General features: G+C 55.6%; 55 protein-coding genes, 1 tRNA gene and 3 pseudogenes (1 of these 59 cut by a window edge). 43 read left to right on the forward strand and 16 right to left on the reverse strand.

Annotated elements, in window-relative coordinates:
* Positions 1-423: the 5' end (the start) of a DUF1573 domain-containing protein gene (locus SH410x_RS14965; RefSeq protein WP_473668412.1), read on the reverse strand. 843 nt of this gene lie to the left of the window's left edge; the window shows 423 of its 1,266 coding nt (coding positions 1-423); the start codon lies at positions 421-423; the stop codon falls past the left edge of the window.
* A gap of 256 nt (positions 424-679) precedes the next feature.
* A complete protein-coding gene (locus SH410x_RS14970) occupies positions 680-1,336 on the reverse strand; it encodes a metallophosphoesterase family protein (protein WP_473668415.1) in 657 nt (218 codons plus the stop codon).
* A 157-nt stretch (positions 1,337-1,493) separates the two neighbouring features.
* Between SH410x_RS14970 and SH410x_RS14975 the strand changes: the two genes are divergently transcribed.
* The 3 genes from SH410x_RS14975 (at position 1,494) to SH410x_RS14985 (ending at position 5,596) form a co-directional block, all read left to right on the forward strand.
* Positions 1,494-3,524, forward strand: a complete 2,031-nt coding sequence (locus tag SH410x_RS14975; RefSeq protein WP_473668418.1) for a vWA domain-containing protein — start codon at positions 1,494-1,496, stop codon at positions 3,522-3,524.
* A 205-nt stretch (positions 3,525-3,729) separates the two neighbouring features.
* Complete coding sequence (locus tag SH410x_RS14980) at positions 3,730-5,316, forward strand: PLP-dependent aminotransferase family protein (protein WP_473668420.1); 1,587 nt, start codon at positions 3,730-3,732, stop codon at positions 5,314-5,316.
* 206 nt (positions 5,317-5,522) lie between these two features.
* Positions 5,523-5,596 (forward strand) — tRNA-Pro (locus tag SH410x_RS14985).
* A 279-nt stretch (positions 5,597-5,875) separates the two neighbouring features.
* Here the strand turns inward: SH410x_RS14985 and SH410x_RS14990 are convergent.
* From SH410x_RS14990 to SH410x_RS15000, 3 genes and pseudogenes are all read right to left on the reverse strand, one after another.
* Positions 5,876-7,156: pseudogene (locus SH410x_RS14990) on the reverse strand (tyrosine-type recombinase/integrase); the annotation flags it as partial.
* Positions 7,077-7,247 (reverse strand): hypothetical protein, encoded by a 171-nt coding sequence (locus SH410x_RS14995; protein WP_473668423.1) that lies wholly within the window; start codon positions 7,245-7,247, stop codon positions 7,077-7,079. The gene SH410x_RS14995 and the pseudogene SH410x_RS14990, both read right to left, overlap by 80 nt.
* A gap of 89 nt (positions 7,248-7,336) precedes the next feature.
* Positions 7,337-7,609, reverse strand: a complete 273-nt coding sequence (locus SH410x_RS15000; protein WP_473668425.1) for a helix-turn-helix transcriptional regulator — start codon at positions 7,607-7,609, stop codon at positions 7,337-7,339.
* A 150-nt stretch (positions 7,610-7,759) separates the two neighbouring features.
* Here SH410x_RS15000 and SH410x_RS15005 point away from each other — a divergent pair, with 150 nt between their 5' ends.
* Positions 7,760-7,984: a hypothetical protein gene (locus SH410x_RS15005; RefSeq protein ID WP_473668427.1), complete on the forward strand. Its 225-nt coding sequence runs from the start codon at positions 7,760-7,762 to the stop codon at positions 7,982-7,984.
* A 133-nt stretch (positions 7,985-8,117) separates the two neighbouring features.
* Here SH410x_RS15005 and SH410x_RS15010 read toward each other — a convergent pair whose 3' ends face one another.
* Complete coding sequence (locus SH410x_RS15010; RefSeq protein ID WP_473668429.1) at positions 8,118-9,017, reverse strand: hypothetical protein; 900 nt, start codon at positions 9,015-9,017, stop codon at positions 8,118-8,120.
* Positions 9,018-9,700: 683 nt separating this feature from the next.
* On the opposite strand from SH410x_RS15010, the gene SH410x_RS15015 reads away from it, so the two are divergent.
* From SH410x_RS15015 to SH410x_RS15065, 11 genes are all read left to right on the forward strand, one after another.
* A complete protein-coding gene (locus tag SH410x_RS15015) occupies positions 9,701-10,105 on the forward strand; it encodes a hypothetical protein (protein WP_473668431.1) in 405 nt (134 codons plus the stop codon).
* Positions 10,106-11,154: 1,049 nt separating this feature from the next.
* The gene (locus SH410x_RS15020; RefSeq protein WP_473668433.1) at positions 11,155-11,694 is read left to right on the forward strand and encodes a hypothetical protein; all 540 of its coding nucleotides are present in this window, start codon (positions 11,155-11,157) and stop codon (positions 11,692-11,694) included.
* A gap of 66 nt (positions 11,695-11,760) precedes the next feature.
* Complete coding sequence (locus SH410x_RS15025) at positions 11,761-11,898, forward strand: hypothetical protein (protein ID WP_473668435.1); 138 nt, start codon at positions 11,761-11,763, stop codon at positions 11,896-11,898.
* A 63-nt stretch (positions 11,899-11,961) separates the two neighbouring features.
* Positions 11,962-12,372 (forward strand): hypothetical protein, encoded by a 411-nt coding sequence (locus SH410x_RS15030; RefSeq protein ID WP_473668437.1) that lies wholly within the window; start codon positions 11,962-11,964, stop codon positions 12,370-12,372.
* Between the two features lie 73 nt (positions 12,373-12,445).
* On the forward strand, positions 12,446-12,871 hold the full coding sequence (locus SH410x_RS15035; RefSeq protein WP_473668439.1) for a hypothetical protein: 426 nt from the start codon (positions 12,446-12,448) through the stop codon (positions 12,869-12,871).
* A 7-nt stretch (positions 12,872-12,878) separates the two neighbouring features.
* Positions 12,879-13,013, forward strand: a complete 135-nt coding sequence (locus SH410x_RS15040) for a hypothetical protein (protein WP_473668441.1) — start codon at positions 12,879-12,881, stop codon at positions 13,011-13,013.
* Positions 13,014-13,061: 48 nt separating this feature from the next.
* Positions 13,062-13,520, forward strand: coding sequence for a hypothetical protein (locus tag SH410x_RS15045; protein ID WP_473668443.1), 459 nt, complete (start codon positions 13,062-13,064; stop codon positions 13,518-13,520).
* Positions 13,517-13,960, forward strand: coding sequence for a hypothetical protein (locus tag SH410x_RS15050; protein WP_473668445.1), 444 nt, complete (start codon positions 13,517-13,519; stop codon positions 13,958-13,960). Before SH410x_RS15045 ends, SH410x_RS15050 begins: the two co-directional genes overlap by 4 nt.
* A gap of 25 nt (positions 13,961-13,985) precedes the next feature.
* The gene (locus SH410x_RS15055; RefSeq protein WP_473668447.1) at positions 13,986-14,252 is read left to right on the forward strand and encodes a hypothetical protein; all 267 of its coding nucleotides are present in this window, start codon (positions 13,986-13,988) and stop codon (positions 14,250-14,252) included.
* Between the two features lie 201 nt (positions 14,253-14,453).
* The gene (locus SH410x_RS15060; protein ID WP_473668449.1) at positions 14,454-14,765 is read left to right on the forward strand and encodes a 50S ribosome-binding protein YggL; all 312 of its coding nucleotides are present in this window, start codon (positions 14,454-14,456) and stop codon (positions 14,763-14,765) included.
* Positions 14,766-15,394: 629 nt separating this feature from the next.
* Positions 15,395-15,556, forward strand: coding sequence for a hypothetical protein (locus SH410x_RS15065; protein ID WP_473668452.1), 162 nt, complete (start codon positions 15,395-15,397; stop codon positions 15,554-15,556).
* Here the strand turns inward: SH410x_RS15065 and SH410x_RS15070 are convergent.
* The 3 genes from SH410x_RS15070 to SH410x_RS15080 all read right to left on the reverse strand — a co-directional run bounded on the left by SH410x_RS15070 (position 15,550) and on the right by SH410x_RS15080 (position 19,149).
* Positions 15,550-17,658, reverse strand: a complete 2,109-nt coding sequence (locus SH410x_RS15070) for a G8 domain-containing protein (protein ID WP_473668454.1) — start codon at positions 17,656-17,658, stop codon at positions 15,550-15,552. The genes SH410x_RS15065 and SH410x_RS15070 overlap by 7 nt on opposite strands.
* An 88-nt stretch (positions 17,659-17,746) precedes the next feature.
* Positions 17,747-18,208, reverse strand: a complete 462-nt coding sequence (locus SH410x_RS15075; protein WP_473668456.1) for a hypothetical protein — start codon at positions 18,206-18,208, stop codon at positions 17,747-17,749.
* Positions 18,205-19,149, reverse strand: coding sequence for a DUF1559 family PulG-like putative transporter (locus SH410x_RS15080; RefSeq protein ID WP_473668458.1), 945 nt, complete (start codon positions 19,147-19,149; stop codon positions 18,205-18,207). The genes SH410x_RS15075 and SH410x_RS15080 overlap by 4 nt, the downstream gene beginning before the upstream one ends.
* A 550-nt stretch (positions 19,150-19,699) precedes the next feature.
* On the opposite strand from SH410x_RS15080, the gene SH410x_RS15085 reads away from it, so the two are divergent.
* The 5 genes from SH410x_RS15085 to SH410x_RS15105 all read left to right on the forward strand — a co-directional run bounded on the left by SH410x_RS15085 (position 19,700) and on the right by SH410x_RS15105 (position 24,298).
* On the forward strand, positions 19,700-20,008 hold the full coding sequence (locus SH410x_RS15085) for a hypothetical protein (protein ID WP_473668460.1): 309 nt from the start codon (positions 19,700-19,702) through the stop codon (positions 20,006-20,008).
* A gap of 749 nt (positions 20,009-20,757) precedes the next feature.
* On the forward strand, positions 20,758-20,967 hold the full coding sequence (locus SH410x_RS15090) for a hypothetical protein (RefSeq protein WP_473668462.1): 210 nt from the start codon (positions 20,758-20,760) through the stop codon (positions 20,965-20,967).
* 645 nt (positions 20,968-21,612) lie between these two features.
* Entirely contained in the window at positions 21,613-22,926 is a 1,314-nt protein-coding gene (locus tag SH410x_RS15095) for a reverse transcriptase domain-containing protein (protein ID WP_473668464.1), read from the forward strand.
* 274 nt (positions 22,927-23,200) lie between these two features.
* Positions 23,201-23,434 (forward strand): IS66 family transposase, encoded by a 234-nt coding sequence (locus SH410x_RS15100; RefSeq protein ID WP_473668466.1) that lies wholly within the window; start codon positions 23,201-23,203, stop codon positions 23,432-23,434.
* A 57-nt stretch (positions 23,435-23,491) separates the two neighbouring features.
* The gene (locus SH410x_RS15105) at positions 23,492-24,298 is read left to right on the forward strand and encodes a hypothetical protein (RefSeq protein ID WP_473668468.1); all 807 of its coding nucleotides are present in this window, start codon (positions 23,492-23,494) and stop codon (positions 24,296-24,298) included.
* Between the two features lie 237 nt (positions 24,299-24,535).
* Here the strand turns inward: SH410x_RS15105 and SH410x_RS15110 are convergent, their stop codons facing one another.
* Positions 24,536-25,435 carry a hypothetical protein gene (locus SH410x_RS15110; RefSeq protein ID WP_473668470.1) on the reverse strand — a complete coding sequence of 300 codons (900 nt, stop codon included), beginning with the start codon at positions 25,433-25,435 and terminating at the stop codon, positions 24,536-24,538.
* A gap of 1,158 nt (positions 25,436-26,593) precedes the next feature.
* On the opposite strand from SH410x_RS15110, the gene tnpA reads away from it, so the two are divergent.
* The 8 genes from tnpA (at position 26,594) to SH410x_RS15150 (ending at position 34,028) form a co-directional block, all read left to right on the forward strand.
* Positions 26,594-26,911, forward strand: a complete 318-nt coding sequence (gene tnpA, locus SH410x_RS15115) for an IS66 family insertion sequence element accessory protein TnpA (protein WP_473668472.1) — start codon at positions 26,594-26,596, stop codon at positions 26,909-26,911.
* Positions 26,912-27,012: 101 nt separating this feature from the next.
* Positions 27,013-27,324 carry an IS66 family insertion sequence element accessory protein TnpB gene (tnpB, locus tag SH410x_RS15120; RefSeq protein WP_473677317.1) on the forward strand — a complete coding sequence of 104 codons (312 nt, stop codon included), beginning with the start codon at positions 27,013-27,015 and terminating at the stop codon, positions 27,322-27,324.
* Entirely contained in the window at positions 27,314-27,685 is a 372-nt protein-coding gene (locus SH410x_RS15125) for a hypothetical protein (protein WP_473668474.1), read from the forward strand. The genes tnpB and SH410x_RS15125 overlap by 11 nt, the downstream gene beginning before the upstream one ends.
* A 24-nt stretch (positions 27,686-27,709) precedes the next feature.
* Entirely contained in the window at positions 27,710-28,021 is a 312-nt protein-coding gene (locus tag SH410x_RS15130; protein ID WP_473668476.1) for an IS66 family transposase, read from the forward strand.
* 12 nt (positions 28,022-28,033) lie between these two features.
* Entirely contained in the window at positions 28,034-28,345 is a 312-nt protein-coding gene (locus tag SH410x_RS15135) for a hypothetical protein (RefSeq protein ID WP_473668478.1), read from the forward strand.
* A gap of 2,183 nt (positions 28,346-30,528) precedes the next feature.
* Positions 30,529-30,735, forward strand: a complete 207-nt coding sequence (locus tag SH410x_RS15140) for a MerR family transcriptional regulator (RefSeq protein WP_473668480.1) — start codon at positions 30,529-30,531, stop codon at positions 30,733-30,735.
* Between the two features lie 62 nt (positions 30,736-30,797).
* The gene (locus SH410x_RS15145) at positions 30,798-31,460 is read left to right on the forward strand and encodes a sigma-70 family RNA polymerase sigma factor (protein WP_473668482.1); all 663 of its coding nucleotides are present in this window, start codon (positions 30,798-30,800) and stop codon (positions 31,458-31,460) included.
* Positions 31,461-31,547: 87 nt separating this feature from the next.
* Positions 31,548-34,028 carry an SUMF1/EgtB/PvdO family nonheme iron enzyme gene (locus SH410x_RS15150; protein WP_473668484.1) on the forward strand — a complete coding sequence of 827 codons (2,481 nt, stop codon included), beginning with the start codon at positions 31,548-31,550 and terminating at the stop codon, positions 34,026-34,028.
* Positions 34,029-34,829: 801 nt separating this feature from the next.
* On the opposite strand, the gene SH410x_RS15155 is transcribed toward SH410x_RS15150, so the two are convergent.
* Positions 34,830-36,254: an IS91 family transposase gene (locus tag SH410x_RS15155; RefSeq protein WP_473668486.1), complete on the reverse strand. Its 1,425-nt coding sequence runs from the start codon at positions 36,252-36,254 to the stop codon at positions 34,830-34,832.
* Between the two features lie 1,191 nt (positions 36,255-37,445).
* Here SH410x_RS15155 and SH410x_RS15160 point away from each other — a divergent pair.
* From SH410x_RS15160 to SH410x_RS15170, 3 genes are all read left to right on the forward strand, one after another.
* The gene (locus SH410x_RS15160) at positions 37,446-38,468 is read left to right on the forward strand and encodes a hypothetical protein (protein ID WP_473668488.1); all 1,023 of its coding nucleotides are present in this window, start codon (positions 37,446-37,448) and stop codon (positions 38,466-38,468) included.
* Positions 38,461-38,652: a hypothetical protein gene (locus SH410x_RS15165; RefSeq protein ID WP_473668490.1), complete on the forward strand. Its 192-nt coding sequence runs from the start codon at positions 38,461-38,463 to the stop codon at positions 38,650-38,652. Before SH410x_RS15160 ends, SH410x_RS15165 begins: the two co-directional genes overlap by 8 nt.
* A gap of 1,011 nt (positions 38,653-39,663) precedes the next feature.
* Positions 39,664-40,755: an IS630 family transposase gene (locus SH410x_RS15170; protein WP_473668492.1), complete on the forward strand. Its 1,092-nt coding sequence runs from the start codon at positions 39,664-39,666 to the stop codon at positions 40,753-40,755.
* Positions 40,756-40,770: 15 nt separating this feature from the next.
* Here SH410x_RS15170 and SH410x_RS15175 read toward each other — a convergent pair whose 3' ends face one another.
* The gene (locus SH410x_RS15175) at positions 40,771-41,943 is read right to left on the reverse strand and encodes an ISL3 family transposase (protein WP_473668494.1); all 1,173 of its coding nucleotides are present in this window, start codon (positions 41,941-41,943) and stop codon (positions 40,771-40,773) included.
* 67 nt (positions 41,944-42,010) lie between these two features.
* Between SH410x_RS15175 and SH410x_RS15180 the strand changes: the two are divergent.
* Positions 42,011-42,865 (forward strand): annotated as a pseudogene (locus SH410x_RS15180) (sulfatase-like hydrolase/transferase); the annotation flags it as partial.
* A 60-nt stretch (positions 42,866-42,925) separates the two neighbouring features.
* Here the strand turns inward: SH410x_RS15180 and SH410x_RS15185 are convergent.
* Positions 42,926-43,468, reverse strand: a pseudogene (locus SH410x_RS15185) (group II intron reverse transcriptase/maturase); the annotation flags it as partial.
* Positions 43,469-43,921: 453 nt separating this feature from the next.
* Between SH410x_RS15185 and SH410x_RS15190 the strand changes: the two are divergent.
* Genes SH410x_RS15190 through SH410x_RS15210 form a run of 5 tightly spaced genes read left to right on the forward strand, consistent with a single transcriptional unit; the run spans position 43,922 to position 48,834 of the window.
* A complete protein-coding gene (locus SH410x_RS15190) occupies positions 43,922-44,602 on the forward strand; it encodes a DUF58 domain-containing protein (RefSeq protein WP_473668497.1) in 681 nt (226 codons plus the stop codon).
* Positions 44,599-45,123: a DUF4381 domain-containing protein gene (locus SH410x_RS15195; RefSeq protein ID WP_473668499.1), complete on the forward strand. Its 525-nt coding sequence runs from the start codon at positions 44,599-44,601 to the stop codon at positions 45,121-45,123. Before SH410x_RS15190 ends, SH410x_RS15195 begins: the two co-directional genes overlap by 4 nt.
* Entirely contained in the window at positions 45,117-47,081 is a 1,965-nt protein-coding gene (locus SH410x_RS15200; RefSeq protein ID WP_473668501.1) for a VWA domain-containing protein, read from the forward strand. Before SH410x_RS15195 ends, SH410x_RS15200 begins: the two co-directional genes overlap by 7 nt.
* 2 nt (positions 47,082-47,083) lie before the next feature.
* A complete protein-coding gene (locus SH410x_RS15205; RefSeq protein ID WP_473668503.1) occupies positions 47,084-47,779 on the forward strand; it encodes a tetratricopeptide repeat protein in 696 nt (231 codons plus the stop codon).
* Entirely contained in the window at positions 47,776-48,834 is a 1,059-nt protein-coding gene (locus SH410x_RS15210; protein ID WP_473668505.1) for a hypothetical protein, read from the forward strand. Before SH410x_RS15205 ends, SH410x_RS15210 begins: the two co-directional genes overlap by 4 nt.
* Positions 48,835-49,339: 505 nt before the next feature.
* Here SH410x_RS15210 and SH410x_RS15215 read toward each other — a convergent pair.
* Together SH410x_RS15215 and SH410x_RS15220 are read right to left on the reverse strand one after the other, a co-directional pair.
* The gene (locus SH410x_RS15215) at positions 49,340-50,785 is read right to left on the reverse strand and encodes a TIGR04222 domain-containing membrane protein (protein ID WP_473668507.1); all 1,446 of its coding nucleotides are present in this window, start codon (positions 50,783-50,785) and stop codon (positions 49,340-49,342) included.
* Positions 50,786-51,056: 271 nt separating this feature from the next.
* Entirely contained in the window at positions 51,057-51,197 is a 141-nt protein-coding gene (locus SH410x_RS15220) for a hypothetical protein (RefSeq protein ID WP_473668509.1), read from the reverse strand.
* A gap of 382 nt (positions 51,198-51,579) precedes the next feature.
* Between SH410x_RS15220 and SH410x_RS15225 the strand changes: the two genes are divergently transcribed.
* The 6 genes from SH410x_RS15225 to SH410x_RS15250 all read left to right on the forward strand — a co-directional run bounded on the left by SH410x_RS15225 (position 51,580) and on the right by SH410x_RS15250 (position 56,313).
* Positions 51,580-52,218, forward strand: a complete 639-nt coding sequence (locus SH410x_RS15225; RefSeq protein ID WP_473668511.1) for a hypothetical protein — start codon at positions 51,580-51,582, stop codon at positions 52,216-52,218.
* The gene (locus SH410x_RS15230; protein WP_473668513.1) at positions 52,208-52,633 is read left to right on the forward strand and encodes a winged helix-turn-helix domain-containing protein; all 426 of its coding nucleotides are present in this window, start codon (positions 52,208-52,210) and stop codon (positions 52,631-52,633) included. The genes SH410x_RS15225 and SH410x_RS15230 overlap by 11 nt, the downstream gene beginning before the upstream one ends.
* A gap of 71 nt (positions 52,634-52,704) precedes the next feature.
* Positions 52,705-53,568, forward strand: coding sequence for a 4-hydroxy-3-methylbut-2-enyl diphosphate reductase (ispH, locus tag SH410x_RS15235; protein ID WP_473668515.1), 864 nt, complete (start codon positions 52,705-52,707; stop codon positions 53,566-53,568).
* 80 nt (positions 53,569-53,648) lie between these two features.
* On the forward strand, positions 53,649-55,160 hold the full coding sequence (locus SH410x_RS15240; RefSeq protein WP_473668517.1) for a B12-binding domain-containing radical SAM protein: 1,512 nt from the start codon (positions 53,649-53,651) through the stop codon (positions 55,158-55,160).
* A 54-nt stretch (positions 55,161-55,214) separates the two neighbouring features.
* On the forward strand, positions 55,215-55,877 hold the full coding sequence (locus tag SH410x_RS15245) for a hypothetical protein (RefSeq protein WP_473668519.1): 663 nt from the start codon (positions 55,215-55,217) through the stop codon (positions 55,875-55,877).
* A complete protein-coding gene (locus SH410x_RS15250) occupies positions 55,870-56,313 on the forward strand; it encodes a ribosomal maturation YjgA family protein (protein WP_473668521.1) in 444 nt (147 codons plus the stop codon). The genes SH410x_RS15245 and SH410x_RS15250 overlap by 8 nt, the downstream gene beginning before the upstream one ends.
* A 684-nt stretch (positions 56,314-56,997) precedes the next feature.
* Here SH410x_RS15250 and SH410x_RS15255 read toward each other — a convergent pair.
* A complete protein-coding gene (locus tag SH410x_RS15255; RefSeq protein WP_473668523.1) occupies positions 56,998-57,237 on the reverse strand; it encodes a hypothetical protein in 240 nt (79 codons plus the stop codon).
* Positions 57,238-57,671 lie beyond the last annotated feature (434 nt).

The following is a 57,671-nucleotide window of genomic DNA, read 5'->3' on the forward strand; positions in this document are numbered from 1 at the left end:
AGCGGATTGACCAAAGGTATTTTCGTTGGTCAACACCGTCCAGCTCATCGTCACTTCCGTCTGTTCGCCGGGTTCGAGCAACTCATCCCCCAGTTCGCCCACGGTGCACTTGCACGTCGACGCGCCGACCTTGAGAACCAGGGCTTCCTCGCCGACGTTTTTAACGACGAAGACGTGTTCGCCTTTCTCGTCCGGACGCATCACACCGAAGTCATAGGTGTGTCCGTCAGGCAGTTCCACCTTGGGAAATTTTTCGGACCACTCCTTTTCGAGCGTCGACATCGCGTTGCTGGCATCGATTTCGCCTCGATAGCTGATCGGTCCGAACGCGGGATCGTAGTGTCCATAACGGCGATCATTGATCATGAGTGCCACCGCGACCCCAATCGCGGCGAAGATCAGGCAAGCAACGAGGGTCTTCATGGGCGGAAAAGCCAAGTAACGGGAACAGAACAGAGAAAGAAGGTGCGCCGAACGCTCTACAGCCCGGCAATGGTCGGCCGCAGTGCGTTCGACTCCGTACCTGCTCGCTACGTCATCCCGGGCGGCCTGGTTCGGCGTTTTCTGGGTGGGAAAATCGATTCCGTGAGCAGTGCGCGCGGGCGAGCGTCATGCGAACGCGTGGGGGCGAGACTGAAAGCCGTAACGGCACTCTGGTCACCACTGAGTCGAGCCGAGATTACAGCAACACGCCTTCGGGCGTCGATTGCCAGACACGTTTGGACGGCAATTCCATTGCGGTCAGCAATCCGCCGCCGTAGCACTTGGTGTCCAAGCAGATCAAATGGCCGACATCGACAATTTGTGCGTCCGGATTGGCGGTGTGCCCGACGACGGCCACGTGGCCGCTGACATGACGCTCGGGAATCCCCTCTCGCAGGGAATACCAACGCAGCATCTCGACAGGTTGCTCTTCGAAGGGCAAGCGAGGGTCGTAGGCCGCGTGGGTGAAAAAAAAGTCGTCGTGAACAAAATAGTCGCCCAATGACTCGAAAAACGCGAGATGTTCGGGCGGCAGGAAATCCATGTCGCCATCAAAATCGTAGCTGTCGAGCGTCTCAATCCCACCGAATTTCAACCACGCATGATGCGGTTGGAGCCCCCGCACAACGTCGAGCATCATCTCCTCATGGTTGCCCATCAGTGCGACGAGTTGCGTTTTCTGGCCCCAGTGAATCAGGGTATCGATCACCCCTTTCGAGTCCGGGCCGCGATCGACATAGTCGCCCAGCACGACGATGATATCGTCGGCGGTGGGCTCAATCGCTCGCAGCAGCGTCTGCAGCGGCACGTTGTAGCCGTGAATGTCTCCAATCGCGATCAGTCGTCCGTTCAAATTTTTTCTCCGCGTTTTTACGAGTCACCCAATCGATTCGGATATACTCGGCAAGAGTACAAATCATCGCAGAAAACGTTCCAATGTTAAGCCCACTAGCTTTGAGCACCCGCCGCTTGTCTTCCGTCCCCTCATCCTCACGGCCCCACTCAGCGACATGACTGTACCCTCCGCTGATCCATCGAGCACCCCCGATGTCCCTGGTGACGAACCGGCCCTGTCATCGGACCGCGAGCGATTCTGGGACTCCGACGAAACCGTTGCCATGATTGGCAGCATGCAGGTCCACATCATCATCTTTCTGTCGCTGGCGCTCGTTCAGTTCCACAAGCCCTTCGACGAAAATGCCGTGGTGGTGGTCTCCCCGCCTCCCCAGTACGAGGAGCAGCTAGAGACGATCGATGAAATTGTCGTTAGCGAGACGCCCCAAACCGAGGTCGGCGTGGACGCCATGGCCGAACTCGATCTGGCCATGGCGTCGGCGGACACGTACGCGGAAGCCGCCGATATCCCGAATCCCATCGATCTGCAGCCGACGGATCTGGGGCAGATCATGGTCAACAAGATTTTCAGCCAGCCCGTCGCCCCCCAAAAGCGGCTCGATACCGTCAAAGGGAGCACGGGCGTCGGTGTCGCAGGCGCTCAAGGTGCCGTCGACCAAATCACCGCGGAAATTCTGCTCGCCGCCGAGGAACGACCGACACTCGTCGTCTGGCTATTCGACCAAAGCGGTTCGCTCACGCGGCAACGGGGCGATATTCGAGATCGTTTCGACCGGATCTATGATGAGCTTGGCATTCTGCAAAAATCACCCGAAAACCAGAATCAGAAGCCCGGCGAGGAACGTATCCTCACCTCCATCATCGGCTTCGGTGAAAAAGTCGAACTCTACACCGAGGAACCGATCTCCGACCTTCAGGAAATCAAACAGATTGTCGACAAACTGCCTGTCGACAGCTCCGGCGTCGAACGCGTCTTCACTGCGATCGAATCGGCGGCGAAACAGTACAAGTCCCTGCGCCGTAACGTGGGCCCGCGCGGCCCGAAACGCAACGTTCTCTTCGTCGTGGTTACCGACGAACGCGGTGACGATTACAACCGCCTCGAGACCTCGATCTCGTCCTGCCGCCAACTCGGCGTCCCCGTGTTCGTGATCGGTGTGCCAGCTCCCTTTGGACGCGAACACACACTCGTCAAGTATGTCGATCCGGATCCCAAATACGACCAGTCACCCCAGTGGGCACAGGTCGACCAGGGCCCCGAGACCTTCCTGCCTGAACGCATCCAGTTGAGCTTCAGTGGCAACTTTGAAGACGAACCAATCATTGACAGTGGATTTGGACCCTATGGCCTAACGCGATTGTGCTACGAAACGGGCGGGACCTATTTCACCGTGCACCCCAACCGCAACACCTCCCGTCAAGTTCGCCGCGGTGAAATTGAAGCCTTCACGGCGGACATGCGATACTTCTTCGACCCGTCGGCGATGGCACGGTACAGCCCTGACTATCTGTCGCAATCCGATTACGTCAGTGCCGTCAAACGTAGCCCGCTACGGATGGCACTCGTTCAAGCGGCGACAATCCCGAACGTTACGGGAATCCAGCGCCCGCGATTGCGATTCGTGAAAACCAGCGAAGCTCAATTGGCGGGCGACCTGACCAACGCACAACAGGACGCCGCTCCGCTCGAACCCACCCTCGTGCGGCTCGCTGCGACGCTGGAACCGGGACTCGCCGGACGAGAGAAAGAAACCAGCCCCCGTTGGTTGGCTGGATTTGATCTCGCCTATGGGCGCGTGCTCGCTCAAAAGGTACGAACGGAAACCTACAACGCCGTGCTGGCTCAAGCGAAACAGGGGATGCCGTTCGAAGACGCCAAAAACAATACCTGGATCCTCGAACCCAGCGACAAAATCAGTGTCGGTAGCAAATGGCAACGCGAAGCCGATACCGCCCGTGAATTCCTCTCACGAGTCGTCGAAGACAACCCCGGTACGCCGTGGGCACTCTTGGCAAAACGTGAACTCGACGTCCCAATCGGCTGGCAATGGAAAGAATCCTTCACGGATCTGACGCCGAAAAAGGAAGGCGGCGGTGGCAATAACAACAACAATATCAACGTCCCCAAGGACGACGAACGGCGGATGCTCAATCGAGCCCCGAAACGCCCCGTGCCCAAGTTGTAGACGTGCACTTTTGCAGCCACGCTTGCCAGAGCGAGGATTGGACGTAGGATGGGACCATTGTCCCGTCTGAGGGGACGGCTCGATGACCACGCTCGGTTTCGATGAACCGTCGCCAGTCTGCTTGGCGACCGCGAACGAATAACCCGACTAGCTACGTTCGCCAGAACGTGGATTCCTCTGTCGGGCGACGGTAGATACTTTTGATTTGACGCGTTTTATTGTCTCGCTGTCGCTCGCTAGCACGATTCTCCTGCTCTCTTACCCTGCCACCTCCTCCCTGCACGTTCGTGACCTCATGGCTCTGCCTCCTTGGACCGTTGATCTCCTCCGCCGCGGTGTTGCCGATCTGGCGCGGCAAGTGACCGATCATGACGCCGCCGCTTCTTTTAGAGAGCAAGCCACTAAGCTCGTGGACGAATTGCCCAAAGCGGCGCGAGAGAAAGTCGACGCGCTGTTACGGCATGCCGAAGCAAAGGCGCAGCCGCTTAAAGATGCCTGGCAAAGCAGTGCGTGGTGGGGGGAAGGAGCGATTTCACTGACGCCCACACGAATCATCAACGCTACCGGTTGCCTGCTCGACCAACGCGGCAGTGGTGTTGGATTGCCCACGGCCGCACTCGCCGCGGCAATCCCTCACCTGTCCGGTGACGCCGCCCGTGATCCGGACCTATCCGCCCGGTTGTGTGACGAAATCGCAGCGACCATTGCCCGCCGTCGCGAACAAACGCCCCATCAGCCTGGGCTCAGAGCAATCGTTACCAATTCACTCGACGCCTCGCTCGCACTTGTCGCCACCCTCGGCGGCCGTGGAGGATGCGTGTGGGTGCCGCGTACGTCCGCACAGCCCATACCTGTGGCAGGAGCACCCGCTGCGGGCTGCGAGCTGCTGCTCGTCGATCGACTGCGGCGTTTCTCTCGAGGCACCGTTCGTGAGTTCGGTCATATCGGCGGCGCGGACGACCGACCGAGTGACCAGATTCTACACCGCCGTGACGATCCTCGGCGGGGATCGCCAAATTTCAGCTCCGCACATGATACCGTTCAATACACGAGGGCACAGCAAAATGTGCTCGTTCGACTTGCGCCAGCCGAACCCCGTCAACACAGCGCATCCGAGCCGGGTGAGAACTGGATTGAGATCGTGGTGCTGCCAATGGGCAGCATATTCCCACTGGGAACATCAACCCATGTCGCCAGCGTTACCGAGCAGCTCGCCGGCGGCGCCGATCTCGTTGTCATCGGTGGTGGCGCACTGACCGGGACCCCCGAACTCAGCCTGATCATCGGCGACGAGGAGATCATCCAGCGACTGCGACATTCCCCAACCTTCGACCTTGTCAACGCGCCGACCGCCCTGACTGCCGTGGTCGCCGCGTCCGTTGCCGTCCAAGCCAACGGGCTCGCTCCCGTGGGGCAATTGCTCAGCGTGTCCGAAGAGAACCTCGCCGATCGTGCCCAGCGTCTGGCCACTCAATTAGCCGGTTGCGACTGGGTGACGGCAACCCGGATCACCGCATCACCCGCGACAATTGGACTGCCCCCCAACCTCCAGTCTCCACCCCGCCCGGCCGAGCAGACGGACACCGACGACAAACCCGATTCGATCCCGTCGCGTCAAGTCGTTCTAACGATCGATGCCTCCCGAGATGCCCCAGCGCTCGCCCAACGCTTAGCCGATGCTTCGAGCGGGCTATTGTGCCGTGTCGAGGACCAAGAACTGATCCTGGACCTCCGCTGGATCTCCCCGGAACAGCAAGCCCGGATCAGCGAACTGATGGCTCAGCAGAGCTAACACACCACCACCTGCAGTCCGCTGCGTCAGCACACCGCCGACGAAGAACCTTCCGACCATGAATCACCGAGCCTCCAAAAAACTTGCCTCGTTAAGAAAGTCATTCGGCCGCTCCTCCAGGACACCATGGCAAGCGATTCGACCACAAATCGACCGCCGATCTCTTGACGAAAGAGCAGCCAATTGAGACGATAAGTCTCATTCATCGGGGCGTGGCTCAGCCTGGTAGAGCGCTGCGTTCGGGACGCAGAGGTCGCAAGTTCAAATCTTGTCGCCCCGATTCATCAAAACCCCCTAAATCCTCGTGTTTCAAGGGGTTTTCTCGGTTCTTTTTTGCTGATTGCTCGCCTGCCATTTTGTCAGATTTTGACCCGTTTTGACTCCTTTTGTACGAAGCTGGGGCAACCGCTGGGGCAACGAAACTTTCGGCCTCGGTTCTCTTGGTGCCAATCGGAAGCTCCGGCAGCAACTCGACTGCCGCCGATGTTTGCAGCAACTTTTCGTCGGTGTACGTGTTCATCGTTAACGCGATGTCGCTGTGCCGCATGACAGCCTGGGCGGTGCGAGGCGAGACGCCCGCCGCCGACAGGTGAGTGCCAGTCGAGTGCCGCAGCGCGTGCAGGTGAATCCGGCCTTCGTTCTCGTCCATCTTGTCGATGTCGGCGGCAACCAGGTCTCGGTTGAGTATCCGAAGCAAGCCGGTCGGGACGTTGAAAACGAGCTCGCTCGATGTCTTGCCCTCGCTCCATACTCTCAAGTCGGCGGCAAGGTCGCTCTTAATGGGGACGGTGGATCCTTTGCGGTTCTTCTCATTGCTCGCTCGCAGGACCAGGAACGGAACATCTCCGAAGCTCAGATCGCCAACTCGAAGCGTCCGCAGTTCGTTCGCCCGTAGCCCCGTCAAAATCAGCGTTTTGTAAATCAACGCTCGCTCGGTCCCTAATCGCTCCAGGGCGGCCTGCCGCTCCTTTGTGACGTTGGCACCGAGCTCGCCTTTTCGTGGTCCTGTGCGGATTGTCTGGGCATCCTCCAGCGGACGACGCTGGGCGATGCCGAGCAAGCGTTGCATTTCGTCGAGCGTCATCGCCCGTGCAATCCGCTTGCGGTCGTTCTTCTCGTCGCGTTTACCAAAACCGTCGAACGGATTAGACGCCAAACGACGCTCGCCCGTTTGCGATTGGCGTTTTCCCTCCAACCGTCGACCGGTCAGCCACCAACCGAACGCAACCCACAATGACGAATGCCAGTTGTAGGTCGCGGCCGACATTTCTGAATCTTGACGCAACCACTTTCGCAAAGCTTCCGAATTCAGGTCTCTCAGCCATCGGAACCCGCAGCCTTCGCGAGCGGCTTTCAGACGTGTTTCGCTCGTCTTGATCCGATCGGCGTTGATGCCCCGCGATTTCAGGTCGGTGATGTACTGAGCAACGTGATCGGCAACTGGCGTTCTACTGTGCTCGCCGATTTCCAGGTCACTCGTCGACAGTGATCCGACCCGAATCTTGTCAGCGATCGAGAGCAGCTCATCGAGTTTCTGTTGTGCCGCTTGTTTGTCCCGGCACCCAGTCGCGACTTCCTTGACGATGCCGTCGCCGTCGCGGTATTTGGCGTAGTAGGTCTCCGATTTGGTTCTTACGCGTTGCTTACCCCGCTTGTCGACGACGACCGTTCCTATTCGCTTCTTGCCGTTGCGATCCTTCCAGGTAGCGATTTCTTCGATGATCGTCGTCGTCGATGGATCCTGCTCTAGCTCTTTCTTGTTAGCTGGGCGTTTCTTTGTCGTGATCGTAGCACCGCTGGGCAGCGATCGCGTAACGGTTTTTCGTTTGACGGATGCCATTGGGCATATCCCCTCTTAATTGATCAATTCGTGCGTCTTGCCCTGTGACTGGATTGGCCAGTCGCCCTGAGAGCACCGCTATCGTACGCACGAGTTTTGAATTGGAAAGAAAAGTACCGGGCTGCAGAGCCGTCCCTTGCTCGGCGGCTGCCGGTTTAACTCGAGTCTCTGGAAACGCTTTTACGCTCCTCGTCGCCGAGGGTGCTTCACAGAACGAACGACAGGACAGCCTTCCCTGATCCAGTTTTCGACGACGTCACGATCCCAGCGATTGGAGCCGCCGAGCTTCACCGGTCGCGGCATTCGACCGGAATCGGCGAGTCGGTAAACGTGTCGAGTAGAAATTGCCAGCATGGCGGCCACTGCATCGACTGACATGAGTCGAGCGGCGTCAGTTTGATGACCTGACGTAGGCATGTTGAAAACCCCGGGAAAAGTGGTGAACAACTCCATCCTTGAGCTTGCGATTCGGAACGTGAAATCAACGCTGGCTCAGCATTGACCATCGACAATCCAAAGTATACCGTAGGAATTAATAGTCAAAAGGGTCCTGATGGACCTTTCGGAAAAATTAAATTTGGTATCTAAGAATCGAGGTGCGAGATGCCCCCTAAAAAAGCCGCCAAGAAGACGACGAGCAAAGAGGTAACCCTGAAGGTTCAGTTGGGGCCAGACGAGCACAAGCTCGTAAAAATGGCTGCTGCAGAGCTCGAAATAACGATCGCGGAGTTCTTGCGCAATGCCGCTGTGACATATGCCGACCAAGCGGTGAGATCCTATTACCAACGTGAACTCGCTCGAAAGCCATTCCGACCGACGGAGGAATGATCGAGCAAAGTGAAAAGCCAATGCTCGATTGCCTTCAGACCGGTAACGGTCGTGATTGGCCCGAGGCTTGAACGCTTCGCATCTAGCCAGGCGTGCTCAAAACCAGGTGTCGCAGTGGCTGCCCGCGGCTTGATCAGTTCAATGGAACCGGATGTCGCGTCCTATCGAAAACGGCTGTCATACGGTTGTTCTCAGCATAAGCATGAGATGTGGATTGCTCGCAAGCCGCTTCTTCAGCGGGTTCCTCCCTGACCAGCTCCGCGTGCGACTCCATTCGCGGGGCAAGAGCACGGATCGTGGTCAAAGCCGCGAGAGCCTTCTCATGGCGGCGAGCAGAACGCTGTGACGCTTCAATCTCGAACTTGGGCAACTCAGTGCCTTTACCGACGCACCTCGCCTCTATCAGGCCATGAAAGCCCTGTTCAAGATGCGTGGCAACCACATGGTCGACCATCAGTCGCTCCAGATAGCTGCCGGTGCCTTCTTCGATCAATCCTTGCCGAAGCTCTCGGGTCCTGTTGAACATCACCTCTCGCTCGAACAAATCATGGCCAGACAGGGCGCGAATCCATTCCGTTTGAACCTTTGCTGCGATGTGACCACGTTGGCTGAAAAGATCTGGATGCTCCTGCGTCGCTCGGCGAAGCGTGACTAACGCGTCTTGATCACCGTTACGACACCGGCGGACCACTTCATCCAGAGTGACTTGTTCGGAAACCCATTCACCTGGTTCCAGATCGCTGTCTCCCTGCTCCTGATTCTCGCACTCTGCAGACTTGTTCATCTGAACGCTCCGTCGCTTTCGCCATCCTCGGCTTTTTGGGTTGTGGTATCCGGTCGCATAAAGGTGGGCGTCCAAGAGTAATCGCGTTGAGCTCGCGTAATCCTCTGCCATCGCCTCGAGCTCAACAATTCTCTCTCGAAGCTGCGAGTCAATTTGCTTTTGAAAAGCCTTCGACTCCAAACGCAGCGATTCCATCTCAGCCCGCAGTCCCTTGCCCAAGTACTGTTTATGAACTCGGCCATCCGGCATGCGTCGGCAAAGATAAAAGTACTTCCGACCGCTTTGGCGCTTCTCCCATGCCACGTAGACTACACCCTTTAAAGTTCCCGGTCATACAAAATCTACTCACTTAACATTGTACCGCACGCGCGGTGTTTAGTGAACGCCAATTTAAGTGCTAGAGTCAAGATTCGATAGTTGTCGAAAATTGGTGACTCCGGTCGAGTGCCGGAAATGCCAAGGCTACCCGGCAAGTAGCATTGTTGAGTTAAAGGTCATCGAAAAATCCTCCAGCATCAATCGTATCAACAAAAGGTGCAGTCACTTGACCGTTGGGATGCGAAAGGCATTGATGATCAGCAAGACATGCTGATCGAGTTGGCAGTGGATGTCTGGCATGCACCTTCGCGACCTTTCCTTTGAAGATGCAGAACCAGCCAGCGATCCCATGACCGAACTTACCGACAAGCACGCCCCGAACGCCTGGCAGTCGTGGCGACAATGTTCAGAAAGTGTTTTTACAGTGGCTGCCAAAGACAGTCGCTAAGTCCTAAAAGCGGCCATCGACCCGGTCGAACCTGTCTGGTTTCGGCATCAAAGTGGTTGGCCAGGTTGATTAGCGAGCAGGGTATTGCCAAAATGCGTAAATAAGATCCTCCGGATTTGTATAGTTTCGGCGAGGCGATGTAGGGCAAGTTAAGGATTCTGCTCCGATGATTGCCTACCAACCACCAACTACCGACCTAACGTCCACACAAGAACGTCGTCCCCGCCGTATCCACGATGGGAGAATTGCTGCAGGAATTCTGGTGCTACTGGCCGGTTCAGCGATTGTTTTCGATATCGCGTACCTTTGGTCTGATTGGCTGCAACAACCGGCCACCGACGGCATCGGCTCACTGAATGGCAAACTACTCCTATTCACCGCAGGCCACCTCATCGTTCTGCTCGGATGCGTGGCACACTGCCGTCGTCGGACTGGTGTGTTGCCAATCGCCGCTGCCGTGATCGCAACCATCCCGATCGTCACACCCTGGTTCATTCTCGGCTGTCCGTTTGGACTGCGGATGCTCGTCGCCAAAATTCAACTGCACCATCGATCCGACAAGGTGACGTAGTCACAAACACACGGATCTCCGCAGTTTTGACTTCGCGTCGACGCGATGGTTGAGTCACTCACACCACCTCAGCGATGATGATAGCAAGCGAGTCGATTTCAGTGACTGCATTTTCCTCTCGTGGGAGCGTCGATCCCGCTCAGACCACACGAACTATCTTCGCAGTGACTCTGCCGGCCGTCACGTCCGAATTGGCGAACGTTATCCCACGATCGGTGTTTTAAAATCCGGATTTTGCAGCGTGCTTCCTCCCCGCTAATCATCTTTATGCCCGTCAAAAACCCAAGCGGACGCGGTTTCAGCGTGGTCTTGCTGGATTTCAATGCCAATTTCACTAGTCTCCGTGACACTTTGGACGTCAAAGCGAGTGATTCCTCGCGGCACACGTCTCAGTCGGTGTGCTGGGTTCACGTATAGAGAAAAAATAGTTCGTTCGTCGGTGTCACGACCATGCGGACGTGCGAGCGTGAACGGAAGTAGCCTGTGAAGCTCACCTGAGTCATCCTCCACGCAATTTCCAGCAGTCGCAGCAACATCGTGTGGAGTGATCGCATCTTTCCTCGACAGGCCATTGCATTCAGAGGGATTACTGGGTTCACATTCGCTTGACCGACGATTTGGGATCATCCATACTCGGTGAACGCGTGACCGGTTGTCGGCCCCACCAATCCGGCGATAACACTCGACGAGTCACCATAGGCACCGAAGGTGCAACCGACGATAAGTGCTCGAGCACCGCCTTATCACCAGCCCAACTGGCGTTAGTTGCCTGGTTACCCGACTGAAATCCTTCCGACCGTCCCATGTTGCCAGCCGAATACGAAACGGTCGTTTACTTTCGACGCTTTCCGAACAACGACGACTATCCACAACTGCCCAAATATTTCCCGTGCCGGTGTCGCAGAGCTGCAGATTGCATTGCCGGACTGCGAAATCACATACAATGACGGGTATCAATGAGATCCAACGAAGGACGCGAGTCGAGCGGTTTGGCAATGGTAAGTCTTTCTCGAGTCCTCGGTGACGTCCCACGTTCCCCGACGAAATCAATGATCACACGACGCACACCGACTCAACGATACGCATCCTATGTTATTGCGACTTTGCTGATTGTCGCTGCTCTATTCGGACTGCTTTACAACGCAGGTTCACTCTTTGCGGCATTTCAAGGTGCGTTCGACAAAACGCCGGACATCGCTCAACTGCCACACTTCTTCACCGCGTTTTACGCAATGTCCTTGATATGCATCGTTTGCTACATCTCGATCATCGTCTCTTCTGTTGGGCTCTGTCTTGGTTCCGCGACCTGTGCAAGACTACTTGCGATCTTGCTATTGTTTGAAGTGCTCTACTTTTTCGCAATTGGAGCGATGTGGACGCTACCGAATGCGGGCCGTGGAATTGGAGCCGCAACAGGAATTGCAAACGGCGGACTTATGGCTCAATTCATTCTCCTCATGCCGATCTGGATCCCAATTGCATTTGCTTTTCTCGGGCTCTACCGCCCAAATCCAGTGTTGACTGCTGATGGCACGCCGATACCGCCAGACAGCGGGGAACCAAGCGATGCAAGTGCGGACTGGAAATAGTTTGAAGACGAGCGAGTGAGACTCCCGTCTGGGTAGCATCGTTCGCCGACGTAACTTGAACAACGCGTGTCAATGACACCTGAAGAAGTCGAGGAACGACTGAGCGAACTCGGCTCACCAATTGTCTTCCAAGACTTTGGGAAGGTGGAAGATCTGCATCTCGCTCGTGAGATGGTCCACGTCACCTCCACGTTTTCCGGCTGAAAATCACGAATGGATCGCCTCGTATTCGAACGACCTGTTGACAACCGAAAGTATTGGCTGGCAATGGCTGTCACGATCGTTCTGGCGATTGCTTTTTTGGGGGCTGGATCATCCGGCAACTACTGGATGGCCTATCCTATGGCGGCTTTCCAAATCGTGGGTGCTGTCGCCCTGTTGATCCGCAGACCGAGCTCATTCGTTATTGTCGAGGCGGACACGATATCATGGTGCGAAGCTGGACTGTTCTGGCCATCGTCTAGCGTGGTGTCGTTTTTGGAAATACAGTCCGTCGCGTTAAAGCACCAAGGCGGTCGCCAGACAATTGTCCTCGCCAATCGCTTTTCAAAGCCGTGGGTGATTTCTGACAACTGCTTTTTGGACGGGCACGGCGTTATTGACGCCATTCGCGTGAAACGTCCGGGCCTGACCGTCTTGGCAGATAACTCGGAACGGACAGAAACACCATCGCAATGAAATACGGCAATGGTCTCTCTGTTGCGGCGTCTGATCACCTCTTCGCTATCCAGTCTTATAAGCTGAAATTGGAATGTCCCGAGCACGGAATCTAATCGCGTTCGCTGGCCTGTTGGCTGTGGGGGGCTGCTTCGTCCTGATTTGGAACCGACCCACTCACGGCTACGGCTACGGCTATACCCGCGACGCTTCGCCGGTGTACGGTCTGCCTGAGGACGCTTCCGACATCGACTTTTATGATTACGTCTACATGCCGAACAGAGCCGTCAGCTTTCAAACGACCGAAGCAAACTTCAACACATGGAGCCGGACGTTTGGCGGCATCTCGTTGATTTCAGACCGAAGTGGGAGCATCTTCTATATCGAGCCGACGGGTGAGGGGCACGCTGTCTCGACGGGGGACGGAATCGAGTACGGTTGGACCGAGGAGGACCGCGGTCAGCACACCTTGTACGACAGACTTTCTGGCCGTGCCTACTATTGGGGTCACACGCGGTGAACACGCAATGATCCTGCACGTTGACATGGATGCGTTCTACGCATCCGTCGAAGAACGTGAACAGACTGCGCGTAGCCATGCCGTGCAGCGGATTCGGTATCAGGCGTTTAGAATTGGAAAATTAGCCTGCCGTGCCCGTTAACGACTACCGCTCCCCGAGTGAATCAAGCCGTATCCCGAGACATATGCCATGAACAAATCGGACTGTAAATCGGCGATGATTGGGCCACGACGCTTCCAATGGCAAGTTAGCGGTTGGTTCGGTGGCGTGTTCGGTGGGTCGGCCTGGCTCGTTCCAATTGCCGCAATTCTCGCGTTCAATGGCCAACCGAAACTCGCAATATTGCCTGCCGGGAGCTGCGTGCTGATGAACCTTCTGGGCGGTGTTCTTTGGTATCGACGTGACCGGATTCTCCCGTTCCCCGCACTCGTGGGATTGCTTGCTGCGTTTTCTGTCTCAACGCCACTCGTTTGGTTCGCGACTTCGCTCTACGCGCCCCCTGAGTCGCTTGCCGCGCTCAACTGGCCGCAACATGCCATGCCTGGTGTCTTGGCCGCGTTGATCTGCCCGGTCATCATCGCGTGGTTTTGCATTCTTGAATACTCTCATGCCAATGAACCAGTGGCGCCGCAGCGAGTTCATCGGTGACCCCGAACCTAAACCTGTTCCTGGACGCGTGCATCGACCTTGGGCTCGATCCGTCAGCCTGGATTTACGCTGACGACCGCGGCCATCGTCTTACTGTGCCGGCCGCATCCGGCAAACTCGGCCCGATTGTCGTTCACGAGGACGGCGACGAGTTCATTGTCGATGTTGGCACCATCCACCACAGGCACTTTCGCGGATTTCAATACCCGGACACAACTGACGTTCTCAGAGCAGCAATTGACGCGGCTCGTTTCGTTCTCGCGGTGATGTCTGACGGTGTTTGTGTGACCGTCGACTACCTCGATGGTCGCTGCATTTGCTCCAGTCACTTTTTTCTTGACTCAGAGAATCTAACCCCGGATACTATCGGCAATTCGCGTGCTGGCATCCGGGGTGGCAACATTCACACCGAACGCTTTCTTTGGTCCGGTCCTGTGTAGCGACAACGAGCGGAGAGCGATTGCGATGAACCTTTTTGACATTCCCGTTTGGCTTGGACTCAGAAACGAAGATGCCATTCGAATCGCTCGATTCTCGATCAAGCTGTCGCTGCCAATGTTCATTGGATTTCTAGGCTTCCTCAGCTCCCTCGAGTATGTTCCGGGCCTCGATGGATTCGGCCTGCAGCGGCTGTCGGGCTTTTTCGGTTTCTTTGGTTTTACTGGGTTTCTTGGCCTACTGGGCCATGCATTTGTGGTTGATCGCCGGGCTCAGTCTCGAAATCATGGTTAGCGAAACACGTCGATCTATGCGATGTGTAGCGGTTAATTTTTCGCACGTCTGGTTGGGTGCTCGCGAATTCGCTTCCACGAGTACCGATTGATACGCAGAATCCCAACACGAATCGCCTTGTCGGCAGTCGACTGCCTGAATTGTGCAATCGCGGTCGCGTGAACCGTGACTGTCATCAAACTGAAACCCACAACTGCCCAAATGAACAAGCGAATCCGGAAGAAAAGGCGAACTGGAGAATTCCGTGAGGACTGTTTTGACTTGCATTTCCGCGTCGACGCATCAATCTCCCTTCAGGACGTCGATAAGCTGACCGACAACTTCATCGCGATGATCGAGCAGAGCCAACTGCAATTTGGCGGCGGCGGGCAATACGATTGGTCTGGCGTCGTTCAAGGTCCGTGGCGTGGTAGCGTAACACAGGAAGATCGGGAAACGGTGCTGAACTGGCTGCGGCAATGTGACAAAATAGTCGCATGCTCGTGTGGCCCATTGAAGGATCTCTGGCACTGATAGAATTGAAGCGATGTCAACTCACGCTTCAGACTGCTCAAGAACCACGAAGTGATCCGACTGGCGTAGTTTCCTCTGAGTGAAGCAAGATCCGAGAACGCATTGTAAAATCCGGCTTTTAAACCGATGTTACGAAAGTTTGGCGGCCGTCATCGAGGCGACTCGTCCCGAGCATAGCCTGCCCGGAAAGTTGCATGCCAAACGTTCACGAGCTTCGGAAATGCGTCGAATCAAGCTGCCTCCTCGTCTGAGGGGAGTGCCATCTCACGTCATTGTTGACGGACGGGTGGGCGCCAGTGAGAATAGATGTGATCACTCGCGTCGGTGAGACCAGTCTGTTGGATCGATGAGAATGCGCGTGGGTCACTCACCATCCCAACGTGAGGCTGGCGAGAATGCTGGGCTGCTATGTGCTCGCCGGATTAACGGCTAAAACGCAAGGTATCGGACTGAAATGAACCGATCTCAACACAATGCAGCCACCACTGGCAGCTCCGCATTGCGTACCCGAGCAACCGGCATCACCACCGGCCCGCCGTTATGTTCTGTATTCGGTGAAGCGTGAAAGGTGATTCGCGATGGCGATCGTATTTTAGCGTTGCCGGACGGCTCCTCTGCAGGTCGGAGCGATGATCAGTGAGCACACCCGAGCGGTCCCAAGGTTGCGACATTCGCTGACGGCATCGCGTCGTGGACCGATCAACGCGGAGAACATCCAGTGGTTGATTTACGACTGGCTGGCGAATGGTAACGCGGCGCGACGTGTGGGCGGCGATGTCACGTTTCAATGATGCAGCCGGTGGGCATTGCTTTCAATATTGCCTGCTTCGTCGATCGCGAAAGCATGGAGCTTAGGGTCAGCAGTGGCAGGCAGTTCAACTTCCCATTCGGCGAAATTATCTCGCAATGAACGCGCTGATATTCCAGCGACGTCCACCCGTTCAATCCGTCCATTGTCGACTGATGTACCGCGAACAATTTGTCCGCCGGCGGACATGGGAACACTGCCAGTGACGATGGTGACCGGGGGCGACTTATCCTCCAATCGATAGTTGGGAAAGCTCGCCGTTTTGTCTGTCATTTCGATAGCCGGACCGTATCCCCCCATGGGAAAAAAGATCGTGTGAGAGTGGATCTGGCGAAAGGACAGATCATCATATTGGTGCAGATCCATGATGCTACGCCATATTCCGTAGTTGCAGTCGAATACATCTAGACCAGCGATTTTGACCGCTGGACAGTAAGTATGAAACGCCCAATGCGTATCCCAAACTTTTAGACGTTCGATCACCATTGGTTGGCTTGCGTCCGCGCCGATACCGCCGGTCGTGCCTGCGATCGAATTGGCGAGATCTTCACTTGTGCGTTCGTTGCTGAATTGCTGATAGGTCAAACCTCGGATGCCTCCGAGATTCAATCCAAATCGCCGTTGAGTGTGAACCTCGTTGTCCGCGAATCGAATGAAGGGCAGCGTGCGAATGTCTTGTCGCTGCTTCGTTCCATCACTTTGTAAAATCAAAAGTCGAGGATCAAACGCAGCAGATGCTTCAGCTTCGAAGCGGAAGCCGTGTTGATCGCACTCCGCAGCAACATTACGCGTGAATGCGTTGAGACTATTCGCCCACCAAAATCCGGCCCCATCGTTCTTGTCAAACGGTAGAACCTGGCCTGGGAGTGGCCTGCCAACTATCGCCTGCACCGCGAGATTTCGATCGAGGACGTTGTAGGTTTCCGTGCCGTCTTCCAGAAAATACCCATGGCCCACACTTTGAAAACCCACGCAGTCGCGAACCACAAGATACTGAGTTCCGTGAATCGTTATCCAGCGATTTTTGCTATCCCACACTGACGCACCAACGACGCTGCTGCCACGCATGGAGTCTCCTGCGAGATGGAAGTGGATTGGATATCGACCTAGTAAGCCTTCTTTTCCGAGATGTCGAAATTCAGCATAGCTGATCGATCCCGACGATCCATAATGATACATCGTGTGTCCGCGATGAGACTCCGGATCCGCCGATTCGATCACGACGTTCCGCGACAGGTTTGCCACTTCGGCGCTGTACTCACCACCGCGATGAGTCAGTCGCAACGGTTCGTCAATGGTCAGTCGTTGCTGGGACCCCGCCGCCATCGACATCGACGCCGACGCCTCTGGTTTCGCGGCCAAGAACCGGACTTCTGAGGTTGGTGCATCAGTCACATGCTCGGTTTGCGTTCCCGCAACGGGCTCCTGGCGTGACGTACCCGTGATTACCAGACGATCGCCGGGATTCCAGTTCGATACCGCATCGCTTAGAAACAACCGAGTCGCACCAGCATCTGCGGCGCGTGAAAGTTTCACCCAAGTCCGGTTCATAGGCGCGCCGTGAATCTCCATCCGGCCACTGCAGCACACGATCGCCGGCCACGATTTCTCATCCACGCCGGGAACCATGTGCAGGCGAATCAGGCAGCGATGATGTGCCGCGACGGGTTGCCGCGGAGTTCCAATCAGGAGGGCTGCTGGCGATGCGGAATGACGATGGCGATGTTTGTGAATGTCACAGTTGAATCCTTCCTCGACGACTTGATTACCGCCTTCGATTCTTAGCAGTCCCACGTTGAGCTGGGTATCTGCATCGGTGCGAAAACGCAGTATTCCTGAAACATGCACTGCGCGGATGACGTCGTCTGAGTTACTGTCGTAGATGACCTCATGATCGCTGCGGACCAACACCGTATCGCCCGCGGTGGGGACGTGTCCGCGCTGCCAGGTTTGAGGGTCAGTCCAATTGCCGTTGGCGGTAGATTCAACAATCCTTTTTTCGTCATCGGCACTCAGTGAGTTCAAAGGTGCAATTAAGTAAAGGAACAATAACAAGTGGTAGCGGCGAATCGATGGAAATATCATGAATCAATGAAACAGGAGTAAATCAAGTTGAATAAGGTGAGTCGACGGCGCGACCCGCGGGTTTCTCTGGGGCGGCGGAAGGATGCGTTTACGGAATATTGATCGGTGGTGCTTCGTTGTCTATTGTGGAAACGGAAACTCGCCATTTTGAGCCCGCGGGCTGAGAAAATCGTCCACGATATCGATCCGGCACACTTTCGCCCGAGCTGAGGATCTCGTCCCGGACCGCCGGTATCACTCGATCATTAGGCCACGATAGTGTCACGATCCAGTCGCCAGCAGGTGCCCCATCGTCTTTTTCATAAGTGGTCAATTGGTATTTGCCGAGTTCATCAGTGACGGCGTTGGGAAACAGTTTTCCACAGCCGCGAACCGCATTCGAGCTCCGATGGAGAATGAGGTGAACTCCCGAGGCGGGCTTGCCCTTGCTCGTCACCGTGCCAACGACGGGATACACGGGAATACGGTCCGAGGGAGGTTCGCCGCAACCGGCCAATAACATCATCGACGCGAGGGGCAAGATGGTTCGGCGTGCAAGTGGTATCTTCACGGCATTGCCACGACTTCACCGCCTGCCGGTGATCCCAGAGCGCGGAAGGTGTTGCCGTCCATTGACTCCGTAAGAAACTTGACCGACCCATCAGCAATCCCGAACATGCAGCCACCGATATGGAAGCTGTAGGGTTGGAATTGATTGCTACAGTTCATCATACAGGGGCCGGGTCGCGACAGCCCATCTGCCGAGTATGAATTCAGCGCGATAGCAGTATTCCCCGCCCACGGAGAAAACAATTTCACGCCAGGCGCCGCCGGCATCACCATGCGGCCATTTACGTAATAATCCGGATGCCCGCCCATCTCAACGAACCAAAACGTATTGGACAACCCATCGAGAAAGGACGCAAAATTGTGCGCAAGCAGTCCACCGCCCAGTCCCGTTAGCTCTCCATTGGAGCGGGCGGCAAACGAACCTTCCAGCATTTCGTTGGCTGAGTTGCGGACGTTTCGTACGGGAAGATAGTTCGTAATCGCCGCCGTACCGGACGGGAACTGGGCCGACGAGGAGACTTCCGACAACGTGACGCTCTGCTCATTGCCCGGCGACGACGGACACAGAAAGAACGCAATCCGTGAATTGATTGCTGTCTGGTTACTCTCGTGATCGTAACCGACGTTGTAATCGTATAAGTTCTCGACGCTAGACCCTTCCGCGAACGGCAGCAGCAATGGCAGCAGACCATTGAGCGTGCTTTTTCCTTCGCCGTTGGTGAACGAATTGCGTGAGGGTGGCAATTGCCCGAACGTGTCGTGGTAGTTGTGAATTGCGAGGCCAATTTGCTTGATGTTGTTGCTGCACTGCATCCGCCTGGCCGCTTCCCGAGCGGCCTGAACTGCCGGCAATAGCAATCCCACCAAGACACCAATGATGGCGATCACCACCAGCAGTTCTACTAAGGTAAACGCCGATCTTGCTTCGTTCGCGGGTTTCATTCAATCCTCGTTTTCTTGTGGCGGTCATCTCGCAAACGACAGCCGTGAGGCATCACGTACTGCGAGGAGATAGTATCGGTCGCGTAGCGACATGACGTTGCCAATGACACGAGTTTGCATCTGTCTCGAAGTCTGGCGTGCAGCAACATACACCACTTACACGTGAAGCGAACCGGTTCCGCTGGACCAAAATACCACCGGCGACGACGGAATTTCCATCAATCCTTGTGCGATGAATTCGTGTCGATGTTGCACTCAGTCCGGAATAGCTTGAGCGAGGTAGCACACAAGGATAACGCCGGGGAGGATGCGACGGCGATTAAACGTTGATTCGGAATGAATCGCAGGCAGCATCTGCTTACTTGGAAAGCCTGCCATACACCTGCGTCTTGAGTCAGCGGAGCTAGGTCGGGGGAGTTTTTTGTGGATCTGCAGTCGGGGCTGCTCGTGAGAACGTCTAAACTGCTGTCGCTGTGCCGTCAGACTGTTCTCGTCGCAACGACAACTGGCAGATAAGTTAGTCGCTCCAATCAAGAACCCAGCATCGCACATGCCCGATCCCAAGACGCTGACTGTTGGGGACCGGATTCAGATCCTGCGTGTTCCTGCGAATGACTTGCGACAACGCGAACGTGAACTCGCCGAGAAGACGGACATGGCGGGATGGACGGCTGACAGTATTGAATGCATCATCGAACAATCGCCGGTCGCCAGGGTTTCACGCATCGATGAATACGGATGCGTCTGGTACGACGCGGCAGTAGTTGGCCCCGACGGTGTCGAGGTAGAGCATTCACTGATCGTGTGCGATGACGACACCTGGCTCAACGTTGACGCTGCACCGGGAGCCGGGGTTTAAAATCCGGATTTTAAAGCCGCGTTCTGAAATCCTGGTAGCCATCATCGAGTCCGGTCGTCACGCACTTCGACTGAGCTTCTTGCCTCTCAGGTGAACAGTGTAATGAGTGTCGTGCTCGGCGAAGCGAGATCAGGGTATTTGAGCAGACACGCTGCCAAGGAGGCCCACGATGGACTCTCAGGGCCCTGCTGAGCGGTTCAAGGCCTTCTTTGAGCGATTTGCGATATCGTGCAGCAGCGGCCGTGCGGGAGCGTCAGGACTGGCAGGTTTTTTTTTCGAGCGTGTCACACGAGGGAGTCGTTCAGATTGACGATGCGATCGCTTTCCCTGATCGCGAGAGTGATGCGTGGAGTTTTGGTTGGCTCAGCAAGGACCGATATCCAAAATCTTGCTTGCAGACGTCGATAGAACAGGTGGCTCGGGTAGCCAAAAGTAGATCGTCATCGCACTTTGCAAAGAGCAGTGTGAAGAAGTTACTGTGTCGATTCGGTCCTGACTTGATCCCCTGGTGAGTACTCGTCTTCGTGTCGGGTGCGTGAGGGTCATTGTGGCTCAGAATGCGATCGATCTTCTCAAGCGACGTGGCAGTAGTTCAGTGCCGATGGGACTCACTCGATCGGCTTTCGCTTTGAAAGAGCATTTGCAGTAATCTTGTTGACCACGTAATGCGCCACGGTATATTAAGGACCGGCGTTAAACTGGTGCCATGAAGGCACTGAGGTCACAGAACTAAAACGATAGGCTGAAAGATGAAGACGAACGGAAGCAGCGACGTGAAGAAACCAAACAAGTTGATGAAAGTCTTATTCACACCGGACGAACAGACATTCGTGAAACTCGTGGCTAGCATGAACAGCATGCCGGCAAACCAGTACATGAGATCGATTGTTGTCGCACAGGCCAAGAAAGACATCACGGCGATGAACGACAAAATCAGTCAGTTGGCTGGCTCCATTTAAAATCCGGAATTTAAAAAGCGGGCCATGAAGCCAGTGGCTAACGCTTACTTCCAGTCCCGTGAACCTGAACCAACGAGGCCAATTACTGAAAGCACCTGATTACTGAACAAGACGGCTTTTCTTGATTCACTCCCTTGGACTCACTCATGCTGATCGACTTGACCAGCAGCGGTAACATTCGATTACCGAAGAGTTGATTCCTTGCCGCATCGTTTGAAGCCACTCTCGGAAACCGAGACAACCTTCGAGACTTGCGGTTCCTTGAGGTCTCTGTCTGTTGAACAGGTCTTTTCAAAGAGGGAGGGTGTCGAGAAGAACAACTGTCTGAATTTTTGTTTTCTGGTCCCTTGTCCCTATGTCTCTAATAGAAAGGGAGAACATTTTTTCATTCCTGGATGGAGAGGAATATCACCTTGGTGACTCCATCAGTCCTTGGTCCGCTTTATCTACGCATTGAGCACGTTGAACGTGATTCAATGTGTGGAGCCGGCTAAGGATTAGTTCAGAAATAGTGAGAGGATTTCTTTCTTCTCTATCTCTGGCTCCCGCCAGAACCTCGTTTTTTCACGATAGCCGGGGCTGGGCCGTTTTGCTCGGCCCCGGTTGTTTTTCGACGACCCACTCAGATCACCGCGAATTGAGAATATGACCTACCAATCCCTCTCGCCGCTGTGGCACCGCTATCTGCAGCGCGACTATCTCGGCAACCGCTCAGAGGATGTCGAGCCACTGGTGTCGTACAGGGACGATGTCGAGAACTGGGCTCGCACCTCGGAGAAGAGGACGCACGAGCACTGCCAGTCGCTGCTCCGTACCGTCGCCAACCCTCGCATGCTGAGTATCGCCCTCGACGACATCGGTCGCAGGAAAATCTTGGGCGACGACCCGCGAGTAGCCATTGCCAATTGGTATCCGTGGGAGTGGCTGCGTGACATCGAGAAGCGGATCCTCGACGGCAGCTTTCGACGCGGGAAGTTTACGAAGTACAAGATTCCCAAACCTGGCAAAGCGGGCTTCCGAACGATCGAGGTGCCGATGTCCGAAGCGCGGATCGTTGCACGCAATCTTTCGAACTTGTTGACGCCTCTGCTCGATCCTGATTTCTACGATCTCAGCATTGGGTTCCGGCCCGAGCGGTCGCCCGCACATGGTGTGATGGCTGCCAAGTCGCTGATAAAGAATGGCATGCACCACATGGTCGCGTGTGACATCCGCGATGCCTTCGGCACGGTGCCCAAGAAGCGGTTGCTGCAAATCCTACGATCTCGGCTGCATCAGTCACCGGTGATGGGACTGATCGAAGAGCTGCTTGACCCGAAACGCAAGCTCGGAATTCCGCAGGGGCTTGCCATTTCACCGATCTGCCTGAATGTCTATCTGGATCACTTTCTTGATCACTGGTGGGTCAAGAATTTCCCGGGCACGGTGCTCGTGCGATACGCTGACGATCTCGCGATTTTCTGTGAGACTCACGAGGCAGCGGTCGAATGCTGCGAGGCACTCCGAAAACGCATCGAAGCGATCGGAATGAAGATCAAGGAAAGCCAGGAGGACGCTGTTTACGACCTCGCATCAGGCGACCACGTGGACTGGATTGGTTTCCGCGTGCGGTGGGCCAATGGGAAGACGCGAGTCAGCTTGAGCGAATCGAGCTGGTGCAAACTGGAAGCGAAGTTATCGGAGCAAAAGTGCAAAAGCGACAAAGGTGAGACACTGACGGTCAAAGATGTCGCATCCATCGGATTCCAATGGCTGGCACAGAAGGCCGTGGGCGTCACGGCGGCTCAGGTGCCCGTTGTTGCTGAACAGATTCGCCTGTTGGCCGACCAGTGTGGTTTGGACATGTCGCATTTCACCGACGAGAAGGCTCAACTTGCATGGCAGGCGGGCCAAAAAGTTGCCAAGCGTGCCCAGTGCGAAGTGGCGCAGTGGGCGCCACAACCTGTCGCTGTCGTTTGATTCCGTTCGCGAAAAGGTTAATCCGCCAAGGAACGTACACGACGCGGCGATCGGCGGCGTCGCGATGGAAACCGTGAACGCCTTCTAATTTCACGTTTCCTATAGTAGTGCCCTACACGCCCTGCACGCCCGTCACACGCCCACGCTCTGCCTCAAACCAAAAGCCCGCAAACTGCGAATCACGCAGCCAGCGGGCCGACAGCGTGAACTAGCCCTAATTGGCTACGACGAAGTCGAAACGCTCGAGTTCACTGCGCCGGAGCTGAAAGTCCGCGTGACCAAATACGCCAAAGAAGCCAGTCCAGTCGACAAGAACAAAAGCGTCGTCAGCTCCGAGCGGCCCACTGGGCTGGTCGAAGGGGATCGTTTTGATGTTTCAATCGGTGTCGAAGTCATTGCCTGGAAGTACTTCTATCATCTGCCGTTCTACCGCCAGCAAGACCTGTTCGCCGGCAGCGACTGGACGCCCAGTCGTAGCACGCTGGCGAATATCGAAACCTCTGTCTAGTTCGCGCTACGCCCACTGGCTGAACGCCTGCGGCCGTTTCTCAAGACAAACGCTTGCGTGGGCTATGATGACACAGGCGTGGTGTTGATCACGCCCCAGGCGATTCCCGACTTGTCGAATCATCCACGTGCTGAGCGAATCGGCGAGGTGCTTGAAAAGGCGATCGCCTCTGGCAAGCCAAGCAAGCATGTGGAGTTACTACGCCTCCCGTCTTTCCAGTGGTCGCGTGCGACTTCACGGTCAGTCGTCACCGTGACGGCCCCGATGATGTGCTGGCGGATTGCGAAGGAACGCTGCTCGGCGACTGCTGGTCAGGTTTACAAAAGATCGATGTTCGCAGCGACTCGCGAATCACGTTTGCAGCGTGCTGGGCGCATGACTACCGACAAGACGAAGGCCGACAAGCAGCCGACCGCAAGCGAGTCCGGCGCGCCCGCCGTTGACGCCTCAAGAAATAGCCGTCAACCCACCGGGCCGAATGGTACGGGTGAACGGTTACATAGTAGTGCCCGTCACACGCCCACGCTCTGCCTCAAACCAAAAGCCCGCCAACTGCGAGTGATCGCAGCCAGCGGGCCGACAGATGTGGCCTGGGCCATCATTCAGATGATGGCACCGACACGCTATCCGCTCATGAGAGGCATCACAGCGGTGAATTCAGCGGCAACGACACCAGCCAAGCCCAAAGAGGACATCGAGACGGTGAACTGGTTGATGGACGCCACCGCCGTCGAAGCGGCGATCGCTGATCGCTTTTGCACCCCCAACGACGCTGGCTATCCCTTCAGGCCCCGTCAGGCCGGGCTCCTGGCCGCAGGAAGGCGAACGGCAGCAAAGAGCGACCCGGCCACGAGAAGCCCATAGGGGGCCTCAGGGAGGCGATGACGAGGGGATGGCGATTTCGGCCATCAAAGACGCTCACAGGGGCCTCCAGTGGCTCCTGATGTCGCAGGACTGCCAAGACGCTCGCCGAACCGTCGGCAGATGGCCGTGGAACGACTCGGTGAGTATTTGAGTAGTGAAGCTCGAACAATCCGTCACATCGGCCTTTTCAGGCTTGACGCCTCCATGTTCGCCCAGGCCTCCTGATTCAGTGTCCAATCAAAAAGGGCACTCAGTGTCCAGAACAGTTGTTCCGGGCTTGTCGAGTCCTTTGGAAACGGGGGTGAGTCGATCTCCACTGAGATCTCCTTTTGGTTTGTATCGGCTGATCCGCAGCAGTTGCTTCCGCGGGAACATGCCGAGTAAGTCAATGAAGTGAGGGAAGTTGTCAGGTTCGTACAAGGTCATCCAAGGTATCCTCACGGTGTTTCTGAACACCTTGAAGATATCGTCGTGCGTACACGAGGTCGTTTGGCCGACAGCCAACGGAGGGCCGTCGTTCTTGTGGTTCACCTTATTGACGACATCGGTGGCGGTTTTCGGGACCACCTGAATCCCAACGTGTCGTAAGTAAAACGATTGAGTGTAGGGGTTGAGGATCGGAAGCATCAGCTGAACGGTCGCCAAGGCGTTAAGCCGTTGGTGTGGTCCGCGGGTCGAAGGGAGAAACGGCAACTTGTCGATCGCGTCGAAGTCGCGTTTCCACAACAGAATCTTGCTCTCCTTCCGGATCTTAAGCGGAGGCTCGGTCAGTACTCTGAACACATCGAGCATCCGCCGAGAGAAACACCAAGGACACACCCGGGAGTTCCCGCATAGCTTGGTGTACGGAGTAACGTGGAAACCGCTAGGCGGGCAGTTCAGGTCGTACGTGTACTTCTTCGCCTGCTCCTTATTGAACGTTATGGCTCGGAGGTAGTGACCACGCACCGCGAACTGCAAGTTCTTCGTGGCACCGAAAGTAGTCTTAACCGAGGGTGTCTCAGGATCGTTCACCATTACATCGGTAACGCATACTCGCGTGACCTGGGCGAGCGCTGGAAACTCGGATTTAGCGAACGCGTGCCTAACGACCCCCTTCAAAGGAACGAAGTCGACGGGTTTAGGTGGTTTGGCCATGCGAACCTTCAGGGTCAGAGGAGGAAGTTTAGTAGAATTAGTGTATTCTGTCATTTCTAATGACAGAGTAGGGCTCCTAAAGATGCCCATACGCTCGGGTTGGTATTAATAGAGATAACCCGAGGCAAACAAAGTCGAAAACCAGGCGTCTGAAAAGCCGGATTTTAAACGACCTTCAGAACAACGGCATTGGCACCCTGAAGGTTAGGTAAGACTTCACGCTCCAAAAAAACGTGCCATCTTACCTAACCTTCAGGCAAGATGACGCGGGTTAAAATCCGGATTTGAAAGAGTCGGTCGTTGTCGTCTCTCTATTAATACCAACCTGAGCGTATGGGCATCTTTAGGAGCCCTACTCTGTCATTAGAAATGACAGAATACACCAATTCTACATCGAAACGAGAAGACGGGACCTCATGAAGGTCGGGGTCCTGGCGGTCGGAGAGTAGTCTCGGCGTTTCATGATGATTCGAAACCCGTCTTGATTGCAATCGCCAGGGGATTAATGAGGATACTGAACGCCGTGAGTTGAGTAGTGCTCCCCTGCTTCGACGACCTCGCCGAGCGTGGCGGCCGTGGTCTTTGTGAAGGTAGCCATTTAGCCCACGACGCATTTTCGAGGCAATTGGTACATGTTTGGTTCCTTTGGAGAGCATTTGCAAACTGTTTTCTGAAGCTTTGTATGACCCCCACACACCCGTCTTAGCGACTGACGTCAGCGATGTTCGAGTAGTCATGTTTCACTGCGCCTGGTGGACTGATGATAGGAGGCCGTGGTGAGGTGCTGTGCAGGGTGTGCAGGGATCTCTGTTGAGGAGAAACAGCCCTTGCTGGACTCGCTCAATACCTATCGCAGGGGCGCAACACGAGATCTCAGAATTTCCCCAGGGTGCCGTGCTGGCAGAGCCTGAAAGGCGGTTAATGGCTTCATCTAGCCTATTTCCTTTGATTCTGATCGCGGACTTCGGATTGCCTGATTAGTAGCAGTGCCGAAGCACCTGTGACGCAGTTGAGAGCTTCAGGGCCATGAATTGGCTCCAGTTGGCGGAATCGGCTGCCTTGGGGCAGTCTTAGTACGTAACCGTACACCAGAACCATGGTAGGCGCGGAGTTTAGCTTGGTGGGTTTTGTTTCGTTTCACTTGAGCGGAGAAAACCCATGTCCAAGTCCGAGACCGCCCGACTTTGGGACGAGCGTTTGCAGCGCTTTGATCTGTCTGGCACCACCGTCGCTGCATTCTGTGCCGCCGAGGCCGTTTCCCAGCCATCCTACTATTACTGGCGACGCAGACTGCGGGGGCTGGCCAGTAGAGCCCGATCAAAATCAAAGATTCCGCCCACTGCATTCCTGCCTGTCATGCTCGCTCCCAAAGTAGCCCAGCTCGAACAAGTCACCGAAGCCGAGCAAGCCACCAAGCCTGACGACCCGCCTCGTGTCTGCACTACCATCGAACTGCCCGGTGGGATTCGCATCTGAATCGAAGTGCCGACCGATCCGCAACACGATGCCAATTCAAATTCGGCCGGCGGCACGGAGGACCGGTCGTTATCGAACTGCCTACCGGAACGACAATCTATCTGTGTACCGACCCGGTCGACTTCCGAAAAGGCTTCGACGGGCTGACCGGCATCGTCACTACGTCGCTCGGCAAGAACGTCACCGATGGATCGTTGTTCCTGTTTGTCAACCGAAAGCGGGACGCATCAAGGCCTGTGGTGGGAAACCGGTGGGTTGACGCTTTGGTATCGCAGACTTCAACAGGGAAGGCGAACGGGAGCAAAGAGCGACCCGGCCACGAGAAGCCCACTGGAGGCCTCAGGGAGGCGATTGACGAGGAATGCACTTTCCGCCCCATCAGTACGCTCACAGGGGCCTCCAGTGGCTCCTGATGTCGCAGGACTGCCAAGACGCTCGCCGAACCGTCGGCAGATGGCCGTGCAGCGACGCATCAGCACCGCTGACAAAGTCAAGCTCGCCAAGCGAACGGAGCAGGTCTTCCCCGAGGGTGTGCCCACCGCAGACTGCCGCCTTTCCCACACCCGGGTGATGTGGCGACAGGAGAACGAACGAGCCGTGCTGGTCGCTTACGAGGTCTTCCGGTCGGGCAACCGATTCGGCGAGCCTGCCGGTGCGATCGGTCGTGGTGAATTCGGAATCGAAATCATCGTCGCATTGGCCTATCAAGTATTCTGCCTGGGATTGTCGATCGACAAGGCTTGTGCGGTCTTGTCGTTCTTTCAACAGTTATAGCTTCGTAAGAGCCAAGCGGACGCCTTGCTCAATCAACTCGCTGCCGCGTGGGAAAGCGAGTTCGATCATCTCTGCACGCTGCTGGCCCACAGCGCGGTGGTGCATACCGACGAGACTTCTTGGAGCATCAACAGCGTCTGGGCTTTCCTGAGTGACAAGTTGACCGTGTTGTTTTACGGCGTTCACAAAGACGGCCAGACGCTCGGCAGGATTCTGGACAAGGGGACGTTCGCCGGAGTGTTGATCAGCGACGACGCGGCGGTGTACCAGAACTTTACCAAGTCCCAGACTTGTTGGGCTGACTTGATCCCCAAGGCGATCAAGCTGACGCAGTAAGAACCCGACAACGTGCCGTATCGCCAATTCGCCGATCGTTTGCTGGAAATCTGCAACGCTGCCAAACGCATCAAAGCCGATGGGCGTTTGCTCGACTCGACCCGGGCGGCGCGGGCGGCCGAACTGGATGACGAGTTGCTGGAGTTGTGTGGTTCTCGCTGGTTCGATCAGAGCACCGAGGGCAATGAGGTCGAAAACGATTATCGACGGTTGAACACCTTGAGCATCCGTCGAAAGAAACACCAAGGACACACCCGAGGATTCCCACATAGCTTGGTGTACGGGGTGACGTGGAAACTGCTGGGCGGGCAGTTCAGGGCGTAGGCGTAATCCAACGCCTTCGACGGGTTGAGCGTCGTCGCCTGGAAGTAATGCCCGCGTATCGCGTACTGCAAGGTCAACGTCGCACTGAGAGTACTTTTTATCAAACGTAACTCAGGATTGGCTACTAACGCGTCAGTAACGCACACCCTCGCAACTCTAGCGAGAGCTGGAAACTCAGGTTTAGTGAGCTTGTGCCTGATAGCCCCTTTCATGACAACGGGGGCGGTGAGGTCAAAAGGTTTACGCATAACGACCTTCAGGGTTAGAGGAGTACGGTGTAAAATTATCGTACTCCATATCTTCACAGATATGGTGAGCGGGGCTCGTTAAGATGCCCATGCGTGTTGGTATTAGTATGTAGACGTCGTCAAACAGAGTCTAAGATTGGGCGTTTCAAAAGCCAGAATTTAAACGGCTTTCAGTACGCCAAGTTTGACCGCCTGAAAGTTAGGTTAAATGGCACGCCTCTAAAAAACGTGTCATCTAACCTAACTTTCAGGCCAGATGACACGAGTTAAAAGCCGGAATTGAAAGAGGCAGCTGAAAGCAACTCACTATTAATACCGACACGCATGGGCATCTTAACGAGCCCCGCTCACCATATCTGTAAAGATATGGAGTACGATAATTTCACAACCTGACGGCAGAACCCGTGAAAGCCAGGTCCTGCCGCCCAGTGGTTAGTCTTAGCGTTCCACGATGACGCGAAAGCCGTCCAGGTCGTAGGTGCCTGGGGCGAGATGTGGGTAGGTTGATCCCTTCTCCTCGATCACCAACCAACAGGGCCAGCGATCGCAGTGAGGGTTCCGGTTGAGCTGCGTGGACGCAACCACTCGGGGTGCCCTTCAGCTCAATGCACTTTGTTCCGTCATTGGCCATAACAATATCGTTCACAGTCGCTCCTCCCTTCGTTCGGGTTCTGGAAATCAACAATCAAGTCCCGCCACAACGGCGTGACGGCTGTGCTGGGTGTGAAGGGGTTCCCTAAGCGAAATGAAAACCACGCGGGCTTCGTTCCCCAGGCCCCTCGATTGCACTCGCACTGCCCTTGCTGGACTCGCTCAATACCTATCGCAGGGGCGCAACACGAAGTGCCCGAATTTTCCCAGGGTGCCGTGCTGGCAGAGCCTGAAAGGCAGGTAAAGAGCCGGGGACGGCCTTATTTAGCCCGTTTCCGTCGGCTCTGGTCGCGGGCTCTTGATCGCCAGTTGAGTGGCAGTGCCGAAGCCCCTGTGACGCCGGTGAGAGCTTCAGGGCTATGATTGGCTCCAATTGGCGGAATCGGCTGCTTGGGGCAGTCTCAATGCTCACAGAAGCTACCAGCGGCCTCAGGCGGTATGAGGACACCTTCAGCGATGGGAGCCAACTGAGCTGGCGCCAACTTCGCAATTGATGATGACGAAATGCAAGCTTTAGCCGGATTCGCCGCTGCTGCATTCGCGGTGAACGAGGCAGCAACGCCTACAGCAACTGGAAATCGGAAAGGAAGCCGAGTCGAGCGAACTACATGAGTTGGTCGAGGAGCACGCGGGCGAAGAGGGCTTGATGGCTGAAGTGACGGGCGACAACGGCAAGTTCAGCAAAGGGAACGTCGACAGGCGAGTCAAAGCACTCAACAAGGCGATCCGTGTTGAAGATCTCCGGGATCGGCCGGTGTGTCCGGGCTCCTCAGAGCAAACAAGAAGTCAGGTGTCTCTGCCGCCTGCTTGCCGGGCGGTTTCCCCAATGCACGCCGCGTCGGATTGGGACAAGACTGGTCCCCACGATTGCCTAGGATCCGGGTTTAAAATCCGGATTTTGAAGTGCAGTCTTAGATCAAAATCCGTCGACAGGCAGCCGAGCCGTCAAAGCGTCACTGAGCCCAATCCGGCTGTGTGACTTCGGTGGGGACACGTCGGTGGATGCAATACACGTCACCTCGAAGCACCTTGTTTCCGGACGCGAGGCGTAGTCGAAGTATGGGCCTGGAGATTCGCAGAGGCTCAGGGGCACCGAACTGGCATTTCATGGCCCCGAGGCCCATGTGGTGGCTGACGGGCATACGGCGGCAATTCAAGGGTTCCTTGGGATTGGGGCCTCAGGTGCCGGAGGGCCGGCCCTTCCTTGCTGTATTCCTCCGCAGACTCTGTTACCCTTTGGGGGACAGAAACCACGACGGTCTCACTCCACTGACGGGGGAAGAGATGAGCGAGAAACTGAGCGATTACTTGATGACGGCAGAGGCGGCGGAATTCCTGGGCGTCTCGCAGAATACGCTGCGGGCCTGGGCCAAGCAGGGAAAGATTGCAGTGCAGGTCAATCCGGTTAACAACTACCGGTTGTTTCGTCGGAAGGACTTACAGGCATTTCTCGACTCAGTGGCCAGACCGGTGACGCGGGAACCGAAGTGATGGCAATCAACCGAAACACGGACGCGGGACGCGACTGACTCATGAGCCAACAAAACCTCCCGATGCGACCCGATGAACATTCCACGCCGCCATCGCAGTCTCAATCTCAGTCCAGATTGGCGACCCGATCCAGCATGATCGTTGACTTGAAGGGGCTCTCGCCAGAGCGGTGGAACGAGTTTGTTGCGGTCTACTCGAAATGGCTGAGGTATTACATTCGGCACGAGGGGGTGCCACGCGAGGCAGTCGACGATGTGCTACAGGACGTTTTGAATTCGCTGTACGGGAGTATCGGCAAATTCGAACGAGATCCCAAGCTGGGCAAGTTTCGGGGCTGGATGCGGAACATCATCCGTTGGAAGGCTGCCGATTACCGCCGAAAACGGCCCGAGGGCAAACTCGAGTTTGACCCTGCTTACTTTGACGCGGTGGAAGATCCCTTGGTCGAGTCCATGTTGGACCATTCCGCTGGCGACGATGGACGAACCAACGACGAGGATTTGCGCATACTCAGAGAGGCGGTCAGTGCCGCGATGAACATCGTTCGGAGCAAGGTCAAACCCAAGACGTGGGAGATGTTTGAGCGACGAGAGTTGAATGAAGAGGATCCTGCGGACATTGCATCGGATCTGGGCGTGACGCTGGAAAACATCCGCATGAGCGTGAGTCGAGTCAAAGCGAAACTGCGAGAAATCCTCAGGGACGACTTTGCCCCGAAGTCATAGTTTGCTGCATTTCGTGTTACGGTCACGCGATAGGCATGTGCTAGGGCATTTCCTCGAAGACTGAAAACTCAAACACGTTGTCTGCAAATGATCGCATCACCAACTTGCCCTGAGCGGGAGCACTTGATTCGCCTTAGCAGGGGAGAAATCTACGGCGACGAGATCGATGAATTGTACGATCACCTGGATTCTTGCCCGGAATGCCAGCAGATCTTCTTTGGAATCGAGAAGCCTGACGATAACTTTCGCAACCTGATCGCCGGGATCACCCCGGAAGACCTGAAACAAGCGAAAGTCTTCACTGATAGGGAGTTACTCAACGAAACCGCAGTTTCGGTCGTTGATTTCTTCTCGAACAAGGTCAATGCGTCCCGGCGAGAACCTGTCCTCCAGTTGCCGTGCACGATTCGGCAATACAACGTCACTCGGCTGATTGGCATGGGCGGCATGGGTGAGGTGTACGAGGCACAGCACACGAAGCTGAAACGGCGGGCCGCCGTCAAAGTCATTCGCAGTTTCCGACAGGAAGATCCGGCGGCCTACGACCAGTTCATCAAAGAGATTGAGACCGCTGGCCAATTGGGTCATCCCAACCTGGTGCTGGCCCACGATGCGTGGGAGGACAAAGGGTGTCACTACCTGATCCAGGAATACTTAGAAGGCGAGTCGCTTCACGAGTTAGGGCAGCACCAGAAGATCGGCGCGACTGCCGAGGTCATTGAGATTCTGCTCGGTACTTGCCGGGGTCTGGATCAACTTCACGCACAGGGCTTCGTGCATCGGGACGTCACACCGCGAAATGTCATGCGGCTCCACGACGGCACGATCAAGCTGATTGATTTCGGACTGACTTTGGCGACTGAATCCGGAAAGACGGTCCCGCGATCTCGGGCCGGGACCCCGGGGTACATGTCGCCGGAGCAGACGCTGGGGAATGTTTCGATCGACCACCGGTCAGATATTTACTCAGTGGGCCGCGTGCTGATGTATTTACTCAGCAAGTTGCCTGAAGTTGTCACAGAACCGAAGCGAACCGAGCCCGTCCAGAAGCTCACCGCACTCGCGGAGCGATTGACGCAGCAGAAACCGAAGGATCGCCTTCAGAGCGTCTACGCCGTCATCGTGCTGCTGGAGCAACTCGAGTATCCGGACCTGCCAGCGCACGCGCCGTTGAAATTGGACGCTCCTCCGATCGTTCCGCCACCTCCGCCGGTTTCACGTACTCAAGAGACCGAGCAGGCATTCCCTCGCATACGCACAGCTGTACCGGCAGACGCTGCGAAACCGAAACCGAAGCCAAGACGTCGCGGCATCGGCGGGCTGATTCTGGTCGCGTTGATGCTCGCGGCGGGTGGATTCGCCGCGTTTCAGATCATCTTCAAGACTGACCGCCAAGCCACCGTTTTTGTCGAGAATCACCAACTCGGTGACGTCGTTCGGATCACCAGCGAGGATGGGGAAGTTAGATCGGTTGAACTTGGGGATCAGGCGAAGTTCGTCGTTGATCGGGGTACTTACAAGCTGTCACTCGAGGGCCCCGACAATCGTCGACTCAGCCCCGCCAGCATCACGGTCACAGGCCAAGACCAGCTGACGGTACGAATCGAGGACCGCATTGCCAAAAACAACGATATCAAGCCGACCATTACCGCGCCGATGGTTGCTGAGAACACCGCGCAGACCCCGAATGAGCAGGAGCCGATCAGCCAAGGGCCCAGCGCCGGTTCGGCTCCGTTAACGGCACCTCTCACCGCGACGGACATTCGACCCGTTCGCCAGGCTTGGAGCAACGACCGAAAGCTTCCCGAGATGATCACGGTTGGGATGCCCAACGATCGAGCCTTTCAGCTTGAGTTCGTTCTCATTCCGCCGCGCACTTTTGAAATGGGCATGCCGGCAATGCTGCCGATGATGCCAGGAAACAAGCAGGAATGGGTTGACGCCAGTCGACCGGCTCATCAGGTCACGATCACGCAGCCGTTCTACCTGAGCCCCTACGAGGTGACGCAAAAGCAGTTCCGTGATGTCATGGGAGGCGGATTGACACCCGTCACGGGCGATGGAACCAAATTTCCCGCCACACAGATTCCGTGGGACGCCTGCGTCGACTTTTGCGATCGCTTATCAAACTCCGGAACGAACATCCCGGAGGGCGGTAAAGTCCGTCTGCCCACTGAAGCCGAATGGGAGTATGCCTGCCGAGCCGGCACGACAACCCGATTTTGGAGCGGTGACGAGATCGGGCCGCATCAGGCCAGCCTCAGGATCGACGGTCGCGAGATGCAGTTGGAACCCGTCAATTCATTCCAACCCAATCCGTTCGGCCTCTACCAGGTACACGGGAACGTTGCCGAATGGTGCTCAGACTGGTTTTCCCCGGGTTTCTACGCCTCATCCGGCAAAGCTGACCCCAGAGGCCCCACCGATGGCTCTCGCAAGGTGATCCGCGGCGGCGGCTATTCCAACCCGCCATTCTCTGCGACGTCCTATTGGCGGCAAAGTTCCGAGCCCGGCACTCGGAGCGGCAACATCGGCCTGCGGCCCGTCATTGAGCTGCCTGCCCGGTAATCGTCTGCCCTCGGTGGCACCGGATTTCGCTAGATTTCAGGGCGATTTCCATTTTCTGCAGTCTCCGTGTTACGCGCTTGAGATAGGTAGACACCCTGCCTTCAAACGCGATGCTCGATAGGCAGCACCGCACATCGCCCGGCCCACGCTTGAGGTCGTCAATCAGGGAGCTAGCTTCGCCAAACGATATGTCTCCGAGACGGTCGACGTTCAATCGTTCGCGGACCAGATGTGGGGGATCGACTTTTTACACTCTGGTAATGGCGAAGATACTTGAACTATCAGATGGAATTTTCATTCCCTGGATAGGCGCAACCGCCGGTGCATCTGCGTTCCCAAAGTGGTCGCCAGTTCATGCCGGTACTAGAATCCCGCGGATGCTATGCAATAGAATGATATTCGTTGCCGCTGCTGCATCACTCGTCACACAGCCCAGAGTGTGGGGCGAAAGTTCAACGAATTGCGATCTATCCGCTGGTCAGGCGTTAGAAAAGCCCAACTTTGCGGGTTGAGCTGATCGCCTGACTTGCGGATAGATCGTGCGTTGAACTTTGTCGATCGTGATCGCCACGCTGGCAAAAACGTATGCGGAATCAATCAATTGGACTGACCCGGCGACTCCTTGATTCTACTCCACTGGCCACGCCGACCGCAACTTGTCGCGGCAGATGCTCGCCGCCGACTACCCCACAATCCCCATTTTTAACCTGATTTCTCACTTCGGCGCAGCACTCAACCAACAGCATCTCTAACGAGATACGGTATGACAACGATTTGGGAAATGTCAAACGTGTCGCCGGTCTAGGCATCTTCATACCACCTTGGCCGATACCGACTCGACATCACCTCAGTCCATGAGGGTTTGAGCGACGAAGAGATCAACTCCATTGTTTCACCACAATGCCGACACTTCGGTACCGACTCGTCAGGTTCTTCCTCCGGTTTTTCCTCGGCGACGGTCGGCGGTGTCGATTCCTCGACCGCGCTGAGCCACTCGGCACATTCTTTCATGTAGCGATCGCGATGGTGGTTACTGTAACCGCCATAGCGGCGAGATTTTGTAAAACCCTTGGGCAGAATGTGCATCGACCAGCGGCGGACGAACTCCACGCCGCTGAGGGCGTACGGTGCGCTGGCACCATCGCCACCGCCAGTCTGATTGCCAACCCGGGCCCAAAACTCGACTTTGCCGTCGGCGTGCGAAATTAAGCGACGATCGCTGATCGGGCCGCCAGTCATGTAACGTGCCAAGTATTTCGCAACATGTTCGGGCCGGCAATGCTCGTTCGGCGGGGCTTGGATGAATGACACCCATGTCTTGTTCTCGAATCGACTCAGCCACTCGTCCCAGTTCGCCTGATCCTGCAATGGGCTCCAATCGCCTTCCAGCTTCAGCTTGCCCTTACTCCGCAATCGACGCAGTCCTTTCAAGACAAGTTCGCGGTACAACCTGCGGAGTTCTTTCGCGTCCACCAAATAGGGAGCCGATGAAGGCTTGCCCTTCCGCTTGCGACTATTGATCCAGCCCGGTGCCGAGGGGGCGAGCGACGGTCCGCCACCAGGGACCAACGCGTGTACATGAGCGTGTGCGTCAAGCTTCTGATTCCAAGTATGCAGCACCATCGCAGCCGCCGCTTCAAAACCTTGTTCCTTAGCGATTAGAACGCGCAGGGCTTCCCAAGCGCAGTGGAACAGCAGGTTGTAGATTTCCCGGCGGTTTCCCAATGCCAATCCCGACAATTCCTCGGGCAGCGTGAAGACGACCTGAAAGTACGTCACACCGGGAAGCAGCAACTCGCAAGTCGACTCCAGCCAGTCGGCACGCCGAGCACCGCGACACTGGGGGCAGTGACGATCACCGCAGGAATTGTAAACCGGCGTTTCTGATTGACATCCGTCACAGCGATAGACGTGTCCACCCAGGGCCCGCGTCCGGCACAGCGCCGTCTTGGCAAGCGTGCTCTGCACTTGCGGGACTGCCTGGCCGGAGTGCTTCTTCACGTACTGCGAAGCATACTGCTTGAGCAGTCCAGTAACGGTCAAGCCTGACGGTTGCGATGCCGCCTTGCCGAGTTCTCCGTCTTTGCCACCGGCTTCGCTCTTGGCGTCGGGAACCACAACGCTGGTCGGGCCGGGTTGAGCTGGTGCCAGCTGGCGAAGCTTCCTCAGCCCGGCGGCGATGGGGTTGGCAATCGCCGCGACCAGCGGACTTGCGAGGACACTCATTAGGACTCATCTCATGAACAGACGCGGTCACCCCGCGTCGTCATGTTCAGCACTCAGCGGGCGAAAACCCCAACGCTATTTGCGTGCATGAAAGAATCCAGCCACTCGCTTTCGTTATCCGGGCACCAATTTGGTTATCCAACCCCCCGCAGCAAGAACAATCGCACCGAGGGAACCCACCGAATCGCGTTCGCGGAAAAAGAAGTGCCAGCGCCGATGCAGAACGAGCGGTCTATCGACGGCAGTCCAAGGGCGTGAAGTATCAACCGAGTGACGCATCCAACTCAGGGTGGGGACGTTGCTGAAGCGAGAGACCAGCCTTGCCGTCTCGCCATGGCTCGCCGACTACTGAGTCACCTCCGCACAAATCGAAGCGACCGATCACGATCGATTAAGTTCAACGCTCGATCTATCCGCAAGTCAGGCGGCCAGTCCAACCATCAAGTTGGCTTTTTTATCACGTGACCAGCGGATAGATCGCAATTCGTCACGCATGGTAATCCGCTACGCATGACGGGATCCAGGACTCGATCAGTCAATGTTCCGCCGTCTAGGCCACGTCCGTCTCGGCAGACGGTCGCCTGCAATCGATATTTTAAAATCCGGATTTTAAACCGCTCTTCGATCTGCCGGGCAGCGGAGAGGGGAGCCACACCTCTTACTTGGACTTTGGCTTGCTTGCCCCGATGTCGGGTCCAACCTGGAGACCTGCGGCACCCTCTTTGACCAGCAGTAAGTCTTGCTGCTTGATCTTCGAGAGGCGGAAGTAGGGCATGTCCACTGACGCCAAGTCGATGGGTTCATCACTGGCGGCATCCTCGCGAAGCAGTGGTGCGAGGTGTCGTGCGCACAGATTCAGTTACTCGAGGTTGGTACTGTCGTAATCGACGATTTGAGACAGGAATTCGTAGTAGCGAGTGAACGAGATGAGATCGGCACGAAAGATCACCTTGGCAGCCAAAAACCGTGCGAGACACTTCGGTGTCGGCCACCGGAGTATGCAATTAGCATTCGTGAATGAGGAAACCACCCTGGCTTTTGGGAGACGCACGCCAACTTCCTCCCCAAACGACGCCGAGTGTATTTGCCAGCACTTGATTTAGCTGAATTGTTGTCGCTGCCCCCCATTGGCTTCGGCTGCCGTGGCGAATAAGCTAGATTCATTCAGGGTGGCATCATGGAGGTACGGGTTTGGAAGAACAATTCGAGGCAGGCGGCACTTCGCTGGTGACCTGGGGAGGCGGCGTAATCGCGGCCGTGACGACTAGCTGGCAGGCGTGGAAGCATCACAAACGTTTCCTTCGGTTTGCCCGTCAGTTCTCGTGGGGCCGCGAAAAGCTTCGCCAACTGCGTGCTCGTGCGATTGGTGGTCCAATCACGCACCTGCACCAATTGACCCACCTATCGCGACGGATGTCGGCGATATCCATTCAGGGTGCGCACGGAAACCTGACAGGCGTTGAGCACTTGCGAGCGATTGCTCAACAGTACTGCGATGAAACCCGTCAGATGGTCGCATCAATTTTGGAAGACGACGCGAAAGATATTCACGTCTGCATCAAGATGATTTACCCCGCACCGGCGGAAGAAGACGGCCGCAGCGGTGATGTGATTGCAACGTATTCCCGAAGTTCCAATGCAGGGGCGCGAGGCTCAATTGACAGCGACGCCGAAGTCGATCAGCACAGAGCCGGAGCCTGCTCGACGTGGGCTAGCATCTACGGAATCAGCGATGGCAAAACGAAATGGCAGCCATTGCGATGCTTTTGCTGCCCAGATCTTGCTGCCGCCAAGAATCAATACCAATGCACCCGCGAAGATTGGCAGGACCGTTATGCATCCGCGTTGGTTGTTCCCATTCGGTACGCTTCAGACGGTAACGCGGACCACATGGAAACGATTGGTTTCCTGGCGATTGACAGCTCTTCGTCCGAGGGGATGAAGAAGCTGCCCAATGCGTTTGCATACTCACAGAACCCCGCCGCGTTTGAAAATCAGCTGAAGATGCACCCCGTTTTTGACGCTGCGGCGATAGCCGCCGACATGCTAGGTTCCGCGTTCTCGTACACGTTCGAGACGTTGCGACAGACCGAATCTTCAACCGTTACGATGTCGCGTGCGAAAAAACCTTCAGTACGACGTTTGCCGGTTTGTCACGAGACAGAAACCACAGCGAAAAACGAAGTACCTATCACGGAAAGCACAAATGATTGAACAAATGCTAGCGTCTGGTGGAATAACCGTCGGCGAGTCGTACGAAGTGCAGGAGAATGGGAAAACCATTACGGTTCGCTCGATCGGCCCATTTCGTGAACAGTCCGAACCGATTCGGGAAGCCGTTGCCAAACGTCAGCTTCACGAAGTCGGTGGAACTTTACGCGTGCCGAATGAACGCTGAACCTGAACGAAATGCAATCCGCTAAAAGCGATGGTCCGATTCAAGCGGCCTGTTTGTAAGTCAGCGGAAGGCCATCAGGTTGGGATCTATTACTACCCGTCACGGACAGGATTTGACCGAAGCTTCACGCCTGTTCGGTATGCACAGATTGGCGGCAAATAGTCCCGTGATTTATGCCTGCCTACGACACTTGGGCAGATAAGTCGGACGGAATGTCGACGAAAACGAAGGAGGCTTCCGCATTCGCGGATGCCGATTGCATACTTTGGCGATGCCGAATCCCTACGCCGGTCGATGAAACCGGAGCGTCGAATCGCTTTAAAGAGCCCGCCCTGCGTCGGTCGCCGGAGCACAGTCAAGGTAAGTGAATTTGTCAATCAGGCGACCGTCTGATTCGCAAATCGAACCCGTCTCACTTTTCGTCATCCATAAACAAAGCAGGTGCACTCGTCATTCTCCTTGGAAGCCACCAGCCCAACGATGTCCCCAGCCAACCATGGCGAAAGCCATCGTATCAACGCGAAGACGTCAAATAATACCGAGAGATCTGAACAAATGAATCCATCATTGTTGCGGCAGAAATTGGGCGGAAATTAGTTCTCAGAGATGCAGACGTCGCGTAGCCTTTACGTTTCCGCTATACTCAAAAACAGCTTACTCTTTCTTCCTCGTCCAATCCGCGCGGATTGATTGAGTGCGGAACATTAAGAAGGCAAGTTACTCATGAGGACCACATCGATGCGAATTACCTTTTGGAAATGTCTTGCGGTCGCCGCATTTGCAACAACGTTCATCGTCCTTTCAGCCACGAATACCTACGCGCAAACAAAGAAGCCCAACGTTTTGGTTCTTCTCGGATTTTAGTGGCACGCGATTTCCGGCATCAGATCGAGTTTGCCACAGTAAAATAGAATCCTGAGTCGATAAGCACATCTGGGTAAGTATTTCGGTATAACTGGCAAGCTTTTTGCACCCATGTTGAGTTGGGAATCCTTTCTGATTTGCTAGCAAATGCTCGATGGTCGAGATTATGCGAAGCATCATGTTTCTCCCTGTTTCACGAACCGGGAGATTCAAATGGCACGCCCCTCTACAAAATTCGCACAAATTGGCTCAGTCGAGCAAAAACAGCAACTGACGGAAATGTGGAAAAGTCATCATTGCCACTATACGCGAGTTCGTGCGCACGCAATCTTACTCAGCGACCAACAGTACGAAATAAGTTCCCTTGTCGATATCTTTGGCGTGGATCGAGATTCGGTATCCAGTTGGATTGACAGATTTTCAGAAGGCGGCCCCGACGCACTTGAAGACTCCGAGCATCCCGGTGCGCCGCCGATACTCAACGCCTCAGAGCAGCAAACTCTCCGGCGACTACTTCGAAAATACCCGAATCGACCAGCCAAGGTGCTGAAAGAGCTGAAAGAAAAAACCGGCAAGGAAATCAAGCGACCCACTCTGCGAGAATACGCGAGGCGGTTTCGGCTGAGTTGGAAACGTTATCGTCGAAGTTTGCGGCAAAAACGGGATGAAAAGAAATTTCAATTGGCCAAGGAAGAGCTAGCCGAGTTTCTCGAAGAACCGGATTTGAACGTTGTTTACTTTGACGAGGCGGGTTTCTCGCTCAAAGGAGTTGTTCCCTACGGATGGCAACCGATCGGTCGACGCTACGAAATACCCGTAACCGGGGCACACGGCAGCAACGTTCAAGCGATTGGGTTTCAGGGTCAAGACGGTGAAACCCACACCTATCTCCACAAAGGCTACGTGAACAGCGAAATGGTGATTGCAATTTTCGATGATTATTGCCAAACAATCGACGGTCCAACTGTTGTGGTCCTTGACAATGCCTCAGTCCACACGAGCGGAGCATTTCAAACTCGCATGGAAGACTGGGCAGAGAAAGGACTCTACATCTACCATCTGCCGCCATACAGTCCAGAGCTGAATGCAATTGAAATGCTTTGGAAAAAACTCAAGTACCAACTGCTCCCCGCTGGCGCCTGGGAGCGCTTCAGTACACTGCTAAACACACTTACGAAAACACTCAATGAGTTTGGAGAAGTGTCGTATATGCCTACGCTTTTTAATTATGCCGAATAAATTCACCCGACGTGCTTAGTTGGCGAAGGAACGAAAGCCTCTTGCAGCTGACTTAATGGACTGAATCTTACTGTTGAATCCTTCGGCTAGCCCGTTGGTGACATGGTGCCGAAAGTAGCTCAGCAGTCCTGGAAGATGGCTCTTAAGCATTCGGGCGACCTTCTCGATTGGTTCCAGGCGACTGCGAATCGACCAGCCGTACCACGAGCGAAAGAACGTATCCGCCGAGTTGGAATCTTCGCTCAACCAGAAATGGCGAAAGTTCTCTTTGATCGCCCAAGCACGACCTGTTTGAAGATCACTTTTCTGAAGGATCTGCATCTCCACCTGACCATCCTCATTGAGATTTTCTTCGTTGTATAGCAGCAACTGACGCAGGCCCGTCAGTCGTTCGTCGCCTTCGGACTTGAGCTCGCGGTGCTCCCTTCGTCGCACCTTGTCGACGGCCTCATTGAGATACTTGCTGACATGGAATTTGTCGTGCACGATCTCCGCGTTGGGAGCATTCTTGTTGGAACTGGTCATGAATGCCTGCCACATGTCCAGGGACACCGATTCAACCCCATTTCGCTGGTTTTCGTTGAGCGTTTGCCAAAGTTCATCCGTAGCCACGATGGTGCGATCCTTGGTTACATCAAGAACTCGCCGATGATCCTGGTCGGTCAATACCGAGACGTAGTCATGACCTTTGCCGAGGCTCTTTTCGTCAATGCCGACGTGCTTGATCTCGACCAATGTCCGTCGATCGATGCCTCGGGAAACGGCTCTTTCAATCAGCCTATGTACCGACTCCCAATTCAGGTTCAGCAAGGCTGCCGCCCGCGAGACATTCGCCGCAGCTTGGAGAACACGGATGCCAAACGCCTCAAACATCAAAGTGAAGCGAGAGTGCTTCCCAGCCCAGGGGACTGCAACCGTCTTAACGCCACATTGAGCACATCTGCACCGAGGGACGGCGGCCCTGATCTCTGTCTTGAACTGCATGGTATCGAGGTGTCGCCATGATCTTAAGGGAGCCGTATCAGCCTTGCCGCAGCTACTTTGGCATTCAGGGCAGGTCAAAGGACCGCCTCGGTGAGCGAGTTCAATGACGACCGAATTATCCTTCAATTGAAGGTCCACATCGGAGACGGTCCAAGATTCATCGAGACCAAGAAGATCGCGGTAATGTTCGTTCAGGCTGTTCATCTCAGCAATGTACAAAAATCAGCCAAAATCGACCATCGGCCACTAAAATCCGAGAAGAACCAACGTTTTGGTCATCTGGGGTGATGACATCGGTATTCCGCAAATCAGTGTTTACTCGCACGGAATGCTGGGATACCAAACACCGAATATTGATCGCATAGCTCGCGAAGGCATGCTCTTCACGGATGCTTACGGTCAGCAGAGCTGCACCGCTGGTCGTGCGTGTTTCCTCCTTGGACAGGAACCGTTTCGCACCGGATTACTGACGATCGGTATGCCAGGCGATGATCATGGCATCACCGAGTGGATGCCAACGGTCGCTGACGCGATGAAAGAACAAGGATACGCCACGGGTCAATTCGGTAAGAATCACCTCGGCGACCAAGACAAGCACCTGCCGACCAATCACGGTTTCGATGAATTCTTCGGGAATCTCTATCACTTGAATGCGGAAGAAGAACCGGAGGGTTATTTCTATCCGAAGGATCCCGAATTCAAGAAGAAGTATGGTCCTCGCGGTGTCATCAAGTCGACCGCTGACGGAAAGATCGAAGACACTGGACCGCTCAATACCAAGCGCATGGAAACGATTGACGAAGAGTTCCTTGCCGCCGGCAAGGATTTCATTGAGCGTCAAACCAAAGCCGACAAACCATTCTTCATGTGGTTTAACTCCACGCGCATGCACGTCTTCACGCACTTGAAAAAGGAATCGCTGGGGAAGACTGGCAAAGGCATCCACGCTGACGGAATGGTGGAACATGACGGACACGTCGGTCAGCTGCTTGACCTGTTGGACGAGTTGAAGATTGCCGACAACACGATCGTTATCTATAGCACTGACAACGGTGCTGAGATGGCACTTTGGCCCGATGGAGCGAATACTCAATTCCACGGCGAAAAGGGAACCACGTGGGAAGGTGCGGGCCACGCGAGCCATCAATACGTCGTGTTGGACTCGGTCAAAGAATTTTGAAAGGTCCATATCAACGCATCGGCGACGACCACCGCGGATGATCTTCTGCACTTGCCGGACTGCATCTTGAGCCGAGCGATAGGGTCGGTAGCCGAAACTTGAATCGGAGAACTCCGGATCAAAGATCGGCGTGAGGACTAATACAATGGCTGTTTGGATCACACGATCGAGCAAGTTTGGAATGCCGAGCTCGCGTGTGCCGCCATCGGGTTTATCGATGCTGACTCGTCGCGCCGCTGAGGGCTGATAAGTCCCATCGAGAAGTTTCTGTCGAACGCCTGACCAGCACGGAGCGATCCACTCGGGAAAGTCTTGGACCGTAATCCCGTCGGGCCCTGGGGCTCCACGGTTGGCCTTCACTCTCGCCCAAGCCATCTCCATGATGACATCGTCGACAATCTCCTCCATCAGTTCGTTGGCGTCATCGCCCAAGGCTGACTTCTCGATGCCCGCCCCTGTCGAATCATCTCGCTGGATGTTTTGCGATGCGTCGCCGTCTTCAAACAATCGAAGTTGGCGACACGTTTCGTTCGGCGGTTCAGAGGTCATCGGTGGTTCGTTCCTTGTCTTGTGACGTTCAGTCCTTCCCGTCTTCGCTGGTTTGCGAAGGCTCGGTACTACGACGTTTGCTGACTTCTCTCTGCACGGAAGTGCGTTGCCGCATCCGCCCCGCCTTTCGGGCAAGCCCTACTCACGGGTACGCATCGAGATCTCCCCAAATAAGGGACGCCTCGGGTTGATGTAATCGCACCGAGACACGTGATCTGTCCCTGCCCAAGCTCCCCATCTACCTCCGCTCTTTCTTCCGGTTCGGCTTCGCGGTCAGCAGCCCGCTCGCCTGGAGTCGTCGGCCTCGTATGAGGTTTCTGTTCGTAACCTGGCAGGTCTTGGCGAGAAGACGTCCAGCACGTGTGGTTCGCTGGCTTATCGATCGTCTTCGCAGGCTTCCTCCCCACGGTCTGTCACCTCGCCGCAGTTGCCCTCGCCTCGTACTGTCTTCTTATGAGCTATCCATCTGGTACGATGACTCCCTTCGAAGGAACCGGAACTAAGTACAGGGGACTTGCACCCCACAAGATCACGCCCATCGTTGGGCGTACGGCAGCGGCGATCGCCGCGTGGCGTGTTTTGGCTCAAAAAGATCGAGTCGGAGCGCTCGTGTTCAATGATCGGACGGTCGACGAGATTCGTCCGCAACGCAGTCGATCGACCGTTTTGCGAATTCTGCAAAAGATCAAAGAACAGAACCATTCACTGTCGATCACTCCAGACATCACGCCGAATCCCGCAATGCTCAATGAAGTGCTGCTCCGCTGCGACAGACTGGCAAAACATGATTGTTTGGTCTGTATCATCAGCGATGGCAACGGCCAGAATGAGCAAACTCGACAACTGCTCACTCGCATCGCCCACCACAACGATGTGCTGTTTGCGTTTGTTCACGATCCGCTCGAGAGTGAACTACCCATCGCCGGGCCGCTCGTGTTCGGGAATGCACGCCAGCAAGTCGAGGTGAATACCAGCAATCGCGGCTTGAGAGAACAGTTTCGTTCCAGCTTTGCCGAGCAGCGAGCTGCCGGCAAGAAGTTTCTTTTGCAGCGAGAAACACCGGTGATCCCACTGAGCACGGCGAAGGACGTGGCCGAACAGATCCGGCGCCAATTGGGAGCAAGAAATCGATGAAGGTGGATCCCACGGGCCTAGACCGATTGCATGATATCGTTGTGCCAGCCCCGGTCCCGTGGTGGCCGCCCTCGCCGGGTTGGTACTGGGTATTGGCCTTCACGGTGATCACGATGTTGTTTCTGATGCTCCATGGTCTGGTTCGATGGCAGCGAAATCGTTATCGCCGCGAGGCTCTACAGCTACTAGATTATCAGCACGCCGCGTTCATGAACGTCGACGAACGACGTGCCGCCTTGCTTGCCGTTTCGGATCTTCTCAAACGCACCGCATTGACTGCATTCCCACGCGAGCAGGTCGCGACGCTGACCGGAGAAAAGTGGTTTGCGTTTCTCGATCGTACAGCGCGCGGCACTCACTTTCGCGATGGGACAGGGGCCGTTTTGGAAAAGTCGGTTTACGATCCTAGAACGGCGGCGCAGTTGACGGACGAAGCACTGAACGAGTTAACCACCATGGTCCGTTGTTGGATCAAAACTCACTGCGTTGAAGCGAACGAGGCGATGGACGATCCATGTTGACACTCGCCCATACCTGGCTGCTTATTTTGTTTCCCGTGCCGCTGCTGGTTTGGTTATTCGTGCCGGCGTATCGCGAGACGAGACAAGGATTGGTCGTCCCATTTCTGGCGAGACTCGCCGGCAATCGGTCTTCCAGTGGCCCGATGATTACCAGCCGGAGTTGGTGGCGGTGGCTTTGCGTCTGGCTTTGCTGGACTTGCATTGTCACGGCGATCGCGCGCCCTCAAGTGCTCGAGCCACCGATTCGCAAAGAAATTCCGGTACGGGACATGTTGCTGGCCGTCGATCTCTCGGGCTCCATGGAGACCAAGGATTTGGAAGACGCTAGCGGCAAAACCGTCGACCGTCTCACCGCCGTTAAAGAGGTATTGAAAGATTTTCTGACGAAACGAAAAGGCGATCGCGTCGGCTTGATCTTCTTTGGAAGCGCTCCCTTTGTGCAAGCACCGTTCACCGAAGACTTGAAGGTTTGTGAAGAGTTGTTGGATGAGGCGCAAGTGAAAATGGCTGGGCCTCAAACCGCATTTGGGGATGCTTTGGGCTTAGCGATCAACCAGTTTGATCGCAGCGAAGTGAAAGACCGCGTGCTGATCGCTTTGACCGATGGGAACGATACGGCAAGCCAGGTTCCTCCGCAAAAGGCGTCGCAGATCGCAAAAGACAAAGGTATCGTCATTCATACGATTGCGGTCGGCGATCCGAAAGCGGCCGGTGAAGATGCGTTGGACGAACAGACACTCAAGAACGTTGCGACAACGACAGGCGGCATGTATGCACACGCTGCCGATCGCAAACAACTTGCCGAGATCTATGACAAGCTCGACAAGCTGGAAACTCGAAAGGTGCAAACCGTTTCACATCGTCCCCGCCGCGATGTTTATTGGTGGCCATTGCTCATAGCGCTGTCCGTTTCGATGTTGCAGCTGACGTTTCTGGAGGTTCGAGATTGGTTTTTGAGTCGATCAGCGATTGCGGAGCCGCCGCTCGCAGCCGCGTCACTCGCCCACGTCGCCGTCTGCCCGTTTGGCTTGCTCGCAGTGTCAGGTCCGCCGCTGCATTTCATCCGTCCCCTGTGGTTACTGATGCTGATTCCGGCATTGATGCTGTGGTGGCTGTTGCGACGACGCGGCGATTCCAATCGTCGGTGGCTCGACATTGTTGCTCCGCATTTGTTGACTCATTTGCTCAGTGGCCCGGAACACGGATCTCGGATTGGCCCACGAGACCTAGTTGCCGTGCTTTGGCTGGTGACGATCGTCGCGATCGCGGGTCCGACCTGGAAACATCAACCGGCACCGTTTGCAAACGACACTGCCGCGCTCGCGATCGTCGTCAAAGTCTCGCCGTCGATGAAGACCGAAGATGTTCAGCCCAGTCGTCTGATTCGCGCGACGCAAAAGATCCACGATCTGTTGCAAGCGCGTGGTCCCGCCAAGACGTCACTGATCGCTTACAGCGGATCGGCGCATGTGGTGATGCCAGCGACAACGGACGGCGAACTCATCAGTTCTTTCGCGCAGTCACTTGATCCCGAAATCATGCCCGTCGACGGAGACGCGGCCGCGGAAGCGTTCAAGTTGGCTGACCAAACCCTCAAAGATGCCGGTGGCGGTTCGATCCTTTGGATCACCGACAGCGTCGCGCCGGGACAAACCGCTGCCTTGTCTAAGTGGCGACGAGACTCCAGCACCGATCTGCGTTTGTATCCGCCGTTGATGGCGGGTGACGAACTCGACGCTGCGGAAAACGCCGCCCATCCTCTGCGGGCTGATGTCGTCCGACTCACAGCGGACGATTCCGATGTTCGCGAGCTCGCCAGTGCAGCGAAGTTTGCCAACGGCAGGGGTGACGATTCCGAGCTGCGTTGGGCCGAGAGCGGCTACTGGTTGTCGCCTCTGTTGGCCTGCCTGATGCTTCCTTTTTTTCGCAAGGGCTGGATGGTTTCCACGAGCATTTGATGATGAAATCAACCGCACACTCGCACGGTCAATCGGCATATCAACCGCATTCAAGGCCGCTGGCCTTCCGAATGGGAGTCACGATTGCTGGATTGTTCATCCTTGTGATGGTTACGGGAACCATTCGCGACCCGCAGTTTTGGCAGTCATCCAACCGACGCGGCGATCGACTGTTTGCAGAAAAGAGATATGCCGAAGCAGCCAAGACTTACGCGTCGCCAAACCGCATCGGAGCGGCCCAGTACCGCAACGGAGATTTCGAGGCGGCGGCAAAAACTTATGCAAGAGTTGCCGGTGCTGACGGCGCCTTCAACCAGGGCAATGCTTGGTTGATGCATGGGAAGTACGATGCCGCAATCGACAGCTACCATCGGGCGTTGGGCTTTCATCCGCATTGGAAAGAGGCCGAAGACAACATGGCATTGTCGGCCGCACGGAAGAAATTGATTGATGATGCAGGTGCGGACCGCGAAGAGTCCGCAGATGCTTACAAGCCGGACGATATCGTCGTCGATCCAAAAGGTACCGACAAGAAAGGAAAACCGACGCAATTGAATGACGCAAAGATGTCAGACGAAGAGCTTCGCAAGACCTGGTTGCGTCGCGTACAGACCACACCAGCAGATTTTCTAAAAGCAAAATTCGCGTATCAAGCTGCACGCCAAGAGCCACCCGCTGATAATGAGGCGTCGAAATGAGCCCCACTCGATTCTCGTCCGTTCAACTTTCACTCCTGCTGTGCATTGTCAGCGTACAACTCAGCAGCAACGCGCTGGCCCAAGACGCGCAGGTGCGGGCAACGCTCCGAACGAAAGGCGACACGTGGGTTGGCCAGAAGGTCACGGTCGTTGTTGAATTGCTTGCACCAGGTTACTTTGCGAGCGCTCCCGCATTTGATCTTCCTGAACCCCAAGGCGTGCTGATGATGCCGCCTGCGGAGCATCCGGTTGTCGACAGCGAGACGATTGACGACACGATGTATTCAATCCAGCGGCATGAATTGGCAGCCTATCCGATGCGGGCGGGCGAGCAATCCATACCGGCGTTCACGATCAGGTTCTCCTACAAACCAGCGCCGCTGGACCCGAAAGAAATCAGTGCCTCCGTTGAAACGAAGCCGCTTTCCTACACAGTGAAGTTGCCTCCTGGCGCAGACGGCTTGGGTCAAGTGCTTAGTGCACGCGACTTGAAGGTTCAAGAGACTTGGAAACCGGAACCGAGCAAGGATGACGTAATGGCTGGCCAAGCATTCACTCGGACCGTGACGTATACAGCTCCGGACATTCCCGGAATGCTGTTCCCACCATTCGCCGCTGGCAACATTGATGGCTTAGGCATCTACACAAAACCAGAAACGTCAGACCAGACCGACGGTGGTTCCTTGGTGGGCCAGCGGCAAGACGTCATTACCTATGTTTGCCAGCGGCCGGGACAGTACGTGGTCCCAGCGGCACGCTTCAAGTGGTTTGACTTGGAAAAAAGTGAAATACGTGCAATCGATCTTCCATCGCAAACGCTTAACGTAGTGACCAATCCGAAGCTGGCGACGCAAGGAGCTGAAAACTCGGACGGAATATATACACCGACACCCACATCCGCCATCGGTCGGAAAACAGTGACTATCGCTATCCTGACGTTATGCGTGATCGCCGCTGGGCTCAGTCACCCGGGGCGATTACTCCTTTCAAAGCTAACCTCGCCTCTGCGTTCGCAGCATTTGCAGCCGCTCAATCCTGGCGATTCTCAGCGATAGGTCGCGATCTATTGCGAATGACATCGTGGTTGATTTGTATCGTCTTGCGCGGGTCCGAATGCTCAGTGCGATTGCATCTCTTTGTCAAAAGCTGCATTAGATTCACGGAAAAAAACTTTACGTTTCAATTTAATACTCGATCCCCGCAGCCCCAATTGGGTGCTCCGGTGGCCGACGCCGGATCGCTGCTCCGGTCGATGAAGCCGGTATCAGTTCGCAACCGGCGATTTTGCGTGGAGATGGCCGACGCGCCGAACCGAAGTGGCCAGGTCGCTCCGACCGATGCGACCGAAGTTGCTAACAAAGCTATCTAACTGGCATCGGTCTGTACCTTGAAATTGAAATGAGTCCGCGTACCTTTTTTCGCCCGTACCTTTTTTCGCCTATTCTTAAAAGCCGCACGACCTCAACACAGAGCATGCGGGTCCGCACTAGGCGGTTCGTGAAACGCATAAACGGCCACCCAAGCATGTTGAGGTTTGCAGAATAGAGCGGATTGTCTATCTCAACCACCACAACCACCACAACCACCGCACCCTCCGCATCCGCCACAGCCACCGCATCCGCTGCACCCACCACCGCTCGAACCGCTGCTTTGCCGTCCGATCGTTGGTAACAAGGCGGATAGATCGTGGAACTCAGCGGCTGGCAAGGCACTCGCACCAAACAGTGCGACAGGCATCGCGATATCAGCGGCAGTGCAGTGCTGCAAGCTGATCGCCCGTTGGTTCGGCTTAGCGTTGTCGACGAGCTGTTTCACCAACTGTTTGCCTTGCTTTGTTAGCGTTGATGACCGCGCGTTAATCAGGAATGTGAGAATCGCAGTCACCACCATGATGATCACGACGAAGCCCGCTTCTTGGCCTCGGAGCATGGCTTGAGTGATTCGCAGGAAACCGACCGCGATCAACACTCCAATCAAGACGGCGGATGTTTTCGAAATGACCGTCGTAGTGTTCCGTAGACCGCGCTGGGCAAGGTCTTCAGAGATGCGTTCGTAATGCGGCTTCACGGCGGTCATCACACTCGTCGCCGATTGGTTCTTTGCCACCGCTCCGAACACATCTCGCAGCAAAGCGGGTTCTTGCGGGCATTCGCCATGAACTTGCATCGTCGTCTTTCCCCACCATCGTTTGCTGATCGTGATTTTCTCATCCACATACAATTGGGCCATGGCCACATGAGCTAATCTCGCTCCGCCGCCGCTGAGCACAGCAATCTGCTGTGGCGATAACTCCGCTACATCGATCGGCGTCGTTGACGTTGACTCCGGGCTGTTGCCATCGGACTGAGACAAACGACTGGCCGCCGTGAAGGCCAACGTACAGAATGCGAATGCAAAGTAGAAAACCAGAAAGCCATCGCCTCCCAAATGGAACGGTGGCACTGGCCAGCCGCCTGCGCCGTGGCATCCTGGCAAGATCAACAGAAACAATATCGTCGCAACGGCGATGGCTGTCACCACGGTTCGAAATCGGGGGATCACCCATGATTGCCCGGTGTTGACCCATCGCCACTCACCCGCATGTGCGAAGCGTTGTTTGACCGAAGGCCAGATATCCGTCGGGGCCGGGTGTCCAAACAGTCTTTCGTAACTCGCGAGTGTCTCGGCGTACCAGTCGCGATATTTCAGTCCTTCGTGTGTCCCGCCGCTGGTCGGTTCGTGATGCAGCGGTTGGCCGAGCACCTCGGGGCAGAAGCGTTCCCAGTAAGATCGCGAGTAGGTGAGGTGGAGATGCCAGGCTTGATCGACATGCTCAGGCGGCGTGACAGGATGCCCGGCGGCAACCGCCATGACGCAGAACCGTTTGTATTCGCTGGTCACGCGTCGCGAATACGCCACTGTCCAGCCATTCTCGCGGGCTAAACGAGCCTCAAACGGCAAGGTTTTCTCGCCCGGATCAATCTCAAAATCTTCCACCCGCCGGATCAGTTCAACTACCGATTCCATTACATACTCCTGAGAAGTCGCAACTTTGATTGCCCCTGTTGGACGAGGCAGCTTTTCGTCCTAGTCGGGGCACTGTGCAGGAATTTTAGCGGAAGTCGCCAAGACATTCAGTAGTCCGATATCGAAGGCCGAAACTCTTGGCGAGTTCTGCTAGGATAAGAAAACCAACTTTGAAACGAACTCCCATGTCACGGAACATCAACGGATAGGAAAAAGTGGCCGGAACCTTTCTGTGATTGTCTGACAATCCGTACTTGAAGACCAGCATCCATCAGGAACCTGGTTTTGCCAAGCAGTACAGGAACTCACTGCGTTGTCCATCGATCTCTTGAGCAACTCGAAGATAGATTCGGTTGCCGCAGATGGTGGGTGTGGCGAACACGGTTACCAAGAGAACGGTGCGCAGATCCATTTTCAAGCAGTTGGAGGTCGCCTTCTATCCTCCGGTGGCTGACTTCGGATTCTGCTCCGGTCGATGAAGCCGGAGCACTTTCGGTGATGGCAATTTCGGAGCTTCGGTGCCCGGATTCTGAAGACACCGACGCGAGTTTCACCCCGACCGAACTCCGTTCGGTCGATGCAAACGAGGCGAGTTAGTCAACCGAGCTGTCAAGGCTGTAAGAGGCAGCTTCGCGCCCTTGCCGCCTCGCCTGTCGACGACATCCCGCTCAGCGCTTGGTGAGAAAGCACGGTAATTCCCTGTAGACGGGGCAATCCCTGGGCGAATCACGCATGAAAAAAAAGCCTTGACTTGCGCCGCTCGCCCTTGTACTTTGTATTGCAAAGTAAAATATTTGACGCCTCTTAATCGGGAGCAACCGGTGGAGCTTCGCGAAGCACTTCAGCAGATCTCCGAAATTCGGCAGCAGATGGCACGTAGCGAAGTGTTTCGTGGCTATCGCTCGTTGACGGTCGGTTTTTCAGGAGTGCTTGGGTTGATCGCTGCCGCTTTTCAATCGCAGTGGGTGGCTTCGCCCGCGACTGATTTGAGTCGTTATCTGGTTCTCTGGGTGGGCGTCGCACTGGTCAGCGTTACGATTGCTGGAGCCGAATTGTTTCTGAGAGCCAACGGCGCAGGTTCGGGACTTGCTCGAGATATGACGCGGTTGGCGGTGGAACAGTTCTCGCCGTGCCTAGTGGTGGGAGCGTTGTTGACTGTTTGTATTTATCGCAGTGCGCCGAACGTGGCGTGGATGTTGCCCGGGCTTTGGTCGCTAATGTTCGGCTTGGGAATATTCGCCTCCTGGCGACTGTTACCTTCGGCGGTTGTTTGGGCTGGCTTGTACTACGTCGTTTGCGGTTGCTGTTGCCTGCGATGGGGACAAGGAGAATACGCTTTTTCCCCTTGGCAGATGGCGTTTGCCTTTGGTGGTGGGCAGTTGTTGTGCGCGGCGATCCTATATTGGACCTTGGAGCGAAAGCATGTCTCGTAATGCAAAACCACGAAAAACCGAAGACGCATCATCGTCATCGCAGCACGCTGGTCGGTTCTCCTATCACGGCCTGGATCGCGTGATGCACGAGAAAGCGCGTCTAGGCATTCTGGCTTCCTTGGCCGCAAACGCCGACGGAGTATTGTTCAACGATTTAAAGCAACTTTGTTCACTCACCGACGGAAACCTGAGCCGGCACTTGGGCGTACTCAGCGAAGCTGGCCTAGTGGAAATTTGGAAGAGCAGCACTGGCTCGCGCCCACAAACCATGTATCGACTGACGAACGCAGGACGCGAACGATTTGCGGACTACATCAGTGTCTTGGAAAAGGTCTTGGCTGACGCACAGCCCCAGCCCCAAGCCAATCCCGAAATCGATCAGCCAGGATTCTCGGGCGGTTGGTCGCCCACGTGACGACGTTCTCTTTTTTTGATCAGGCACTTTGCAGTGCAAAGCTAGCGAAACTACTCAAGCCGAGACACAGCATGAAAATCGTACGAGCCGCCGAGATGGGGATGTGCTTTGGTGTTCGCGACGCGTTGCAGATCACGAGAGAGGTAAGCGATCCAACGCGGGTCACCATTCACGGCGAACTGGTCCACAATCCAAACGTGATTCAGCAATTAAGCGAGGCGGGTTTCAGCCAGTCGCCCGAAGACAATCGAGAATCGATTGCGTCGACGCCGCTGGTGCTGATCACGGCGCACGGTGTCAGCAACGCAGAACGAAAACGTCTTCAAGCAAACGGCAAACAATTAATCGATACGACATGCCCGCTGGTGCGGCGAGTCCACGACGCGGCCATGCAATTGGCAGCCGAAGGACGGCATGTGTTGTTGATCGGAAAACCCGGGCACGTCGAAGTGCTTGGGATCGTCGAAGACTTGGAAAGCTGCGACGTAATCGCCAGTACACAAGACGTGCGGACGTACGAAAGTGAGTGGTTGGGGATCATATGTCAAACCACCATGCCGTCGCAGTTCGTGGAGGAAATCAAAGCGTGCATTGCACTGCGAAATCCGGCGGCCGATATTCGTTTCGTTGACACGGTTTGCCATCCAACCAAGCGTCGGCAGCAAGCGATGTCGGAACTGATCAGCCGCGTTGATGTGGTCGTGGTCGTGGGCGGCCGCAATTCAAACAATACTCGACGATTGGCAGAACTCTGCAAGCAGCACAACGTGCCAGCCCTGCACGTGACTTGTGCGGATGAGATTGACCCGAATTGGTTCGGCGACGCAAGAACAATCGGCCTCACCGCCGGCACATCGACTTTGGATGATACTATCAACGAAGTCCACAAGCGGCTGGAACAAATCGCAGCCAGCAAGGGATCGAAAGAAAGATAGGAAACACCTACGCACAGATCAAGCGAGTCAGCCGTCGCGATACATGACAACGACCTTCTAAACGGATCTTCGAGAATATCATGGGCAAATACTGGGTTCCGCCTGATATGCGAGTCGCGCCCGAGCTGGACTCGGCTAAGAACGTTGGGCCTGTTTGCGAACAACATGCACTACTGATCAATCCGTTTTATCCCAAGGATCCGCATGCGAGTTTCGGCAAGCACGTGCTCACTCCCACGTTGGCCCTGACCAGTATCGCTGGCAGCACGCCGGATCACTGGCATGTTGAGTACTGGGACGAGAATCTGCTGCAGGGCCCGCCGCCGTGCGCTCCTGTTCCCGCTGTGGTCGGTATCACTGTGCATTTGACGTTTGCCAAGCGTGCCTACGAGTTAGCTCATTGGTATCGTGATCGTGGATCAATTGTCGTCTTGGGTGGTTTGCACGCGATCTCATGTCCTGAAGAAGTCGCGCCCCATGCTAATGTGCTGGCGATTGGAGATGGCGTTCAGCTATGGAGCCAGATCTTAAATGACATCGATGCGGGCGATCTGAAAGAGATTTACCGCGCCGACTTCAAACGACCGTACCGCGCAGATCCTCCGCCGCGACGTGACTTGCTGAAGCGGAATGGTTATCTCACCACGACCAGCCTGATCGCCACCCGTGGTTGCCACAATCGATGTGGCTATTGTTACCTGTCCACCAAAGGACTGCACATGCCGTACTTGATGCGCGACGTGCAGCAGATCGCCGACGAGTTTCAGCAGGACGATCAGCCATATGCGGTATTCACCGACAACAACTTGGGTTCCAAGCCCGAATACCTACGTCAATTGTGTGCCGCGTTGCGACCGTTGGAGAAGATTTGGAGCGCAGCGGTCAGCATCGACATCACGGATGACCCGTTATTGGTGCGCGAAATGGCCTTGGCGGGCTGCACGGGAGTGTTCATTGGGTTTGAGTCGCTACAGAACGACAACATCACCGATGCCAATAAAAAGAGTCCGCGTACCGAGGACTACGCCAGACGAGTCGAATTGCTTCACCGCAACGGGATCCAAGTCAACGGAAGTTTCGTATTGGGATTCGATCATGATCGCGAAGATGTTTTTGAGACGACCGTGAAATGGGTGGAAGAGAACCGCTTGGAGTGCGCGACGTTCCACATCATGACTCCGTATCCTGGCACGCCATTGTTTCGGAAGATGGAGTCCGAAGGGCGATTGTTGCACACCGATTGGAGCAAGTACGACACTGCGAACGTCGTGTTCCGTCCCAAGCACTTGACTCCGGAGCAATTAGCTGAGGGCTACGAATGGTGTTATCGGCGTCTGTTTTCTGATGCATCCATTTGGCGTCGTCGTCCGCGGGACTGGCGGGCCGTGCCGGCCTACTTAGCAATGTCGTATTTGTACAAACGATCCAATCGGTTCTGGCATCTGTTGATCAAGTACCAAATGACCGCCCGAGCCTGGCGACCGCTGGTCGAACTGACAAGACGCCGACACCTACGATTTCGCCGTCGATTGGCTAGGCAAGATGTGGCTGATGTGGGGCGTAGCAGCAGTGTCGTTTCCGCTGGCGTGTAACCGAGAGCCGATCGCCGACTGCGCGATGTGGCTACCTTCCTGAGACAAACGAAGATGAAACGAAATCTTGTTCTGCTGGGCATCTACGCGGTCGCGATGGCGCTACTGGAAGCGGCTGTTGTGGTTTACATGCGTCGTCTTTACTATCCCGATAATCCGCTGGAACTGTTTCCCCTACATTTCCTGAACGATTTCGATCCGCTCCTGGAACTCAGCCGCGAAGTTGCGACGATGGTGATGATCTTGACCGTCGCGTTGCTGGCCGAGCGAAAATCACTGACGCGTAGCTTCGCCGCTTTTGTTTTCTTGTTCGGAGTCTGGGATCTGTTCTATTACGCCTGGCTAAAGATTTTGATCGGTTGGCCGCAACGTTGGTTGGAATGGGACGTCCTATTCTTGATCCCTAGTGTTTGGTTGGGGCCTTGGATCTGCCCCGCCGTGATTGCGATGTTGTTTATCATGTGGGGATCGTGGACACTCTTGTCGCAGCGTGAAATCATGTTCACCTTCACAAGCTCGGCAATGTTCGTTGCCGGTGCCGGGCTGGGGCTGGCAACGTTCATGCAACCCGCGATTGCAAATGGCACCGAGACGCTAAGCAGCTATCTGCCCGGGGCGTTTTGGTGGTGGCTGTTCTTGCCGAGCTACTTGCTGATGGCCGCGGCGTTCGTGTTGACGGCATGGCCGCCCAAAAGTCAAACGGTCGCGCATGGCTGACTCTAAGAAACGCGGCGTTTTCATTGCTTTTGCCGCAGTGGCGATGCTGCTGGGACTCGCCTCGCGGTGGTATGGATTGTCTTTGCCAAGTTTCGTAGCCGAAAACGCTGGCGATGCGTTTTGGACCGCGTTGGTTTATTGCGGGATCAGTTTCTGTGTTCCCCATGCCAAAATCATCTCTCGTGCGGCGATGACGCTTGGGTTCGCCTACGCAATCGAATTCGGTCAACTGTACCACGCACCGTGGATCGATTCGGTCAGAGATACGACACTAGGCGGGTTATTGCTTGGTTTTCATTTTGTGTGGGTTGACTTGATTCGCTACACCGCCGGTGCGATGTTGTGCGTTGCCGTAGAAGTGGGGGCGACGCAATTCGGACGCCGAAAGCTGATTTCTTGGTGTGTGTTTTTATCGGCATGTTCTCATTACTTTTGACAGGCCTCCTTTCGAAGGGCTCTATTGCTCAAGCGTGATTTGACCGGCTGTTTCCAACGATGCATCGAACTGCGTTTCCGAACCCACCCCGCTAGCCTCGGAAGTTGATCGTCATCCCCGTTCCGGATCCCCCCGCTTTCATCGTCAAGGTGTACGCGGACGCTGCCGGCGTTCAAGTAACCCCTAAAGCAGCTCCGCTCGGTCACTCTCAACTCGCCGAGGTTGGACCAGCCGCCAGCTCGAAGCCAATCCGCTCCACCGCTTCGGTGACCCACACCGAAGTGATTTCCGACAACAGTTTCGATGCTCCGGCGGCCGACACCGGTGCGTACTTCGATTTGTTCTGGTGGACTATACGATCGGTTCGGCGTTTCGCCACTGACGGATCTGACCATCGCTAAGGCGTCGTCCTTGATCGATGAACTGATGGAGTTGGCAGTCAGGAAGGGGGCCAGGTTGGCAGTCTCTGATTGCCAATGAAAGTCTGCGATCCGCAACGGTGTCGCAGGCTTTTGCTATTGCCCCGATCCCGGCCATCGAAAAGCATGGACTCCGGCGACCAGCGGCGATTCAGCAGGCGAGAGCGTGTCCAGTTACGCATGACGGGACCCGGGGCTCGATCAGTCACGTTTACGCTGTCTGGGTCACGTAGGTCTCGGCAGACGGTCGCCTGCAATTGGCGTTTTAAAATCCGGCTTTTAAATCGCTCTGCGATATGCCTGGCAGCGGAGATGGGAGCATCCCCAAGGGGCGTTGTTCACGAGTTCCCAGGGGCAGCACGACGGGACTCGTATCGGTGCCACTGCGGCAGAGACCGGCGAGATCGATGCGGAAAACTGGAGATGCAGACGATTGGCGATAGTTGCCGAGAATATTCAGAAGGCTGATTCGGACGACGAACGTCTTGAGTACGTCGCGACACAATCATGGCTTCTTCAATGGAGACCTGAGCGAATGCCTCTCTCGCCAGGAGATGCACCAGTCGAATCGGAACGGGGCGAGGAGCCCTTGCTTGCCGAGCTGCTTAGGCCAGCGGGAATCGGGCCCAACGATTGGCAACAGTTGATTGCCTCGCAGAGGCGTTTGCTTGCGGTCGATACTGATGATGAACGCAAAGAACACTCGCAGGCAACTATCGGATTGGCGAGACAACTTGAAAAAAACTTTCCGACAAGTTTTCGTCTGAGTCGCAGCAGTTAACTGCCGTTCGTAGCGTACCCAGCGGGTGTCAATGCGACTAAACTGAGTGTTAGGCGGCAAACTGCTGCAAATGGTCGACGAAAGGACCGATTGTGGTTCCCACAGCGACTGATCTCTGCCTAGCTTGCCCAGTTTTCGTTGCGTTTGCTGTGGCAATT

The sequence above is a fragment of the Rhodopirellula sp. SH410 genome (assembly GCF_055811895.1).

What these genes read in the sequence shown, in the direction of transcription:
- SH410x_RS14975 (WP_473668418.1), top strand. Translation starts at nt 1,494, where the DNA reads ATGACTGTACCCTCCGCTGATCCATCGAGCACCCCCGATGTCCCTGGT.
- SH410x_RS15000 (WP_473668425.1), bottom strand. Translation starts at nt 7,609, where the DNA reads ATGGAGTTGTTCACCACTTTTCCCGGGGTTTTCAACATGCCTACGTCA.
- SH410x_RS15005 (WP_473668427.1), top strand. Translation starts at nt 7,760, where the DNA reads ATGCCCCCTAAAAAAGCCGCCAAGAAGACGACGAGCAAAGAGGTAACC.
- SH410x_RS15010 (WP_473668429.1), bottom strand. Translation starts at nt 9,017, where the DNA reads ATGCCGGATGGCCGAGTTCATAAACAGTACTTGGGCAAGGGACTGCGG.
- SH410x_RS15015 (WP_473668431.1), top strand. Translation starts at nt 9,701, where the DNA reads ATGATTGCCTACCAACCACCAACTACCGACCTAACGTCCACACAAGAA.
- SH410x_RS15020 (WP_473668433.1), top strand. Translation starts at nt 11,155, where the DNA reads ATGATCACACGACGCACACCGACTCAACGATACGCATCCTATGTTATT.
- SH410x_RS15030 (WP_473668437.1), top strand. Translation starts at nt 11,962, where the DNA reads ATGGCTGTCACGATCGTTCTGGCGATTGCTTTTTTGGGGGCTGGATCA.
- SH410x_RS15035 (WP_473668439.1), top strand. Translation starts at nt 12,446, where the DNA reads ATGTCCCGAGCACGGAATCTAATCGCGTTCGCTGGCCTGTTGGCTGTG.
- SH410x_RS15040 (WP_473668441.1), top strand. Translation starts at nt 12,879, where the DNA reads ATGATCCTGCACGTTGACATGGATGCGTTCTACGCATCCGTCGAAGAA.
- SH410x_RS15045 (WP_473668443.1), top strand. Translation starts at nt 13,062, where the DNA reads ATGAACAAATCGGACTGTAAATCGGCGATGATTGGGCCACGACGCTTC.
- SH410x_RS15055 (WP_473668447.1), top strand. Translation starts at nt 13,986, where the DNA reads ATGAACCTTTTTGACATTCCCGTTTGGCTTGGACTCAGAAACGAAGAT.
- SH410x_RS15060 (WP_473668449.1), top strand. Translation starts at nt 14,454, where the DNA reads ATGAACAAGCGAATCCGGAAGAAAAGGCGAACTGGAGAATTCCGTGAG.
- SH410x_RS15065 (WP_473668452.1), top strand. Translation starts at nt 15,395, where the DNA reads ATGATCAGTGAGCACACCCGAGCGGTCCCAAGGTTGCGACATTCGCTG.
- SH410x_RS15070 (WP_473668454.1), bottom strand. Translation starts at nt 17,658, where the DNA reads ATGATATTTCCATCGATTCGCCGCTACCACTTGTTATTGTTCCTTTAC.
- SH410x_RS15080 (WP_473668458.1), bottom strand. Translation starts at nt 19,149, where the DNA reads ATGAAACCCGCGAACGAAGCAAGATCGGCGTTTACCTTAGTAGAACTG.
- SH410x_RS15085 (WP_473668460.1), top strand. Translation starts at nt 19,700, where the DNA reads ATGCCCGATCCCAAGACGCTGACTGTTGGGGACCGGATTCAGATCCTG.
- SH410x_RS15090 (WP_473668462.1), top strand. Translation starts at nt 20,758, where the DNA reads ATGAAGACGAACGGAAGCAGCGACGTGAAGAAACCAAACAAGTTGATG.
- SH410x_RS15095 (WP_473668464.1), top strand. Translation starts at nt 21,613, where the DNA reads ATGACCTACCAATCCCTCTCGCCGCTGTGGCACCGCTATCTGCAGCGC.
- SH410x_RS15110 (WP_473668470.1), bottom strand. Translation starts at nt 25,435, where the DNA reads ATGGCCAAACCACCTAAACCCGTCGACTTCGTTCCTTTGAAGGGGGTC.
- tnpA (WP_473668472.1), top strand. Translation starts at nt 26,594, where the DNA reads ATGTCCAAGTCCGAGACCGCCCGACTTTGGGACGAGCGTTTGCAGCGC.
- SH410x_RS15140 (WP_473668480.1), top strand. Translation starts at nt 30,529, where the DNA reads ATGAGCGAGAAACTGAGCGATTACTTGATGACGGCAGAGGCGGCGGAA.
- SH410x_RS15145 (WP_473668482.1), top strand. Translation starts at nt 30,798, where the DNA reads ATGCGACCCGATGAACATTCCACGCCGCCATCGCAGTCTCAATCTCAG.
- SH410x_RS15150 (WP_473668484.1), top strand. Translation starts at nt 31,548, where the DNA reads ATGATCGCATCACCAACTTGCCCTGAGCGGGAGCACTTGATTCGCCTT.
- SH410x_RS15155 (WP_473668486.1), bottom strand. Translation starts at nt 36,254, where the DNA reads ATGAGTGTCCTCGCAAGTCCGCTGGTCGCGGCGATTGCCAACCCCATC.
- SH410x_RS15165 (WP_473668490.1), top strand. Translation starts at nt 38,461, where the DNA reads ATGATTGAACAAATGCTAGCGTCTGGTGGAATAACCGTCGGCGAGTCG.
- SH410x_RS15170 (WP_473668492.1), top strand. Translation starts at nt 39,664, where the DNA reads ATGCTCGATGGTCGAGATTATGCGAAGCATCATGTTTCTCCCTGTTTC.
- SH410x_RS15175 (WP_473668494.1), bottom strand. Translation starts at nt 41,943, where the DNA reads ATGAACAGCCTGAACGAACATTACCGCGATCTTCTTGGTCTCGATGAA.
- SH410x_RS15190 (WP_473668497.1), top strand. Translation starts at nt 43,922, where the DNA reads ATGAGCTATCCATCTGGTACGATGACTCCCTTCGAAGGAACCGGAACT.
- SH410x_RS15195 (WP_473668499.1), top strand. Translation starts at nt 44,599, where the DNA reads ATGAAGGTGGATCCCACGGGCCTAGACCGATTGCATGATATCGTTGTG.
- SH410x_RS15200 (WP_473668501.1), top strand. Translation starts at nt 45,117, where the DNA reads ATGTTGACACTCGCCCATACCTGGCTGCTTATTTTGTTTCCCGTGCCG.
- SH410x_RS15205 (WP_473668503.1), top strand. Translation starts at nt 47,084, where the DNA reads ATGAAATCAACCGCACACTCGCACGGTCAATCGGCATATCAACCGCAT.
- SH410x_RS15210 (WP_473668505.1), top strand. Translation starts at nt 47,776, where the DNA reads ATGAGCCCCACTCGATTCTCGTCCGTTCAACTTTCACTCCTGCTGTGC.
- SH410x_RS15215 (WP_473668507.1), bottom strand. Translation starts at nt 50,785, where the DNA reads ATGGAATCGGTAGTTGAACTGATCCGGCGGGTGGAAGATTTTGAGATT.
- SH410x_RS15220 (WP_473668509.1), bottom strand. Translation starts at nt 51,197, where the DNA reads ATGGATCTGCGCACCGTTCTCTTGGTAACCGTGTTCGCCACACCCACC.
- SH410x_RS15230 (WP_473668513.1), top strand. Translation starts at nt 52,208, where the DNA reads ATGTCTCGTAATGCAAAACCACGAAAAACCGAAGACGCATCATCGTCA.
- ispH (WP_473668515.1), top strand. Translation starts at nt 52,705, where the DNA reads ATGAAAATCGTACGAGCCGCCGAGATGGGGATGTGCTTTGGTGTTCGC.
- SH410x_RS15240 (WP_473668517.1), top strand. Translation starts at nt 53,649, where the DNA reads ATGGGCAAATACTGGGTTCCGCCTGATATGCGAGTCGCGCCCGAGCTG.
- SH410x_RS15245 (WP_473668519.1), top strand. Translation starts at nt 55,215, where the DNA reads ATGAAACGAAATCTTGTTCTGCTGGGCATCTACGCGGTCGCGATGGCG.
- SH410x_RS15250 (WP_473668521.1), top strand. Translation starts at nt 55,870, where the DNA reads ATGGCTGACTCTAAGAAACGCGGCGTTTTCATTGCTTTTGCCGCAGTG.